The 57,451-nt window shown below is 42.2% G+C and carries 59 protein-coding genes, 1 pseudogene and 1 riboswitch (2 of these 61 only partly in view); of the genes and pseudogenes, 21 read left to right on the top strand and 39 right to left on the bottom strand.

The window, feature by feature from the left end:
- Positions 1-121: riboswitch (yybP-ykoY riboswitch) on the bottom strand; it reaches 22 nt to the left of the window's first position.
- 58 nt (positions 122-179) lie between these two features.
- The gene (locus tag FTV04_RS03965) at positions 180-890 is read left to right on the top strand and encodes a methyltransferase type 11 (protein ID WP_180008776.1); all 711 of its coding nucleotides are present in this window, start codon (positions 180-182) and stop codon (positions 888-890) included.
- A gap of 48 nt (positions 891-938) precedes the next feature.
- On the opposite strand, the gene FTV04_RS03960 is transcribed toward FTV04_RS03965, so the two are convergent.
- From FTV04_RS03960 to FTV04_RS03950, 3 genes are all read right to left on the bottom strand, one after another.
- Positions 939-2,921, bottom strand: coding sequence for a 2-oxo acid dehydrogenase subunit E2 (locus FTV04_RS03960; RefSeq protein WP_180088732.1), 1,983 nt, complete (start codon positions 2,919-2,921; stop codon positions 939-941).
- A 2-nt stretch (positions 2,922-2,923) separates the two neighbouring features.
- Positions 2,924-5,626 carry a pyruvate dehydrogenase (acetyl-transferring), homodimeric type gene (gene aceE, locus FTV04_RS03955; RefSeq protein WP_180022342.1) on the bottom strand — a complete coding sequence of 901 codons (2,703 nt, stop codon included), beginning with the start codon at positions 5,624-5,626 and terminating at the stop codon, positions 2,924-2,926.
- 281 nt (positions 5,627-5,907) lie between these two features.
- The gene (locus FTV04_RS03950) at positions 5,908-6,603 is read right to left on the bottom strand and encodes a M23 family metallopeptidase (protein ID WP_180088730.1); all 696 of its coding nucleotides are present in this window, start codon (positions 6,601-6,603) and stop codon (positions 5,908-5,910) included.
- A 106-nt stretch (positions 6,604-6,709) separates the two neighbouring features.
- On the opposite strand from FTV04_RS03950, the gene FTV04_RS03945 reads away from it, so the two are divergent.
- Positions 6,710-7,150, top strand: coding sequence for a DciA family protein (locus tag FTV04_RS03945; RefSeq protein WP_168379402.1), 441 nt, complete (start codon positions 6,710-6,712; stop codon positions 7,148-7,150).
- A 97-nt stretch (positions 7,151-7,247) separates the two neighbouring features.
- Here the strand turns inward: FTV04_RS03945 and lpxC are convergent, their stop codons facing one another.
- The 8 genes from lpxC to gshB form a co-directional block, all read right to left on the bottom strand.
- Positions 7,248-8,150 carry a UDP-3-O-acyl-N-acetylglucosamine deacetylase gene (gene lpxC / locus FTV04_RS03940; protein WP_180088728.1) on the bottom strand — a complete coding sequence of 301 codons (903 nt, stop codon included), beginning with the start codon at positions 8,148-8,150 and terminating at the stop codon, positions 7,248-7,250.
- 125 nt (positions 8,151-8,275) lie between these two features.
- The gene (ftsZ, locus tag FTV04_RS03935; RefSeq protein ID WP_078193216.1) at positions 8,276-9,466 is read right to left on the bottom strand and encodes a cell division protein FtsZ; all 1,191 of its coding nucleotides are present in this window, start codon (positions 9,464-9,466) and stop codon (positions 8,276-8,278) included.
- A gap of 159 nt (positions 9,467-9,625) precedes the next feature.
- Positions 9,626-10,888 carry a cell division protein FtsA gene (gene ftsA / locus FTV04_RS03930; RefSeq protein WP_111884462.1) on the bottom strand — a complete coding sequence of 421 codons (1,263 nt, stop codon included), beginning with the start codon at positions 10,886-10,888 and terminating at the stop codon, positions 9,626-9,628.
- Positions 10,889-10,956: 68 nt separating this feature from the next.
- Complete coding sequence (locus FTV04_RS03925; protein ID WP_180008770.1) at positions 10,957-11,811, bottom strand: cell division protein FtsQ/DivIB; 855 nt, start codon at positions 11,809-11,811, stop codon at positions 10,957-10,959.
- 3 nt (positions 11,812-11,814) lie between these two features.
- Positions 11,815-12,744, bottom strand: a complete 930-nt coding sequence (locus tag FTV04_RS03920; RefSeq protein ID WP_078193219.1) for a D-alanine--D-alanine ligase — start codon at positions 12,742-12,744, stop codon at positions 11,815-11,817.
- A gap of 59 nt (positions 12,745-12,803) precedes the next feature.
- Entirely contained in the window at positions 12,804-14,252 is a 1,449-nt protein-coding gene (murC, locus tag FTV04_RS03915; RefSeq protein ID WP_078190576.1) for a UDP-N-acetylmuramate--L-alanine ligase, read from the bottom strand.
- A 14-nt stretch (positions 14,253-14,266) separates the two neighbouring features.
- Positions 14,267-15,364, bottom strand: a complete 1,098-nt coding sequence (gene murG / locus FTV04_RS03910; protein WP_180088726.1) for an undecaprenyldiphospho-muramoylpentapeptide beta-N-acetylglucosaminyltransferase — start codon at positions 15,362-15,364, stop codon at positions 14,267-14,269.
- A 303-nt stretch (positions 15,365-15,667) separates the two neighbouring features.
- Complete coding sequence (gshB, locus tag FTV04_RS03905; RefSeq protein ID WP_078190578.1) at positions 15,668-16,612, bottom strand: glutathione synthase; 945 nt, start codon at positions 16,610-16,612, stop codon at positions 15,668-15,670.
- A 327-nt stretch (positions 16,613-16,939) separates the two neighbouring features.
- Between gshB and FTV04_RS03900 the strand changes: the two genes are divergently transcribed.
- The 3 genes from FTV04_RS03900 to FTV04_RS03895 all read left to right on the top strand — a co-directional run bounded on the left by FTV04_RS03900 (position 16,940) and on the right by FTV04_RS03895 (position 18,152).
- Complete coding sequence (locus FTV04_RS03900; protein ID WP_306669635.1) at positions 16,940-17,545, top strand: sensor domain-containing diguanylate cyclase; 606 nt, start codon at positions 16,940-16,942, stop codon at positions 17,543-17,545.
- Positions 17,428-17,829, top strand: a complete 402-nt coding sequence (locus FTV04_RS16940; protein WP_373688114.1) for a GGDEF domain-containing protein — start codon at positions 17,428-17,430, stop codon at positions 17,827-17,829. Before FTV04_RS03900 ends, FTV04_RS16940 begins: the two co-directional genes overlap by 118 nt.
- Positions 17,830-17,954: 125 nt before the next feature.
- The gene (locus tag FTV04_RS03895) at positions 17,955-18,152 is read left to right on the top strand and encodes a DUF3565 domain-containing protein (protein WP_180054181.1); all 198 of its coding nucleotides are present in this window, start codon (positions 17,955-17,957) and stop codon (positions 18,150-18,152) included.
- A 106-nt stretch (positions 18,153-18,258) separates the two neighbouring features.
- Here the strand turns inward: FTV04_RS03895 and FTV04_RS03890 are convergent, their stop codons facing one another.
- From FTV04_RS03890 to FTV04_RS03865, 7 genes and pseudogenes are all read right to left on the bottom strand, one after another.
- Positions 18,259-18,639: a PAS domain S-box protein gene (locus tag FTV04_RS03890; RefSeq protein ID WP_107010194.1), complete on the bottom strand. Its 381-nt coding sequence runs from the start codon at positions 18,637-18,639 to the stop codon at positions 18,259-18,261.
- A gap of 338 nt (positions 18,640-18,977) precedes the next feature.
- Positions 18,978-19,181 (bottom strand): annotated as a pseudogene (locus FTV04_RS16760) (hypothetical protein); the annotation flags it as partial.
- A 36-nt stretch (positions 19,182-19,217) separates the two neighbouring features.
- Positions 19,218-19,532 (bottom strand): BrnA antitoxin family protein, encoded by a 315-nt coding sequence (locus FTV04_RS03885; RefSeq protein WP_107010193.1) that lies wholly within the window; start codon positions 19,530-19,532, stop codon positions 19,218-19,220.
- Positions 19,519-19,806, bottom strand: a complete 288-nt coding sequence (locus tag FTV04_RS03880; protein ID WP_107010192.1) for a BrnT family toxin — start codon at positions 19,804-19,806, stop codon at positions 19,519-19,521. Before FTV04_RS03880 ends, FTV04_RS03885 begins: the two co-directional genes overlap by 14 nt.
- A gap of 242 nt (positions 19,807-20,048) precedes the next feature.
- Positions 20,049-20,840, bottom strand: a complete 792-nt coding sequence (locus FTV04_RS03875; RefSeq protein WP_005166851.1) for a hypothetical protein — start codon at positions 20,838-20,840, stop codon at positions 20,049-20,051.
- A gap of 115 nt (positions 20,841-20,955) precedes the next feature.
- Positions 20,956-21,249: a type II toxin-antitoxin system RelE/ParE family toxin gene (locus tag FTV04_RS03870; RefSeq protein WP_000221358.1), complete on the bottom strand. Its 294-nt coding sequence runs from the start codon at positions 21,247-21,249 to the stop codon at positions 20,956-20,958.
- Complete coding sequence (locus tag FTV04_RS03865; RefSeq protein WP_000246756.1) at positions 21,239-21,484, bottom strand: type II toxin-antitoxin system RelB/DinJ family antitoxin; 246 nt, start codon at positions 21,482-21,484, stop codon at positions 21,239-21,241. The genes FTV04_RS03870 and FTV04_RS03865 overlap by 11 nt, the downstream gene beginning before the upstream one ends.
- Before the next feature lie 166 nt (positions 21,485-21,650).
- Between FTV04_RS03865 and FTV04_RS03860 the strand changes: the two genes are divergently transcribed.
- The gene (locus tag FTV04_RS03860) at positions 21,651-22,079 is read left to right on the top strand and encodes an organic hydroperoxide resistance protein (RefSeq protein ID WP_005108699.1); all 429 of its coding nucleotides are present in this window, start codon (positions 21,651-21,653) and stop codon (positions 22,077-22,079) included.
- A gap of 6 nt (positions 22,080-22,085) precedes the next feature.
- Positions 22,086-22,517 (top strand): MarR family winged helix-turn-helix transcriptional regulator, encoded by a 432-nt coding sequence (locus FTV04_RS03855; protein WP_005108698.1) that lies wholly within the window; start codon positions 22,086-22,088, stop codon positions 22,515-22,517.
- 290 nt (positions 22,518-22,807) lie between these two features.
- Here the strand turns inward: FTV04_RS03855 and pyrE are convergent, their stop codons facing one another.
- On the bottom strand, positions 22,808-23,458 hold the full coding sequence (gene pyrE, locus FTV04_RS03850; protein WP_180088724.1) for an orotate phosphoribosyltransferase: 651 nt from the start codon (positions 23,456-23,458) through the stop codon (positions 22,808-22,810).
- 40 nt (positions 23,459-23,498) lie between these two features.
- On the opposite strand from pyrE, the gene FTV04_RS03845 reads away from it, so the two are divergent.
- On the top strand, positions 23,499-24,317 hold the full coding sequence (locus FTV04_RS03845) for an exodeoxyribonuclease III (protein ID WP_180088722.1): 819 nt from the start codon (positions 23,499-23,501) through the stop codon (positions 24,315-24,317).
- A gap of 630 nt (positions 24,318-24,947) precedes the next feature.
- On the top strand, positions 24,948-25,295 hold the full coding sequence (locus FTV04_RS03840; RefSeq protein ID WP_180088721.1) for a Spx/MgsR family RNA polymerase-binding regulatory protein: 348 nt from the start codon (positions 24,948-24,950) through the stop codon (positions 25,293-25,295).
- Positions 25,296-25,399: 104 nt separating this feature from the next.
- On the opposite strand, the gene FTV04_RS03835 is transcribed toward FTV04_RS03840, so the two are convergent.
- Positions 25,400-25,837 (bottom strand): DUF2147 domain-containing protein, encoded by a 438-nt coding sequence (locus tag FTV04_RS03835; RefSeq protein ID WP_180024632.1) that lies wholly within the window; start codon positions 25,835-25,837, stop codon positions 25,400-25,402.
- A 155-nt stretch (positions 25,838-25,992) separates the two neighbouring features.
- Here FTV04_RS03835 and FTV04_RS03830 point away from each other — a divergent pair, with 155 nt between their 5' ends.
- Positions 25,993-26,904 carry an alpha/beta hydrolase gene (locus FTV04_RS03830; RefSeq protein WP_180088719.1) on the top strand — a complete coding sequence of 304 codons (912 nt, stop codon included), beginning with the start codon at positions 25,993-25,995 and terminating at the stop codon, positions 26,902-26,904.
- A 100-nt stretch (positions 26,905-27,004) separates the two neighbouring features.
- Here the strand turns inward: FTV04_RS03830 and FTV04_RS03825 are convergent, their stop codons facing one another.
- Positions 27,005-27,574 carry an FMN-dependent NADH-azoreductase gene (locus FTV04_RS03825; protein ID WP_078190588.1) on the bottom strand — a complete coding sequence of 190 codons (570 nt, stop codon included), beginning with the start codon at positions 27,572-27,574 and terminating at the stop codon, positions 27,005-27,007.
- Between the two features lie 254 nt (positions 27,575-27,828).
- Between FTV04_RS03825 and FTV04_RS03820 the strand changes: the two genes are divergently transcribed.
- Positions 27,829-29,022 (top strand): GGDEF domain-containing protein, encoded by a 1,194-nt coding sequence (locus FTV04_RS03820; RefSeq protein WP_180088717.1) that lies wholly within the window; start codon positions 27,829-27,831, stop codon positions 29,020-29,022.
- A 34-nt stretch (positions 29,023-29,056) separates the two neighbouring features.
- Here FTV04_RS03820 and FTV04_RS03815 read toward each other — a convergent pair whose 3' ends face one another.
- The 5 genes from FTV04_RS03815 to FTV04_RS03795 all read right to left on the bottom strand — a co-directional run bounded on the left by FTV04_RS03815 (position 29,057) and on the right by FTV04_RS03795 (position 33,400).
- Positions 29,057-29,725, bottom strand: coding sequence for a glutathione S-transferase family protein (locus FTV04_RS03815; protein ID WP_180088715.1), 669 nt, complete (start codon positions 29,723-29,725; stop codon positions 29,057-29,059).
- Positions 29,726-29,727: 2 nt separating this feature from the next.
- Complete coding sequence (dsbD, locus tag FTV04_RS03810) at positions 29,728-31,524, bottom strand: protein-disulfide reductase DsbD (protein WP_180088713.1); 1,797 nt, start codon at positions 31,522-31,524, stop codon at positions 29,728-29,730.
- Between the two features lie 53 nt (positions 31,525-31,577).
- Positions 31,578-32,348, bottom strand: coding sequence for a transporter (locus FTV04_RS03805; protein ID WP_168379690.1), 771 nt, complete (start codon positions 32,346-32,348; stop codon positions 31,578-31,580).
- Between the two features lie 14 nt (positions 32,349-32,362).
- Positions 32,363-32,905 carry an ankyrin repeat domain-containing protein gene (locus tag FTV04_RS03800; RefSeq protein ID WP_180088711.1) on the bottom strand — a complete coding sequence of 181 codons (543 nt, stop codon included), beginning with the start codon at positions 32,903-32,905 and terminating at the stop codon, positions 32,363-32,365.
- Between the two features lie 129 nt (positions 32,906-33,034).
- Positions 33,035-33,400 carry an HPF/RaiA family ribosome-associated protein gene (locus FTV04_RS03795; RefSeq protein ID WP_180088709.1) on the bottom strand — a complete coding sequence of 122 codons (366 nt, stop codon included), beginning with the start codon at positions 33,398-33,400 and terminating at the stop codon, positions 33,035-33,037.
- A 494-nt stretch (positions 33,401-33,894) separates the two neighbouring features.
- On the opposite strand from FTV04_RS03795, the gene FTV04_RS03790 reads away from it, so the two are divergent.
- Positions 33,895-34,656: an outer membrane protein OmpK gene (locus FTV04_RS03790; protein ID WP_168379688.1), complete on the top strand. Its 762-nt coding sequence runs from the start codon at positions 33,895-33,897 to the stop codon at positions 34,654-34,656.
- A gap of 101 nt (positions 34,657-34,757) precedes the next feature.
- Positions 34,758-35,258: a GNAT family N-acetyltransferase gene (locus tag FTV04_RS03785; protein WP_180088707.1), complete on the top strand. Its 501-nt coding sequence runs from the start codon at positions 34,758-34,760 to the stop codon at positions 35,256-35,258.
- Between the two features lie 17 nt (positions 35,259-35,275).
- On the opposite strand, the gene FTV04_RS03780 is transcribed toward FTV04_RS03785, so the two are convergent.
- Complete coding sequence (locus FTV04_RS03780) at positions 35,276-35,758, bottom strand: DUF1877 family protein (RefSeq protein ID WP_180088705.1); 483 nt, start codon at positions 35,756-35,758, stop codon at positions 35,276-35,278.
- 279 nt (positions 35,759-36,037) lie between these two features.
- Between FTV04_RS03780 and FTV04_RS03775 the strand changes: the two genes are divergently transcribed.
- A complete protein-coding gene (locus FTV04_RS03775) occupies positions 36,038-36,739 on the top strand; it encodes a phospholipase D family protein (protein ID WP_180066482.1) in 702 nt (233 codons plus the stop codon).
- A gap of 101 nt (positions 36,740-36,840) precedes the next feature.
- On the opposite strand, the gene urtE is transcribed toward FTV04_RS03775, so the two are convergent.
- The 7 genes from urtE to FTV04_RS03740 all read right to left on the bottom strand — a co-directional run bounded on the left by urtE (position 36,841) and on the right by FTV04_RS03740 (position 45,505).
- Complete coding sequence (urtE, locus tag FTV04_RS03770) at positions 36,841-37,539, bottom strand: urea ABC transporter ATP-binding subunit UrtE (RefSeq protein ID WP_068532840.1); 699 nt, start codon at positions 37,537-37,539, stop codon at positions 36,841-36,843.
- Between the two features lie 10 nt (positions 37,540-37,549).
- Positions 37,550-38,371: an urea ABC transporter ATP-binding protein UrtD gene (urtD, locus tag FTV04_RS03765; RefSeq protein WP_168379685.1), complete on the bottom strand. Its 822-nt coding sequence runs from the start codon at positions 38,369-38,371 to the stop codon at positions 37,550-37,552.
- Positions 38,368-39,441 (bottom strand): urea ABC transporter permease subunit UrtC, encoded by a 1,074-nt coding sequence (gene urtC, locus FTV04_RS03760; protein ID WP_168379684.1) that lies wholly within the window; start codon positions 39,439-39,441, stop codon positions 38,368-38,370. The genes urtD and urtC overlap by 4 nt, the downstream gene beginning before the upstream one ends.
- 4 nt (positions 39,442-39,445) lie before the next feature.
- Complete coding sequence (gene urtB, locus FTV04_RS03755; RefSeq protein WP_180088703.1) at positions 39,446-41,080, bottom strand: urea ABC transporter permease subunit UrtB; 1,635 nt, start codon at positions 41,078-41,080, stop codon at positions 39,446-39,448.
- A 95-nt stretch (positions 41,081-41,175) separates the two neighbouring features.
- Positions 41,176-42,462: an urea ABC transporter substrate-binding protein gene (gene urtA, locus FTV04_RS03750; protein ID WP_180004371.1), complete on the bottom strand. Its 1,287-nt coding sequence runs from the start codon at positions 42,460-42,462 to the stop codon at positions 41,176-41,178.
- 374 nt (positions 42,463-42,836) lie between these two features.
- Complete coding sequence (gene parE, locus FTV04_RS03745; protein ID WP_180088701.1) at positions 42,837-44,717, bottom strand: DNA topoisomerase IV subunit B; 1,881 nt, start codon at positions 44,715-44,717, stop codon at positions 42,837-42,839.
- A 188-nt stretch (positions 44,718-44,905) separates the two neighbouring features.
- Positions 44,906-45,505 (bottom strand): YqiA/YcfP family alpha/beta fold hydrolase, encoded by a 600-nt coding sequence (locus tag FTV04_RS03740; protein WP_180088818.1) that lies wholly within the window; start codon positions 45,503-45,505, stop codon positions 44,906-44,908.
- A gap of 243 nt (positions 45,506-45,748) precedes the next feature.
- On the opposite strand from FTV04_RS03740, the gene FTV04_RS03735 reads away from it, so the two are divergent.
- A complete protein-coding gene (locus tag FTV04_RS03735) occupies positions 45,749-47,080 on the top strand; it encodes an alpha/beta hydrolase (protein WP_180025879.1) in 1,332 nt (443 codons plus the stop codon).
- A gap of 69 nt (positions 47,081-47,149) precedes the next feature.
- On the opposite strand, the gene FTV04_RS03730 is transcribed toward FTV04_RS03735, so the two are convergent.
- Together FTV04_RS03730 and gshA are read right to left on the bottom strand one after the other, a co-directional pair.
- Positions 47,150-47,677 (bottom strand): disulfide bond formation protein B, encoded by a 528-nt coding sequence (locus FTV04_RS03730; protein ID WP_180088699.1) that lies wholly within the window; start codon positions 47,675-47,677, stop codon positions 47,150-47,152.
- 20 nt (positions 47,678-47,697) lie between these two features.
- Complete coding sequence (gene gshA / locus FTV04_RS03725) at positions 47,698-49,275, bottom strand: glutamate--cysteine ligase (protein WP_180088697.1); 1,578 nt, start codon at positions 49,273-49,275, stop codon at positions 47,698-47,700.
- A 210-nt stretch (positions 49,276-49,485) separates the two neighbouring features.
- Here gshA and FTV04_RS03720 point away from each other — a divergent pair, with 210 nt between their 5' ends.
- The 4 genes from FTV04_RS03720 to FTV04_RS03705 all read left to right on the top strand — a co-directional run bounded on the left by FTV04_RS03720 (position 49,486) and on the right by FTV04_RS03705 (position 52,680).
- On the top strand, positions 49,486-50,025 hold the full coding sequence (locus tag FTV04_RS03720; RefSeq protein ID WP_078190604.1) for a DUF924 family protein: 540 nt from the start codon (positions 49,486-49,488) through the stop codon (positions 50,023-50,025).
- Positions 50,026-50,085: 60 nt separating this feature from the next.
- The gene (locus tag FTV04_RS03715) at positions 50,086-50,643 is read left to right on the top strand and encodes a hypothetical protein (RefSeq protein ID WP_180088695.1); all 558 of its coding nucleotides are present in this window, start codon (positions 50,086-50,088) and stop codon (positions 50,641-50,643) included.
- A 26-nt stretch (positions 50,644-50,669) separates the two neighbouring features.
- Complete coding sequence (locus FTV04_RS03710) at positions 50,670-51,980, top strand: DUF445 domain-containing protein (RefSeq protein ID WP_180088815.1); 1,311 nt, start codon at positions 50,670-50,672, stop codon at positions 51,978-51,980.
- Between the two features lie 106 nt (positions 51,981-52,086).
- A complete protein-coding gene (locus tag FTV04_RS03705; RefSeq protein WP_180088693.1) occupies positions 52,087-52,680 on the top strand; it encodes a hypothetical protein in 594 nt (197 codons plus the stop codon).
- Between the two features lie 59 nt (positions 52,681-52,739).
- On the opposite strand, the gene FTV04_RS03700 is transcribed toward FTV04_RS03705, so the two are convergent.
- Positions 52,740-53,027, bottom strand: a complete 288-nt coding sequence (locus FTV04_RS03700) for a DUF2798 domain-containing protein (protein WP_372491143.1) — start codon at positions 53,025-53,027, stop codon at positions 52,740-52,742.
- A 177-nt stretch (positions 53,028-53,204) separates the two neighbouring features.
- On the opposite strand from FTV04_RS03700, the gene argS reads away from it, so the two are divergent.
- Both argS and FTV04_RS03690 read left to right on the top strand, forming a co-directional pair.
- Positions 53,205-54,995, top strand: coding sequence for an arginine--tRNA ligase (gene argS, locus FTV04_RS03695; RefSeq protein ID WP_180088691.1), 1,791 nt, complete (start codon positions 53,205-53,207; stop codon positions 54,993-54,995).
- A 302-nt stretch (positions 54,996-55,297) separates the two neighbouring features.
- Complete coding sequence (locus FTV04_RS03690; RefSeq protein WP_180004357.1) at positions 55,298-55,897, top strand: SPOR domain-containing protein; 600 nt, start codon at positions 55,298-55,300, stop codon at positions 55,895-55,897.
- A gap of 146 nt (positions 55,898-56,043) precedes the next feature.
- On the opposite strand, the gene asd is transcribed toward FTV04_RS03690, so the two are convergent.
- Together asd and FTV04_RS03680 are read right to left on the bottom strand one after the other, a co-directional pair.
- A complete protein-coding gene (gene asd / locus FTV04_RS03685) occupies positions 56,044-56,895 on the bottom strand; it encodes an archaetidylserine decarboxylase (RefSeq protein WP_078193251.1) in 852 nt (283 codons plus the stop codon).
- Positions 56,892-57,451, bottom strand: partial view of a sulfurtransferase gene (locus FTV04_RS03680; protein WP_180008663.1) — the 3' portion only. It continues 289 nt past the right edge of the window; only the last 560 of its 849 coding nucleotides appear in the window; its start codon lies beyond the right edge, outside the window — the gene reads right to left on this strand; it ends in the stop codon at positions 56,892-56,894. Before FTV04_RS03680 ends, asd begins: the two co-directional genes overlap by 4 nt.

Below are 57,451 nucleotides of genomic sequence, written 5' to 3'. Positions count from 1 at the left end.
GAAAGCTACGAAGAGCTCATTTGGTTCTTTGCTATGATGACCATGCTCGTTTTAGAGCAAATATGTTGACCATCACCTTTTTACTTTGCGTAAAAAGCGGCTACTCCCCAATGAAGTAATGCTATTCTAGCGAGGAATGCATGTTTTCGCAATTTTAATTTTCGATGACTCAATTTGATATGCAAAACAATAATCAAAAATTTCAAGAATTTATTCAACACTATATGCATGTGCAGGATGTATTAATCATTGCAGGCGGCCCGTCTCAGCTCAGTTTTGACTTAACCACCATTCAGCCCTCAAAAAAGCTGCTAATCATTTGCTGTAATCAAAGTTTTCTTCAACTTCCTCAGGCTCAAATTGCCCATCATTCAGATTATGCGTGGTGGTTACACTATCAACCCATGCTCAAAGCCTGCTTTCAAGGTGACATCATTAGCGGATGTGGTTTAGGTCACAACCGTCCATATCCTGAACATGAAGTGATTAACTTCAAAACCGTGCGCATCGATACGCAAGCGGAGTTATTTCATTCACCGTACTTTGTGTATGGTAATAATTGCGGCCTTCAAGCCTATTCACTCGCACATCTCTTTCAACCGCAGCGTATTTGGCTGATGGGCTATGACTTCCAGCACCAACAGGGCCAAACACATGCGTATCAGCATCAACATGTGCAAGAACTGGAGCATTATGAAAAGTTTTGGGGCTTATTTTTAAAAGACTTCCAACGCTTTGAACATTTAAGACAAAAGCTTTGGTCGACGGCGCACCCACATCGTACACTTCCACTCACTTATAACCTCAATGCAAACTCAGCATTAAAGCTCTACCCTTCACCCATTGAACTTCCTGATTGGCTTTGTCAGTCCACCACCACGACGCCATAAAAAAACCCTGCCAAAGCAGGGTTCATTTTGAAACTTAAACAGGTCAGATTAGATCAATAAAGTTCGGATATCTTTGAGCAGCTTCGTCAGCTTATTGGCAAAACGTGCAGCATCCGCACCATTAATTACACGGTGATCGTATGACAATGACAGCGGCAGCATCAAACGTGGATCAAAGCCTTCACCATTCCACACCGGCTGCATAGTTGCAGGTGAAATACCTAAAATCGCCACCTGTGGCCAATTAACCAGCGGTGTAAATGCCGTACCACCAATTGAACCCAGACTGGTAATGGTAAAGTTCGCACCTTGTAGATCTTTCGGCGACAGTTTTTTGTCACGTGCTTTTTGACTCAGTTCACCCAGCTCAATTGCAATCTGCTTAATCGATTTTTGATCTGGATTACGCAGTACAGGCACGGTCAAACCATCAGGCGTTGCCACGGCAATCCCCATATGGATTTCATTGCGTAGCAATACTGACTTGCCATCATCAGACAAATGACCTGCAAATTCACGTTCTTCTTTCAACAAATAAGCCACTGCTTTGATGATGAAAGCCATAATGGTTAAGCCAATACCTTCTTTCTTAAAGTTAGCTTTTAAATCATTACGCCAAGCTTCAAGATCAGTAATATCCGCTGCATCGAACTGCGTCACTTGCGGGATAAAATTGTTTAAAGACAATTGCGGAATCGACACTTGTTGTAAACGTGTCAAAACTTTCTCTTCGACACCACCAAAAGCATCAAAGCTTGGCAATTTCGGCAAGCCTGAAACCTGTGCCACAGCTTGAGCTGCAGGTGCCGCTTGCGGAGTAGTCAAACGGGTTTTTACATAAGCGAATAAATCTTCTTTCATTAAACGCTCATGCGGGCCAGATGCTTTGACTTCTGCCAAAACCACACCCAATTCACGTGCAAGCTTACGAACGGCCGGTCCTGCATACACTTTGGCATTGGCAGCATTTTGCTCTTTGGTGAGTTTATCTGCGCCTTGTGATTGTGGAGCTGCTTCAACTTTGCTTTCAGCTTTAGGTGCAACTGTCGCAGGCTGTGCTACAGCTGGTGCAGGTTTCGCTGCTTGTGCGGGTGCTGCAACAGCTTGACCTTCGGCTTCTATCGTCACCAAAGCGACGCCTTCAGAGACACTTTGCCCTAACTGAACATGAATCGCGGTGATTTTACCAGCAGTAGAGCTTGGCACTTCTACCGTTGCTTTGTCTGATTCCACCACGATGATGCTTTGGTCTTTTTCAACCACATCACCCACAGCGACTAAAATTTCAGCCACCGCTGCTTTATCAACACCTAAGTCAGGCACTGCAATTTCTACAGGTCCAGACGCTGTAGCCGTAGACGGCGCTGGTGTTGCTTCTGCGACAACGGGTGCAGCAACAGGCTGTGCAGTTTCTTGCACTGGAGCCGATTCAACCGCAGCAGATGAAGCCGCCGTTTTTACCGTTAAAATCACTACACCTTCTTTCACTACATCGCCAGCACTGATCGTGATCGATTCAACACGGCCTGATACAGTACTTGGGACTTCGACTGTCGCTTTGTCTGATTCCACCACGATAATGCTTTGATCAACATCAATCTCATCACCAACAGAGACCAAAATCTCACTCACCGTAGCTTTCTCTACGCCAATATCAGGGACTTGCACATCGATACTTTGCGACAGAGGAGCATTGGCTGCAACAGGTGCTGCTGCAGCTTGTTCTGCTTCCACAACCGGAGTTGGTTCTGCTGCTTGGTCTTCAGTTGCATTTTGTACTGGCTCAGCTGTAGCAGCACTTTGACCTTCTGCTTCCAACTCGATCAGCACAGCACCTTCAGCAACACTGTCACCCAGATTAACTGCAATGCTTTTCACCACGCCTGCCGAAGTGCTTGGCACTTCAACAGAGGCTTTATCAGACTCTAACAACACAATGCTGTCATCGACGCTAATGGTGTCGCCGACTTTCACTAAAATCTCAGCGACCGTTGCTTTATCTACACCAATATCAGGAGTCGTAATTTGCATGATTAGTTCTCCTCTTTGTAGTCAGCCACAGCATGCAGTTCCGGCGTTTCCTGCGGAGCCCATGCCACTGGACGGTCAGTATCTAGTTCAAAGCTTGAGATGGCATCTTTAACTAAACGTGCATCAACTTCGCCTTCATCCGCGAGTTTTTTCAATGTTGCTACCACAATATGTGCGGCATCGACACCAAAATAGCTACGTAAGTTGCCACGTGTATCTGAACGACCATAACCATCTGTACCTAATGCAACGAATGGACGATTGTCTGGAAGATAAGCACGGATTTGTTCGCTATATGCACGCATGTGATCGGTTGCCGACACCACAATACCGTCTTTTTCACGAAGTAATTGAGAGACCCAAGCTTCTTTCGTATCTTCAGCTAACGGATGTAAGCGGTTGTATTCTTCACACGCCATACCATCACGAGCTAATTCGTTAAAGCTAGTGACGCTCCACACGTTTGAATGAATTTGATATTCATCACGAAGGATTTTCGCTGCTTTAATCACTTCGCGCAGAATCACACCTGAACCCATCAACTGAACCGTTGCTTTCTCATCTTCTTCGAAGAGATACATACCACGTTTAATGCCTTCTTCAGCACCTTCAGGAATAGCTGGGTGTTCGTAGTTTTCATTCATTACTGTTAAGTAATAGAACACGCGCTCTTGGTTCACGTACATACGTTTTAAACCATCATGTACGATCACTGCCAGCTCATAACCAAAACATGGGTCATAAGAGATACAGTTTGGAATCGTATTTGCCAAGATATGTGAATGACCATCTTGGTGCTGTAAACCTTCACCGTTCAGTGTTGTACGACCCGCAGTTGCACCGAGCAAGAAACCTTGCGCCTGCGCATCACCTGCAGCCCATGCAATATCACCAATACGTTGGAAACCGAACATCGAGTAGTACATATACATCGGAATCATTGGCAAGTTATTGGTCGAATAACTGGTCCCTAACGCAGCCCAAGCACTCATCGCACCTGCTTCGTTAATCCCTTCTTGTAACATGTGACCATCTTTGGCTTCACGGTAATGCATCAACTGTTCTTGGTCTTCAGGGGTATATTTTTGACCATGCGCAGCATAGATCCCCAACTGACGGAACATACCTTCCAAACCGAAAGTACGCGCTTCATCTGGCACAATTGGTACGACACGATCTTTAATGGCTTTTTCTTTCAATAATGATGAAATCAAACGTACCATCAACATGGTCGTCGATTGCTCTTTACCGCCACTGCCTTTGAGTACCGCATCAAACACAGACAATTCAGGAATCGCCAGCTGCTCGCTTTCTTTACGACGTGCAGGTAAATAACCACCCAATGCCTCACGACGTGCTTTCATGTATTTAATTTCAGGTGAATTTTCACTTGGACGGTAGAATGGCACTTCTTCAAGCTGTTCATCGGTAAATGGCAAGTTGAAACGGTTACGCACGTATTTCAACGACTCAAGCTGCATTTTCTTGATTTGATGCGTCTTATTGACTGCTTCAATCTCTTCCGACAAACCATAACCTTTGACTGTTTTTGCCAAGATAACTGTTGGCTGACCCGTTTCCTTCATCGCTTCGGCATAAGCCGCATACACTTTGAATGGGTCATGACCACCACGGTTCAGGTTATCAATATCTTCATCGCTTAAGTTGCGCACCAACTCTTCAGCTTCAGGATACTTACCAAAGAAATGTGCACGCGTATACGCACCGCCTTTCACTTGATAGCGTTGGAAGTCACCATCGACCGCTTCTTCCATCACCGCTTTTAAGGCACCTGAATCATCTTTTGCCAGTAGCGGATCCCAATGACGACCCCATACCACTTTAATTACCCGCCAGCCTGCACCACGGAACAATGATTCAAGTTCTTGAATAATTTTACCGTTACCACGAACTGGGCCATCTAGACGCTGTAAGTTACAGTTCACGACCCAAATTAGGTTGTCGAGCTTTTCACGACCTGCAAGTGAAATGGCACCTGTACTTTCAGGTTCATCCATTTCACCATCACCGAGGTAAGCCCAAACTTTACGATTTTCTTCTTTGATCAGGCCACGGTTCATCAAGTACTTTTGGATGTGTGCTTGATAGATCGACATGATCGGGCCTAGACCCATCGATACGGTTGGGAACTGCCAATAATCTGGCATCAAATATGGATGTGGGTATGAAGGCAAACCTTTACCGCCAACTTCACGACGGAAATTATTTAAGTGTTCTTCAGTCAAACGACCTTCTAAGAACGAACGTGCATAGATACCCGGTGCACAGTGACCTTGATAATAGATCATGTCACCGCCAAAGCTATCGCTATTGGCACGGAAGAAGTGGTTAAAGCCCACGTCATATAAAGTTGCAGATGATGCAAAACTTGCCAAGTGACCACCTAAGTCATCACCAGTTTTATTGGCACGCAGTACCATCGCTAAGGCATTCCAGCGGATCAGCGCACGAATACGGCGCTCCATATCCGAATCACCCGGCATAGGCGGTTGTTCTTCAACTGAAATGGTATTTAAGTAAGGAGTATTTAGTCGCTGAATGGGAACGTGCTTAGCAATCGCTTGTTGATAGAGTTTTTCAAGCAAAAATGCAGCGCGGTCAGTTCCCATGTGCTGTAAAACTGAATCAAATGCGTCCTGCCATTCTTGGGTTTCTTGCGCATCTGTATCGCCATAAAACGCCATACTTCACCTATCCTATGTGCTAAATATATGGCTCTATTAGTACCATATTTTGGCTAGGCTCAGTTATCGCCACAAATGAATACGAAATAGCTCTGTTATTTATTTACTAAATACTCATTGATTAACAATTACACAAATTTACATTTTTGGGTCAATTTTCGCCATTTTTCATACAGACAATATTTTTTAAAATGATAATTTTATAGTTATTAGCGATAAATAAAAAAGCCATTGTCTGTAGAGGTTCAGACAATGGCTTCGTATATAGATGTTATATGTGCTTATGGTAACATCGCTAAATACGTTGATGGGTTTTTACGTTGACCATCTTTCACTACTTCGTAATGTAAATGTGGGCCAGTACAACGACCAGTACAACCAACGTTAGCAATATGCTCACCCGCAGCAACACGGTCGCCTACACGTACAATTAAGCGTGATGCATGTGCATAACGTGTCAGGTAACCGTTACCATGGTTAATTTCAACATATTGACCATAACCTGTGCCCCAGCCTGACTTTGTTACAATGCCTGGACCCGTTGCATAAATAGGTGTGCCACTAGCCGCAGAAAGATCTAAACCTGAATGATTTTCTGCACGGCCACCCATGGTACGGCCACCATAGTTCGAACTCACGCGCTTCATGTCTGGAAGTGGATGGGCAATTAACCATGAATATGGATTATTTGAACTTGCTGAATAGTTTTTAGAGGAATTGCTTGAACCGTATTTTTTTGCGATTGTCGCATTGTTGAGTTCAATTGATTTTTCACGAATTTGAACATTCAACTTTGTTTCTGCTGGAATATCAATATCATTGCTTTCAGAGTAAGCACCTTGAGACAAAGTGCGAGTTAACTGTTCAATACGATCTGATGATGAATCTGCTTGATTTAATTCAACTAAATCTGCAAAAGCGACTGAAGCGGCCGAAGCTGCCAATGAAAACGCCAATAAAATACGTCGTAAATGCATAAAAAACCTCTATAAACTGTTCTCTTTTGTTCCTTGTGTGATTTCGTCCTTGATATCAGCCAAAAGGAGCGCATAAGATTAAGACATAAACATGTAGGAAATATGTATGTCAGAACCTGTCAACGTCTTTCAACCAACAAGAAAACACATAAAAACAGGAAACTTGTCGTTTCTCTCAACGCAAGTTGCTGTATGGCAGAAACTTACGAAAATTGTTCAACCGCTATTGCCCCAACCGGATCAATGGCAAGTTGTTTGTTATATAAATGGTGTACTTATATTAACTGGAGAAAATCAGGCACTGATTAGTCAGTTGGCCTATTTGCAAAAGCAATATATTGCACAATTATCACAAATATACGAATTCAAGGATTTGCACAAGATTCAAGTCCGTCTGAGAACTCCGTCTCCAACGCCCCATTCCCCTGAAAAAATTTCAAGAACCCTCAGTACAGAAACTCAGGATTTACTCCGTAATGCTGCTGACTTTGTGAGCGACCCTAAGCTTAGCCAAGCAATGCTGCGTTTGGCAAGCAATAAAAAGTAACCACCCAGTTGTAACAGACAAATTTGAATGCTCAGAATGTGACAGACTTAACACTTACAAATGATACAATATAACATCACCATTATAAGACAATGACTTATGTCACATTCACATAACTAATTGGGCAATCATTAATGTCATCAAATGTTACAATTTCATAGCTATCTGGATCACTTTTGACATTGCGTAATAAATGATTATTTAATGCATGACCTGACTTATAGGCATCATATTTCGCAATAATTTGATGACCGAGCAAGTATAAATCACCCACAGCATCTAATATTTTGTGACGAACAAACTCATCCGAGAAGCGTAAGCCCTCTTCATTGACCACACCATTGTCATCTACACCAATGGCATTTTCAAGACTCGCCCCTAAAGCCAAATTATTAGCTTTTAGGTAGTCCAAATCTTTCATAAAGCCAAAAGTCCGCGCTTCACTAACTTCATAGACAAATGTTTCGGTTGAAAAGTCGATTGTTGCCGACTGAAATTCTTTCTTAAATGCAGGATGGTCAAAATCAATCGTAAAATTTAATTGGAAACCGTCATGGGGTTGGAAGGCAGCACGTTTATCATCGATCAGTGCTTCGACAGGTTTGCGTATTTTTATGAATTTTTTAGGTGCATTTTGTTCTTGTAGTTCACCTTGCATAAGCAAATAAATGAACGGGCCGGCACTCCCATCCATAATGGGTACTTCAGACGCCGACACTTCCACGATCAGGTTATCAATCCCTAATCCAGCAATCGCACTCATAATGTGCTCAATTGTGCCCACCTTGGCATTTTCTTGCACCAAGTTAGAACACATGAATGCTTCTTGAATCAGCATAGCATCGGCTGGAATATCAATCGGTGGATTTAAGTCGATACGACGAAACACAATCCCCCCATCGGCATGATGTGGCACAAAGTTAATCATCACTTTTTGCCCACTATGCAGTCCGATGCCACTCGCTTTCACGATGCGTTTCAGGGTACGTTGTTTCAACATGTGTCTTCTATCATCAGTTCACAAAACCGCTATACGTTAGCATATTTAGCCATTGATAAAAAACAAAAAGGTAGCTGATCAGCTACCTTTTGTAATCAACAGACATTTAAGTCATTGAATTTATTTTATTTACGTTGTTGATTTTTCAAATAGTCTTGAATACTCATTGGCGTAGGGCGTGAATTGGATGCTGACGCCGCTGCTGCAGCCGGAGCAGCTGCTTCATTGTGCTGACGTTGAATCGCTGGCACATCATCTTCATCTACAGGTACTTGTGCAGAAGCGACTGTACGCGTTGCTTGTGCGACAGGGCGTTTCACTGGCTCAGCAGAATCGGCAGAATTACGAGTTAAACCCGTTGCGATCACCGTTACGCTAATTTCATCACGTGCATCTGGATCAAATACCGTACCGTAGAACACTTGACCTTCATCAAGATCGACAATTTGGTTCACCACATCAGTGATTTCTTCAATTTCACCGAAGGTTACATCATCGCCACCTGTAACATTAATCAAAATGCCTTTTGCATTCATGATGGTCACGTTATCTAACAACGGGCTACGGATCGCTTGCTCAGCAGCTTGACGCGCACGGTTTTCACCACGACCAGAACCTGCACCCATCATTGCGTAACCACGTGTACTCATGGCAGTTTTCAAATCGGCGAAGTCAAGGTTGATATGACCCGGACGTACCACCAAATCAAAGATACTACGCACCGCATTTAACAATACATCGTCTGCTTTTTTGTAAGCATCTTTCATTGAAATATCGCGGAATACTTTAAGTAGACGTTGGTTCGGAATAATAATCAGAGAATCAACATGTTGCTCAAGTGCTTCAATACCTTTCTCAGCAGATTGCTGACGACGTTTACCTTCAAAGTTAAACGGAGTCGTCACCACACCTACCGTTAAGATACCCATTTCTTTGGCAATTTCAGCAACAACTGGCGCAGCACCGGTACCTGTACCACCACCCATACCTGCAGTCACGAACACCATGTCCGTACCTTCAAGGTGTTGGCGAATCAACTCACGGCTTTCTTCAGCAGCAGTTTGACCCACTTGTGGATTTGCACCTGCACCCAAACCACGCGTACTTTGCTCGCCGAGTTGGATTTTAAATTGTGCATTCATGCGGTCGAGTGCTTGTTTGTCTGTATTGGCACAAACAAATTTTACACCCTCGATATCTGATTCCAACATGTGTTGCACAGCGTTACCGCCAGCACCACCTACACCGAATACTGTGAAACGGGCTTGACCGTTGCTGTCGCTTTGATCATCTTCTAAAAATTCAAATGAGGCCATGCCTAAAAAATTCCTAATCCATAATTGGCAGACACTTCAGCCCGTATACTGCCTTGATCTTAATAAAAATTGTTTTTTAGAATGCTGTCCAAGTTCCAGCTTGTCAAGTACAAGCAATAATCCGTACAACTTCCCAACAATATTCCCAAATATTTCAACTTAAAAGATCGACTTCAAGGTGTCATTGAAGCCCGACCATGCACGTTTTACCCGATTCAATACTGAAAGTTTTTCCGTATCTTCTGGCTCAACGATCGTATCTTGTGTTTCACTTTGACTGAAAATTAACAGACCTGCGGCAGTCGCGTATTGTGAACGACGTAAAGCGGCTTGCTGTTGATCATCAGCATACACTTGCATAGGTGGATTACCTAAATGTGCAGAAACACCTAACATCCGACGCGCAAATGTCACCATCCCTTCAATTTGGCAGGCATCACCTGTGAGTACAACACCATGGTATAAACCATGAATCGCACCATGATCCACCAACTCATTACGCACTTGATTAAAGATTTCTTCATAGCGCGCAATAATGATTTCGGTCAGTTCAATACGGCTAATGGTTTGTGGACCATCAATACCTTGGAATTGAATCATACTTTCAGGTTTAACCACTTTCAGGTCAACACAACCATACAACAGCTTAATACGTTCAGCTTCTTCTGTTGTGGTTTGCAATACAGCAGCAATATCACGCGTTACATGCTCACCGCCACGTTGCAAAGTGTGTGTCATCGCCAAGCGACCATCTAAATACACCGCAATATTGGTCGTACCAGCACCAATATCAACCAAGCACACACCATATTCTTTTTCATCTTTAAGCAAACTGGCTTCAGCAGTTGCTAATGATGAAATGACCATGCGTTCAACACCAATATTGGCACCTTTTAATGCACGATCCAAATTCTGCATGGTGCTGATTGGCAACATCATCAAATGATAATGTCCTGTCATACTCCGTGCTGACATGCGAATCGGGTTTAACACCCATTCAGGTTCATCATCTAGTTCAAAACCTAAAGGTACAGCACTCACCAAATAATGGTCAGACGTTAAATGACTGGCTTTGGCCAGTTCTAAAGCACGCACCACTTCATTGGTGGTAATCGCATGGTCATTATTTTCAATTGGAGTACGACCAGAGGCATAAAAACTTTTTAGTTCAGCACTGGGAATGGAAATCCACGCAGAATGTACACGACATTCCGCCATATCTTCCGCTTCCTGCACTGCATTTTTAATTGCGGTAACAACTTTATCGAGACTGACAATTTTCCCTTTATTCATGCCGCGGTTACGAGCGGTCGCCATCCCTACCACTTGGATATTGTCTGGCGCGTGTACCTTACCAATCAAAACTGAAACTTTGTGTGTCCCAATGTCAATCGCAACAACCGAGGGAACAGCTTCATTCATTATTTACTACTACCATTCACATGTTTGTTTAATTTATGGCTTAAAGCCTCTACTTATAAAGCCGATCATTATGGCTTTACAGGCGCTGCATTCGCAATGCCTATGTCATCACTGGTTACAACAAACTGACCATTTACCGACTTTGCTGGCACAGAGTTTTTCCATTGAATCGCTAAACCATTTCGGTAGCGCAAATCGATGGCAGAAATTCGTGGCCAAACAGGTTTTAAGTCACTGTGTGCGAGATAACTTAAACGCTGCAACTTACTCATGGTCTGATCTTGATCGACAATCACGCGTAAGCCTGAATCAAACTGCATAAACCAAGTCATTCGTTCGGTTAAATATAATTCTTTTAAACGAATGCCAACAGGTATAAATAGTTGATTAATTTCATTATAGCGACGCATCATCATTTTGGACTGACTCGTCGGCCCATGCAATAACGGTAAATTCTGATGATTGGTCGGAGTTAATTCAGCAAATACATCACCACTGTCGCTTAACAGTCGCCCAGTTCCCCAACGTGCAATCGCTTGACGCGGCATCACCCGTACACGAATTGCATTCGGCCATGCACGCGATACCACCACGCGATCGACCCAAGAGATTTCTAAAGTACGGTCACGAATGACACGTAAATCAGAGGTAAAATAGTTTTCAGTCATCATCGGTGAAACGTATGACATGACTTGTTGTTTTTCTTGGGCGCTCCGCACACCCACCACATCAAGTTCAGCCACACGTGCATCCGTCATGACTTTATATAGCCCCCAAATCCCAGCAATCAAGACCACACATGCAATAAACAACAACAGCCATCCACCCACATTGGTAAGCTTTTCCTTACGTGTCGGTGGTTTGTCATGTATCGATGTCGTTGCTGCACGTTTACGGCGCATAGACGCAGGAAGTTGAGCCATAATTTAGTGTGCCGCACCTGTTAGGGTTTGTTCCAAAATCGCGACACAAAGATCATCAAAACTATAACCTACGGCATTGGCCGCTTTTGGCACTAGAGAATGACTGGTCATACCCGGAACAGTATTTACCTCAAGTAACCAGAAGTTTCCTTCTGCATCCTGCATCGCGTCAATACGGCCCCAACCACTCGCACCTACCGCTTGGAAAGCGCGTAAAGATAAAGCTTGTAGACGCTTTTCTTCATCTTCAGTCAAGCCACATGGAATACCATATTGCACATCGTTACGGTTATATTTCGCTTCGTAATCGTAAAAAGCCACATCTGCAGGCGGTTCTAAACGAATCACCGGTAATGCCTGACCATTTAAAATCACAATGGTAAATTCACGTCCGGTAATCCATTTTTCAGCCATCACAACTGCATCATGCTGGGTCGCTTTTGCAATTGCGGTTGCAAAGTCTTCAATTTTTTCAACTTTGCTCATACCAATGCTTGAGCCTTCATGCACCGGCTTAATGATAAATGGCAAACCAATTGAATCTACAATTTCTTGTAAATCTGAATCTTTGCTGACAATACGATAAGGTGCTGTCGGTAGTTCTGAACCTTGCCAAACTTGTTTAGTTTTGACTTTATCCATACCAATCGCTGAGCCTTGAACGCCCGTTCCAGTGTACGGAATGTTTAACCATTCCAAAGTACCCTGAATTTGACCATCTTCACCACCACGGCCATGAAGTACGATAAATGCACGGTCATAAGCCACCAACTCAGTCACACTGCGTTGCTGCGGATCAAATGCTTCGGCATTTACACCCGAACGCACCAATGCTTCAAGTACAGCTTTACCACTATCGAGAGAAACCTCACGTTCGGCAGATTTCCCACCTAATAACACGGCAACTTTGCCGAATTTTGAAGCATTTGACACGTTTATATCCTTAAACTTTTATCTACGGTCTAAACAAACTTTGGATCACCAAGCGATGATCATTTTACATAGAGATTGTTTTGAGCAAGTTCGATTGAGATTGCTCCAACATTACCTGCGCCCTGTGTTAATAACAAGTCATTTGCTTGTAACACTTTTTTCATTACTGCTTGTAAGTTGCCTTCTACTGGATCGATGAGAATCGGCTCAACCTCACCACGGAGACGAATGCTTCGAGCCAACGCACGACTATCCGCACCCACAATTGGTTTTTCACCTGCAGGATAAACTTCTAATAACAACAGTTGATCGACTTGAGACAAGACATCAACGAAGTCATCAAAACAGTCACGCGTACGGCTAAAACGATGTGGCTGGAACATCATCACCAAACGACGATCTGGATGACTTGCACGTGCTGCTTTAATGGTCGCTTCCACTTCTTTTGGATGGTGACCATAGTCATCGACCAATTTCACCAAGCCATCTTCAACTTCAAATTCGCCTTGTACTTGGAAACGACGACCTACGCCACTGAAGCTTTCTAAGGCACGCGCAATCGCAGCATCAGAAACGCCTTCATCCGTTGCAATACCAATTGCTGCCAAGGCATTTAAGATGTTATGAAGACCCGGCAAGTTAATGGTTAAACGTAACGGCTCACGGTCTTTACGCAAAACTGTAAAGTGTGATTGCATGCCTTCTTGAGCCACATCAACGGCACGAATGTCGTTGTCTTCATTGAAACCATACGTCACGACAGGACGACCAATACGCGGCATAATTTCACGGATGTTGGCATCATCACCACACATCACAGCTAAACCGTAAAATGGAAGGCGCTGTAAGAATTGTACGAAGGTATCTTTCAATACATCGAAGCTACCGCCATAGGTATCCATATGGTCAGCATCGATATTAGTGACAATCGTTGCCATCGGCTGTAAGTGTAGGAATGACGCATCTGACTCGTCCGCTTCTGCCACGATATAACGACTTGCACCCAATGCAGCATTTACACCGGTACGATTTAACAAACCACCAATGACATAAGTTGGATCCAGATTTTCTTCTGCCAACATGCAGGTCACAAGACTGGTTGTCGTGGTTTTACCATGCGTCCCAGCAACGGCAATACCATGACGGTAACGCATTAATTCACCCAACATTTCTGCACGACGTACAACAGGTGTACGGGTTTCAATCGCCGCTTTCACTTCTGGGTTTTCAGAATCAATGGCTGTTGATACCACGATTACATTGGCGCCTTGAATATTTTCAGCAGCATGACCGATGAAAACTTGAATGCCGTTTTCTTCAAGCTGAGCCGTAGTTTTCGACGCTTTAATATCTGAACCTGAAACTTTATAGCCTTGGTTTTTCAATACTTCGGCAATACCGCACATGCCCGCACCACCAATCCCAATAAAATGGATGTGTTTAATACGGCGCATTTCTGGCACTTTAATGAGCTTTTTCGCTTGATCGGCAGGCGTTGATGGAGACATAGATTACTCGAATTTTACAAATCTTGAATTAAACCAACCACGTGCTGTGTCGCATCGGGTTGTGCCTGTTGTCGAGCCTTAACCGCCATTTCCATAAGTCGTTGGCGATTCATCAGCGGCTTCAACAACGCTGTTAAACTTTCTGCGGTCATGTCCGCTTGTGGGCAAATTTTTGCAGCATTGATATTGGCCAAGAACCCTGCATTTGCAGTTTGATGGTCATCCACTGCACTTGGCAGAGGAACAAACACGGCTGCTACACCCGCTGTCGCAATTTCAGTGACGGTTAGTGCACCAGCACGACAGATAATCAAATCCGCTGCAGAATAGGCTGCTGCCATATCTTCAATAAACGGCTGAACTTCAACTTGTATATGTTCAGGTGCGTTTGCATAACGAGCCAATGTGCTTTCAGCATTATTTTGACCACACTGATGATATACACTGAGGGGCTGTTCTAATTGCTGCAAAGCAGCCGGCACACATTCATTTAAGGCACGTGCGCCCAGTGAGCCACCTACAATTAAAACCCGTAATGGCAACCCAGCTTTTTCACGCTCTTGGTAACGCCATGACGGATTTAAAATTTCTGTAATTTCCTTCCGTACAGGATTGCCTGTGGTCACGATTTTATCTTGAGCTGGAAAAGTATTTGGAAATGCCTGACACACCGTTTTCGCCACACGCGATAATTGCGTATTGGTAAACCCAGCCACAGCATTTTGTTCATGGATAATGACTGGTATGCCCAATGCACGAGCTGCCAAGCCACCTGGCCCAGCCACGTAACCCCCAAAGCCTGCAACTGCATCAACTTTGAGTTGTTTCATATAACGCATGGCACTCAAAGTAGCTTTGAGAATTTTAAACGGTGCCATCAGCTTACGCACGACTCCATTGCCGCGTACGCCTTGGATATCAATTTGATAAATTGGAATATTATGATTTTTAAGCAGGCGATTTTCCATGCCTGTTGGCGTTGCGAGCCAAGAAACTTTACAGCCTTGTTGTTGCAACTCTTTGGCAACAGCGAGCGCTGGAAAGACGTGACCACCGGTTCCGGCAGCCATCATCATGACATGTTTCGGCTTTACTTGCGTTACTTCGGTCACTGTCTAATTCTTCAATTCTAAAAAGAGGCTAATGATATTCGATTTTAAGCAAACAATTGTAATCACAAACGCATGACCGTGAAAGGTAATTTACTTTTTTTCAACAGGCGTATGATTGTTTTTTTCTACTATTTTAAAAGTTTAAACTAGTTTTATTATTAATCTATGAGAATTGAAAAAAAATCAGACAATTTTTCACTTTAATTGCATTCACTTACAGTTTTTTTGCTTTTTAAGCTCCCCTCCCCTTAGCGCAGGCCAAAAAAAGAGCCCGTGAAGGACTCTTTTAAATCTAGTGCAAAATTAAGCTTTTAAACCTGCCTCAAGGACATCAAATAAATCATCGGCAATCGAGGTGCCAAATTGCGCATCAATTTCACGTACGCAGGTTGGACTGGTGACATTAATTTCAGTCACGTAATTACCAATCACATCCAGACCAACAAACACTAACCCTTTTTCACGAAGGAATGGCCCAACTTTGGCTGCAATGGCTTTATCATTTTCGGTCAATGGACGCGCCTCGCCCAAACCACCTGCCGCCAAGTTGCCACGCACTTCGCCATTTTGCGGAATACGCGCCAAACAATACGGTACGGGTTCGCCATTGATCATCAAGATGCGCTTGTCGCCATCCACAATTTCTGGGATGTAACGCTGCGCCATAATCGGCTGTGTGCCGTTATTGGTCAGGATTTCAATGGTTGAACCAATATTAACGCCATCTTGGTATAAACGGAAAATGCCCATACCGCCCATGCCGTCTAATGGCTTCACAATCACATCGCCGTGTTCTTGCAAAAATTCACGAATCAGGCTTTGCTGCGAGGTCACTAAGGTCGGTACTTGAAGTTCAGGGAATTGCGTCGCAAACAATTTTTCATTGCAGTCACGTAGGCTTTGTGGCTTGTTAATAATCCATGCGCCTTCGCGTTCAGCCTGTTCCAAAATATAGGTGGTGTAGACAAAGTTCATATCAAACGGCGGATCTTTACGCATCAAAACCACGTCATAAGCTGCAATTGATTCTTTTTGTTTTTCGCCGAGTTCGTAATAGTGGTTGTAGTCTTCAAAAACTTTTAGCGGTGAAATCAAACCAAAGGCTTTGCCTTGATCGATATATAAATCTTGCTGTAATGCATAGCCTAGCTCATGTCCACGGCGTGCTGCTGCCCATAGCATCGCCATTGAGGTATCTTTTTTTAGGTTTACATTTTCGATGGGATCCATCACAACAAGTACACGCATTATTCAGTGCTCTGTTCATTATTAATTTATGAATGAGTATAGCCGAGATTTTTCTTTTGTTTATTCTGATTTTGCATGTGTATGTATGGATTCGTGTGATGCAGGCGATAATTCAAAACATTTCTATCATCGGCTTTATCTTAATAATGGAAATAAGCCATGAAAGCATTATGGCGTTAGGCCTGTGTAAATCGACGCCAAGCAATTGAGACAGATATTCATCACATCTACATCTCGCCCATCATTATTTTTGGTGAAAAAACACGTGCTTTTTATTTTTTTTAGCTATTGTGTTAATTATTGTAAATAAAGAAATAGAATTAATTAATGATCAACATTGAGCAGATGGCTATCATTCTTGATGCTTTGCCAGACCCTGCTTTTGTCATATCGCGTAGTGGAAAATACGTTGCGGTTTTTGGTGGGCGCGATAATCGCTATTACCACGATGGTTCCGGTCTTGTTGGTACCTATATTTCAGATGTGATCAAGCCAGATAAAGCCAACTTTTTTATGCAACTGATCGACCAAGCTCTAGCGTCAGGAAATCTACTCATCGAAGAGTACGAATTGAGCAATAGGGATGTAAATGGTCTGCCCGATTATGGTCCTGAAGAGCCCATTTGGTTTGAAGTGCGCATCCAAGCCCTTAGTTTTTCGGTAGATGAAGAAGACGTTGTACTTTGGGTCGCAAGTAATATTTCAGCGCGTCACGACTTGGAAATCAAGCTGAAAGAACTCAGCCATACAGATCAGTTAACTGGTCTTTTCAACCGAAGAAAATTAGAGCATGACTTAGCATTACATTATGAGCCATACCTACGGCATTCCATACAGACCTCGATCTTGATAACCTCAAAAAAATCAACGACAGCAAAGGCCATCATGTCGGTGATGAGGCAATCCGAGCAGTCGCAGATATTCTTCGTTTAACGCTGCGCAAGACCGATTGCGCCTGCCGCTTAGGTGGAGATGAATTTGTAGTCGCATTACCCAACACGGGCTGCGAGCAGGCCATCCAGTTTGCCAAACGGATTCATGAACATTCCAGAAAAGAATTAAGTCGTTTTTCAATAGATAACGCGCATGTCACCGTGAGCATAGGAGTTACAACCATCATGCCTGAAGATTGTACCTACGAAGATACAATTAAGCGTGCTGATCTAGCGCTGTATAAAGCCAAACATGGCGGGAAAAATAGAATTGTCGCGGCGTAAGCGTGCGGCAGAAATAAACCAAATTTCACAGTCTATTTAGCAATTTGATATTCAAGCCGTTGTGATTGCTCAGCATGAGCTCTCTCCCCTTTTCAACATAAGTTCAGTTTAGATAGGTGTCCGATATGCAGCAAGCCATTGTTGATTTTGCCTTGGATGATGAAAATCATTGGTATGCTATTTTAGCTTGTGGCCATACACAGCATGTCCGGCATGATCCGCCTTGGCAAAACCGTCCTTGGGTTATCACTGAGCAAGGACGGAACGAAAAGTTAGGGGTAATGTTGGAATGTAAGAAGTGTGATGAAGAGAGTTTCGTATAAGAGATTTTATGTTAAATAGCCCCTTAGTCTGGGGCTATTTTTTTGAAATTTTGTATAAGCTGTATTATGTTAATTTTAGAAGAACTATAAAGTGTAAAAAAAAATCTTATTTTTTTGAGTTTGTTACATCACGGGCGATAGCAACACTTCCTTGAACATGACCATCATTATCTTTAATTAAAGAAAAACTCATTTCTACATAGAGTCTTTTATCTATATCTTTATGAAGTGCTTTCGTTAAAGTTGGTTTGCCCGATAGTCTAAGATTTCCATTTTGGATAGCAATGTTAAAACCATGCCAATGAGCTTTACGAGCACGTTCAGGAATTATGATATCAAGGCTTTGTCCAAGTGCTTCATCTTTGGAAAATCCAAATAATTGGCTAGCCGCATCATTCCAACGTTGAATATTACCGTGATTATCAGCATAAATTAATGCATCACTAGTTTGCTCTATAATGAATTCGGCAAGTTCCTTATGACTCATTTTATAACTCCTTTTAATGAAAACTTTTCTTTCTGGTTGATTGCACAGTAGCCCCATTTAGAGTAGTTAGGAATACTAGATGTTCTATTACTACTATCAAAAATAAGGCTATCTTAAAAATAAGTTATTTAACTAATGTTTAAATGTATTTTGAATACATCTTTGTGTTTTTTTTAATATAATACTTCTACTAACTAATGTTCCATTCCCTCAGGGTTAGTATTTTTTAAGTAAAAGTTGGCGCAAAACGACACCAGTTAGTTCATTTCGGTGGGCTAGCTGTTTTTATAAAAATTTTATTTTCCATTATTTTACCTAAAATAAAAAAAGACAGCTTATCCTATCCCTTGAGTATCAGCGATCCAATCACCAAGTGCGGTACCAAGTGTTTGAGAGAACACAATGGTTAGCCATTAAAAAACTTCACTTTTAGGCGATTGGATATAATGTACAGAAATTGATCCACTGCTGTAGTACAAAGATGACAAAGAGATAATCAATAAACTTAATAAAATTAATAAAATTAAACTACCACCCAGATATACGAAATAAAAAAGGGAGTTTATAACTCCCTTTTTTTATTGATGATTTTTACGTTCATTTAGCATTGCTTCACGTAGAATTTTGTTCATACGTGTTTGATAGCCTTTACCTTGTGATTTCAACCATGCGAGTACATCAGCATCTAGACGAACTGAAGTCTGTTGCTTCACTGGACGATAAAATTGCCCATGACGAACTGCATTACTCCAGTCGGTGATTTCGGGAATATCAGACAGGTCTAATTGATTATCAGACACAGTTCCCTTAGCAAGCAAGCGTTTAATTTCAGCATCTTGCTTGTCACTGAAGTTTTCATTCAGCTCTTCGCGTGTATATCTAACCATGCTCATATTGATTGCGCTCCGCTTTGGTTACTTGTCTTGCACTAATGATTCGTATGATTTCACAGTCATCTTCATCAAAGATGGTATGAGCAACTAATAACATCAGTACTCCTTTGACCTTACCAATGGTTTGCCAACGCTCTTCCCCATTGGTATGTCTGTCTTGGATTGAGATCCGTAGAGGATCTTCAAATATAAGGCTTGCAGTTTCAAAAGAGATATCATGCTTTTTCTGATTCTTTCGATTCTTAGCCTCATCCCATTCGAAATACTGTTCCATAAAAAACATTCAAATTTGTATATACAATAATGTATCACAAAATTGTATCACTCAAGCTGAAAAGCGTAATTTTTAGTCAGATTTATTGGCAAGAACTATCAAAACTGTTCATAAAAAAACCGACTTGTTTCCAAGTCGGTTGAACGAGAACGTTCCAGAGGGTATGAATAACGATAAGATACTGATCTTAAAGTAATATTAAAAATACGTTTCGTATAACCTCTATTATGTTAAATGGGGAACTATTTAGTTAGTTTTTGAGGTGATGGAGCAGAGTTCCATGTACCTAATAAGCGCCAAATTGCACTATCTATCTCTTGCCATTTGTCCCAATTATTTAAATTCGTTTCCCACTGAACCCATATACCGCCATATTTATTGGGCTCATAACTCTCTCCTCTAATTTGAACAAATCGATTATCTACCGTATTTTCTAAAGCAACTACATCCAATAAAACACCAGCAACATCCTGTTCTTTGGATTTCCCATAACAACCATAGAAATTATCAGCCACTTTTTTTGGGTAACAAGTCAGACCATATTTTTCAAATTTTGAATTTTTCTTAAAAAATTCTTTCCTTTGTAAAAATGTCTTATATGTGTCTAATTTCTCAGCTCGCATATCTATGGTAAGACCTTCGATCCTGACTCTCACTTGGTCATCATGATCAGGTAAATAGCCATCTGTTGCTTGAAAATCTAAATTGCTTAATTTTAAATCAAACTGTAATTGTCGATTCGAATCAGGCATCGGCAAACTGTCAGCTTCTTGTTGTGCAATAGGTTCAAATTTTTCAGGTGTATAATCAATTGGAAATTGACCTAAATAGTGTTCTCGTGCAGGTCTATAAAACTCATAATCAAATTGATCAGGTATATGTTCTCGTCTCAGTCCAAGTTTCGCTTTAACTATCAATTGTGGATTCTGTTTCCATGTCACTAGATCTCCTTCCTGAGGAATATATGATTTTTCTTTAGGTGTACATCCTATAAGAAAAACCAAACATAAAGAGACCATTACTTTGTGCTGCATTATTTTTTCTCTTTAATAGAGTTTATTTTTTAAATCTGAATCAGTTTAGTTTCTCTAAAATTAACATAATACACGTTATACGAAGTCAAAAAATGGGAGCTATAAGCTCCCATTTTTAGTCTTTAATGCGCTTTTTAGCTTCGTCATAAACTATGCTATCAGCTCGTTTCCCGACTGTGATGAGCAAGATAACTACCTGATCATCTTTAACTTGATAGACAAGTCTGACACCAGCTTTTAATAATTTAATTTTATAGCAACCTGCAAGATCGCCTCTCAGCATATTCTTTGGAATATGTGGCTGCTCTATGACTTTGGCTAGTTTCTTCTTAAATTGATCCCGTATAGCAACAGGGAGTTTTTCCCATTCTGCTGTAAAGTCCTTGTGACGTAAAAGCTTATAAGTCATCTAATGTGACTTCCTCAAACATCTCTTTAGGGTCATTAATGCGCTTACGGACAAGAGCTAACAATTCTTCATCTTCTTCTGAAAGCAAAGCTTTTTTGACAGGTAGTTTCCCAGTCGTAGCAACATACTCAAGAATACTAGTAAAGAAATCTGTAGGTGCAATACCTTGTTCTTTAAGGATGGAATAGGATTTTTCTTTAAGGGCTTCATCGACCCTGAAGTTAACAGTAGCCATCATATCTCCCAGTTATTTAATGTACTAGGAGTACTGTAATGCAAATTGCATTACAAGTCGACTTCGTATAACCGCCATTATGTTAAATCGCATATAAAAAAATTTGACATAAATTAAATTTTATACAATTATATTGCACACAATATATTATTTAAAGGTAATTAAAATGAGTAATCTTTATTCTACCCAAGTTAAAGCAATCGGTGGACGTTCAGGGAATATTCGTAGTGAAGATGGTATCTTAGAACTAAAATTAGCTTTGCCAAAAGAATTAGGTGGTCGAGGTGATGCAACGAATCCTGAGCAATTATTTGCAGCTGGCTATGCTGCATGCTTTGGAAATGCCGTGATCCATGTAACTCGTAGCAATAAAGAACATAAAATCCGTGATAACGATGTAGAAGTCCTGAGTACTGTTGGCATGGTTGCTAATGGCAATGGTGGATTTTCCTTAACAGTACACTTAGATGTCACTCTTTCAGGTATTTCACAAGCTGATGCAGAGAAGATCGTGGAACAAACGCATCAAGTATGTCCTTATTCCAACGCTATTCGAGGTAATATACAGGTATCGACCACTGTCTATACCAAATAAAAAGCTATGTCCAAGAATCAGCTTTGCCTAGATGAGCAACTATGTTTTCCTATTTATGCTGCATCTAATTTAATCGTAAAAGCTTATCGCCCTTTTCTTACACCTCTCGGACTCACTTATCCTCAATATTTAGTGATGTTGGTTTTATGGGAAAAAGAATGTGTAAGTGTGGGTGATCTTGGACAAATTTTACACCTGGATAGTGGGACACTAACGCCCTTACTAAAAAGAATGGAAAAGTCTGAACTTATTAATCGATCACGTGATCCTAATGATGAAAGAAGAGTCCTTATTTCATTAAAAGAAAAGGGTCGAGAGCTACGAGCTGCCGCAGAAATGATTCCTAAAGAGCTGACTCAAAGTATTCAACTTGAAAATTTAAATAAACTAAAAGAAGAATTAAAGTCATTGGTTAAAGTGTTATCAGAGAAAATTTAAGAAATCTTATTATCTGGTGATATGAGTCACTATGATTCTGAAAATTAATTAATTTTTCTAAAATTAACATAATACACGTTATACGAAATTCTTTAAATTTTCTATAAGTATCAATACTTTAACTAAAGCCGTTTCAGTAAATAGCGCACTGAGACGGCTTTTTATTGATTCTTCACGTTTAACGCCTACTTTTTAAGCAATATTTCACGTTTTTTGTTAGTTAGATGCAACAATCATCATTTAAAGACGTAAAAAAGGCAGCTTCAGCTGCCTTTTGAAATCCCGAAAAATTAGATGCCGTATTTAACACGGTACGCTTCCATTTTCGCCAAGGCTTCAGTTTCGCCTTTTGCATCTAAGAAAGTCATTAAATCTTTCATAGTGATTAAAGCATGAACTGGAATTTCCAGCTCTTTTTGCACTTCTTGAATCGCAGACAAATCGCCCTGACCTTTTTCTTGACGGTCTAGCGCCACCAATACGCCCGCAATTTGTGCACCGGCATTTTTCAGAATAGTTACTACTTCACGAATCGCTGTACCCGCAGTGATCACATCATCAATGATCCAGACTTTTTTACCTTCAACAGACGCACCAACCAATACACCGCCTTCGCCATGGTCTTTCGCTTCTTTACGGTTAAAGCCCCAAGGTACGCTCACACCATGGTTTTGTGACAGTGCGACAGCCGTAGCTGCTACAAATGGAATACCTTTATAAGCTGGGCCAAAGACCACTTCCACGTTATCGCATTCTGTTAATTTTACTGCATAGCCAGAAGCCAGCAATGATAAGGCTTCACCATCGTTTAGTAGACCTGCATTAAAAAAATAAGGACTCACACGACCCGATTTTAAAGTAAACTCACCAAATTTAAGCACACCACGTGATAATGCGAGTTCGATAAAAGCTTGTGGATTAAATGCCGCTTGCGCTGTCATGAGGTGCTCCATTTTTTTAAGTTTGAGGTTAAACCTGAGCATGATACCAAAGAGTAGCTATCCAAGTGATCAAAAAATTTTACGTGTCGTTTCAATTAATGTGAATGGTCTGCGTTCCGCTGAAAAAAAAGGTATTTTTGACTGGATGGCAACTTCAGATGCCGATGTCATCTGCATGCAAGAAAGCCGCATTACCCATGAACAATGGACCGATAAATTTAAACCCGAAGGTTGGTTTACACACCTTTTCCCTGCAGAACGTCCAGGCTACGCAGGTACAGCGATTTATAGCCGCATACCCTTTGTTTCGGTGACAGATGGTTTAGGTTTTGAATTGGCAGACACTCAAGGCCGCTTTATTTCTGCTGAGTTCGATTTAGGACTTGGACAAACTGCGCATATTTGCTCGCTCTACCTGCCTTCAGGTTCATCGGGTGATGAAGCTCAGGCGCGCAAAGACCTATTTTTAGGCGAATATCAACAAATTTTGAAGCAATGGCGTGCTGAAAATAAGTCAGTGATTGTTTGCGGTGACTACAACATCGTACACAAACGTATCGATATTAAAAATTGGTCTGGGAACCAAAAGGCTTCGGGCTGCTTACCGCATGAACGTGCATGGCTCGATCATATTTATGATGAACTTGGCTATGTCGACACCTTCCGTGAGGTTCGCAAAGAAGCAGAGCTTTACTCTTGGTGGTCTAACCGCGGACAAGCACGTGCCAAAAATGTGGGTTGGCGTATCGACTACCATGCATGTTCACCAGACTGGAAGGAACGTACAGTCAATGCTTGGATATTTAAAGATGAATGGTTTAGCGACCACGCCCCTGTCATTATTGATTATAAAATTTAAGCTGCCAACAATTAATTGAGTGAACGATTGTTTACTCAATTAGAGGTTATTTCTCACATTACATGACGAATTTGTGGATTTATCTCATAACTTGAACATAGCATTATGGTCGCACGGCAAAGGGACATGTCAGGATGACACAAAAGGATTGGACGCCGAAGGAAGTATAAAAACAAACTAAATGATTTAGCTTGTGTTCAAGGATGTGACAATGGACGTTGGACTGAGACCCGCATGATCAGGATGATTAAATGCGGGTTTTCTCTTATCTGGCCCTTGCATCTCTAGACTCAAAACATCCCCCAAATAAAACAGCTAAAAATTCGAACTGCACAGCAATTTCTTATTCTCGCTTTATTTCTACTTCTGACTGTGCAACCTTAGGCTGAATTTTCTTGTTATGGCATCGCTTTCTTTTCTGATTCGTTTTGTGCTGTAGGCTATTCTAAAAGACCAAAATGTCGTTTTGATGACAATGCCTAATATTTACAGCATGCGACTTGTACAGCAAAACATTTATTTCTCAATCCACATCACGATCGGGCTTTGAGCATTGATGAATTAGCCTGTAGGATAATGCTGAATTGTATTTTTTATCTTATTGTTTTGAATAATTGAGGACACCTGTTCATGCTTAAAATTTATGGCATCAAAAACTGTAATACCATGAAAAAAGCTTTCGACTTGCTCAACGAATTAGGCCTGACCTACGAATTTCATGACTATAAAAAACAAGCGATTGATGCTGAAACCGTGAAAAAATGGCTCGATGCCAAAGGTGCTGATGTGATTCTCAACAAAAAAGGCACCACATGGAAAAAACTCAGTGAAGAAGAGCAACAAGCAGCCTTAGCCAGTGAAGAAAATTTGATTCAGTGTTTAACAGCGCATAGCAGCATGATTAAACGCCCTGTACTCGATACAGGTAGCGATTTATTGGTTGGCTTTGATGAAAACGCTTACCGTGCATTGAAATAAATTTTTTCATCACACTCATGCACTGCCCTTGTTCCATGTTGACTCAGCAAGCAGTCATAAAAAAAGCCTGACATCGTCAGGCTTTTTGTTGGAATCACGTCAAATTAGTTGGCCCGGATCCATGTTTGGTTACGACCTAAAGCAGCAACACCAATAAAGCCGCGAAGCTCTAATTTTTTGCCACCATCAGCCAATTGACCTTTTAACTTGTAAGTTTTACCTGATTGAGGATCCAAAATTGAACCGTTTTCATAGCTTGTACCACCAACATTTTTAAGACCGGTCACAATACGCAAGCCTTTTAATGATTTGTTGTGATATGGGCCTTCACATTTTTTACATGCATTCTCTTCACCTGGTGTCAAAACTGACTGAATGCTCGCTGAAAGCGTACCATTTTTTTGCTCGGTGAATTTTACAATCGCTTTTGGCTGCTTGGTTTTATCATCAATGGTTTTCCAAGTTGTACCATTTAGCGGGTCTGCAGCATTTGCAAATGCGGCTAAACTCATCAATCCTAATGCTAGTGCAATTTTTTTCATTTTTGTTTATTTCCCTGGTCTGATATAGACGACATTAGTATCCAAAAGTCACAACAATTTATCAATTTTTGTATGTGACCGTTTAGTGTAACCTTGTAATTTGTGTTGGTAAATATGCTCACACGATTCCAAAAATAGAAAAAGATGGAAAGACAATGAAGATATCGCCACTGACGAAACAACTGATTACAGAAAGCATTTTAAAAACCACAATTCGTGGGCCGAGCCAGTTCAATTTACCGCCCAATACTTTACGTTTTGCTTTGGAACAAATGTGTCGTGCATTTCCCCAAAACCCGGATGTACAAATTCGTCCAATTCGCTTAGCTGGCTTAAAAGCCGAAGAAATCAAGCCGCAACAGACATCGACCCAATTAATTTTTCATATTCATGGGGGCGCATTTTTCTTGGGTTCGATGAACACGCATCGGGCGTTTCTGACCCAAGTTGCCGCACGCACGCAAATGCAAGTGTTACATTTGGATTATCCTTTATCCCCAGAAACGCAGTTTCCTGAAGCACTCGATGCCCTTTTTGATGTGTATGCGGTGTTATTAGATCAAGGGGTTCAAGCCAAAGATATTATTTTGTCAGGCGACTCTTGTGGCGCAAACTTGGCGCTTGCCTTAGCCCTTAAAATTCAACAGGAACAACTCCCACAAGTCTGTGGTTTGGTGTTGATGTCACCGTTTTTAGACTTGACGCTGAGCAGTGAGTCCCTACGCTATAACCGTAAGCATGATGCACTGTTAAGCATAGAAGCCCTCGAAACCGGCATTGATTATTATGTACCACGCTCGGTCGATCGAGCTGATCCATTGGTCTCGCCTTTTTTTGCCGAGCTCAAAGAACTACCTCCGATTCATATTCAAGTGGGTTCTAAAGAAATTTTATTGGATGATGCGCAGCGCTTTAAAGTCAAAGCAGAAGAAGCCGGCCTAGATGTTGAATTTAAGCTGTACACTGGCATGTGGCATAACTTCCAAATGTTTAGCTCTTGGTTTGGAGAAGGACAACGTGCGCTGAGTGATTTAGCTGATTTTGCACATCGACTGGATCAGGACTAATCCGTGAAAACCAATTCCTGAAAACTGATCCCTGAAACTAATCAAAGTCACCACAAAAAAAGGTCAGCAGATGCTGACCTAAGAGGGAAATGTCAATCTATTAAATGGCTTGAATTTGAGCCTGAGCTGTCGCCATTGCTTGTGCTTTCATGTCAGGCCCCATATTGACACCTTCGGCACGAATCACATCAATATCGCTGACACCTGTAAAATTAAACACGGCTTTTAATAAACCTTCTTGATAATCTACAGGGCTGTTATCGCCATACACACCGCCACGACTGCTGGCAATATAAACTTTTTTGTCACCTGCCAAGCCCACTGGACCTTGTTCTGTATATTTAAAGGTACGACCTGCAACACTGATACGGTCAATCCATGCTTTCAAAGTTGATGGCAAACCGAAGTTATACATAGCAGCACCGACCACAACCACATCGGCATCTAAGTACTGTTGCAACAACTGCTCGCCTAAAGCCGATTGTTCTGCATTTTGGCCCATCAAAATTTCACTGCTGAGATGTGGAATCTGCTGTACTGCTAAATCGAGATGTTGAACCTGTGCTGCATCACCATGTTTTTGCTGTAGCTGTTGTACAATTTCAGCGCTGAGTTGACGTGAAACTGAAGCGTCGCCCATGATGCTTGAATCAATATGCAGAATTTTCATGACTAAAACCTAAAGCTGTTGTTATTAACTTGAGCCTAGTGTAATCACTTTTCATAAATAGAATAATCCCGATCCTTATGACACTATGTTTTATTTTTAGAACAATCTTTTTGAACTCGTAAAAAATTTAAAATTACTGAGCGGTTCTTGACCGTTATCAAGTGTAAATTTTCATGCTAATGTAAGCCTATAAAATGATATCTATATAAACTTTAAGAAAAAAACTGATAACTCGAACAGGGCAAAGACACAGGATGACGGTGAAATCAAGCATACGTGACATGATCCTTCGCAATAGAATCGCCCAGTATTTACTGGAAGATGAAGTGGTCATGAATTGGAGCATCCTGAAAAAGTGTATGCTCATGCTGATGCTTGGCTCAACCATTCATCTGCTTTGGATTATTTGGAAATTTTATGTTTATGTCACGCCAGAACTTTGGCAGTGGGTTAACCTTGATCTCATCCACTCTCAATTGTGGACCAATATCGTCTTTTTTTGCTTAATGGTCCTCCTGATTTGGCCTTGCTATGCTGGAAAAGATAATCCCAAGATTCAGCTAATTTTACCTTATCTTTCGGTCGGCTTATTCGTCATTTCTTTATGTCGTGATGGTTATTTAATTGGCGTTATGAGTCCAGCCACCATGATCTCCTACGTGAGCCTTGTGACCGTTGGATTGGTACTATTTACACGAAAAATCGTCTATAGCATGCTGATCCCAGCCACGATTTTTTTATCTATTTGCATGTATTTAAGCATCCGCGGCATTACCCCCTATGCCCCGATTTTTCAACCTCATGCCTATGGCTATCAAAATAGTTTTTGGCTCTTCTCAATGATCTTTTTCATTGTTCCTATTTTATTAACCTGTTTGGCTTTATTTGAAATCTTACTCAGCCAATGGCGTCATCGAGAGCATTTGATTCAAAAACTTAGTCAAGTCGACCCACTGACCAATTTATTTAATCGACGCAGTATCAATCAGTGTTTGGAACAGCTCGATAATGCTAAAACAGCTACATATGCACTGGTCTTATTGGACTTAGACCATTTCAAACGTATCAATGATGAATTCGGACACGATAAAGGCGATGAAACCCTGATTCTCGTCAGCCAAGTATTAAACCAACATTTACGCGGTAGTGATGTGGTTGGGCGTTTTGGCGGCGAAGAGTTTATTTTGGTGTTAAAAAACTCTAACTTAGAACAAGCGATATTCATTGCAGAGCGCTGTCGAAAAGCCATTGAGCAGCTTGAAATTTGGGGGCATGAAGGTCAGTCAATTCATGTGACAGCCAGTTTTGGCATTGCGATTTCTACGCCAGAATTGGTACCGCAACAATTGCTGACCCATGCAGATCAAGCGCTATACGCTGCTAAAGCTGGCGGCCGCAACATGGTGATGGCCTACACCGAACAACAAAGCTTTAGCCATTTGGTTTAAAACTTTTATACAGATCAGACGTGGCGTTGAGCTTTTAACGTGGATACTGTTCCATACGACGGACTGGCTGTTCCAGTTGAGCAGCCGTGATCCATGCCTCCACAGAAGGATGCTGTAAAATCTTTTGCATATAACGCTGTGTGTTGTCACTCACAGGTAGCTGGAAGGTCTGTAAACGTGTCACCACGGGTGCAAAAAATGCATCGGCAATACTAAATTCACCGCATAGAAAGCCATCCACCGCAGGACGACTCGACCAAATCTGCTCGATTCGAGTCACTTCAGCACGCAATTCGGCATGTTCAGACCATAATCTCTGACCATGACGACCATAATCCGCCTGCAGATTCATACTACATAAGCTACGCAATTGCATAAAACTACTGTGCATTTCCGCGCAAATACTCCGTGCCCATGCACGTTGTGTAGCATCTTTTGGCCACAGTGGAAGCTCTTGAAACTGCTCTGCCAAATATTCACAAATCGCCAATGAGTCCCAAATCATCATACCGTCATGTTGCAGTAGGGGCACCTTGCCATTGGCATGTAGGGCTAACATTTGCTGCTTGAATGCTCCGCCATCTGCTTCTTCAGAAAAAGGAATCAAGATCTCTTGAAAGGGTAAATTAAACGCGTGTAACACCAACCACGGTCGCATAGACCACGTCGAATAGTTTTTATTGGCAATATATAATTGCATCATTTTTATTCTCCACGCGATTTAAATTTTTCCAATTGCGCTAGCAATTCTTTCTCGCTAAAAGCACCCGTCAAACGCAGTCCACGTATCTCTTGATGTGCTGTATCTAAAAATAAATAGGTCGGTGGCCCTAAAATATCCCATTGATTAAGCAGTACTTGATGGGTTGCATCATACTGACTCAAATCCAACTTAATTAAATAATACGGTGCCAAAGCCTGTTGTACTGCTGCCGATTTTAAAACTTTATGTTCAATCGGCTGACAGGCCACACACCAATCGGCATAGACATCAATAATTGCGGATTGACCTTGAGGAATTTCACTTAACAAACGTTGAAACTCTTCCGCTGTATGTGCCACATGCCAAGCACTTTGCTGTTGGTTTTCTTCGACTAAAAAACGTTGGCTGTGTTGATATTGACTGTACACAATATAAGGTACGGCTGCACAGAACACCAAGATATACAACCATTTGAGCTGAGTACTGCGCCATAAAATGCGCCAAAGCACATAAGCGCTAAACACCAGACCCAGAGCAAGGGATAACCACTGTAACCAAGCTTCACTGATCAATGGTCGAATAAAATACAAAGCCAATGCCAACATGATGAAAGCAAAAAGCACCTTGATTTGATTCATCCACAAACCCGCTTTAGGCAATACCCGTGAGCCAAGGACACTGGCCAACAATAGCGGTGTACCCATGCCAAAGCCGAGAGTGAATAACAATAATGCACCTTGCCACTGGCTTTGGGTTTGCGAAATAAATAATAATGCGCCTGCCAACGGTGCTGTCATGCAAGGACCGACCAGCAATGCAGAAATCATCCCCATGACCCCTGCGCCAACGAGACTACCACCTTTTTGCATCGACTGAGCTTGGTCTAAGCGATTGACCCAACTGCGTGGCAATTTCAGCTCAAATAAACCAAATAAATTCAGGGCAAAAACCACAAAGAGCACGCTAAAGGCAATTAAAGTCGAGGGTTGTTGCAACCAACGCTGGAAATTCAAACCTGCTGACGAGGCCACCAAGCCAAGAATGGCATACACCATCGCCAAACTGGTGACAAAAGTCAGTGCAATCATCCACGCTTTTAAACCTCGGCTGTCGCGGACAATCAGTGAGGTTAAAATCGGCAGCATTGGCAATGAACAAGGGGTAAAGGCCAACAAAAAACCCAAGCCAAAAAACAGGAAAAGGCCATAAAATATGGAGCTTTGTGCTAATTTTTCAGACCACATTTGGTCACTTGCGGTATAGCGATCAGAAGCCAGTGCAGCATTATCTGCCCGCTGCTGATCTAAACGATTCGCCGTAGGCTGTTCGGCAGTATTTTCTGCTGCAAAATCGAGTAAGCGTTTATTTGGACTGGCAAGATTTTGCTGTGTGACCAAGCCAGAAGCATCCGTTTCAAAGCTGATGCTCTGTGGTGGATAACACACCCGATCCTTGGCACAGCCTTGCCAACTGACTTGATAGGTCTGCAGTTTTTGAGTCGGAATTTTAAAACTCAACTGTTGGTAATACACCTGCGTATGACCATAGTTATCGTCTTTTAAATCCTCAGCAGCAGGCAAATCCAAAGCTAAAACTTGATTGCCCTGCTTCACCTCTATTTTGTGCTGATACAGATAATAATGCGCTGGAATATCCCAACTCAGCTCCGCCTGATCTGCACGATCAGAGACCACTGAGAAAGGAAAAGCATCTTCAGCTGAAAGTAATGCATCCTGAGCAGAGACGCCCATACTGAACGACAGCACAGCCGCTGCCGCAACATAAGTCCATTGTTTCATTCAGCTGAATTCATCCTCAGTCTGTATTTTTACGTTTTAAAATTTAGGTTTTTTTAGAACAGGTAAGATACACCCAAACCTGACTGATAATTTTTATGACCGCCAGTGAGTTCTAGACCGACGCTCGCATCCAACTGCATACGATCCGAAACGGCATACGTTAGACCGGAAGCCAAAGACACTTCCTGATCCGTACTCTCTGCTTTGCGATAAACCAGCTCAGAAAAACCCGATAAATTACCCGCAATGTGATATTCCATTCCTGGAATGGCACTCACAGCCCAATCACCATCTTGAACTTCATAACGCATGGTCATTGAAGTCCCAATTGTATCGCTATAATCATAAGCCACAGCGGAAGTCAGACTATAAATATCGTCCTCAGCACTAAAACCTTCATTGCCTGTTGCAATAATCGCTTCAGCAAGAATAGCCATCGACAATTTCTCATCATTCAAATCAATGGCTTTTTTCAGACCAATGCTGACATCACCCAAACCATCGTCTTCAACTGAGCGACCCGCAACTTTGGTTTTAGACCATGCCGGACCTTGCCAACCCAATTGCAATTCCAAATCTTTTGCCAAACCAGTACGGAACAACATGTCTGCATTTAAAGTGGTGTTTTTTACTTTTTCACCATTTTCATCACGACTTTCACTATAGCTCGCTGCTGGCAAACTTTGTTCCCATGCCAAACGACCAACAGGGGTAATGCCTGTACCCATACCCGCACCCGGACGGTCAAATGAAAAATCCGCCGCAAATGCAGACAGGCTCAAACTGGATAATGTTGCAATGCTTAAAACTTTAAATACAGTCATGTTTTTACTCACAATTATGCTAATTCTTTGGTCATTTTTGCGCCATGGCTACGCAAAAGCTCCAAGGTTTGTTTTTCTTCTTCCAATGCTTCTGACCAATTTACCGCGTCAAAATCACAGTCAAAAAATAATTCACTAATCGACGATAAAATGGTTAAACCATCGCTATCAATCATATTTGGATTCACTTTTTCATCCAATAAGCGCTGTACCGCAGGGACACATGCTGCACTCGCGGCGTCCCATAATGGACCATAAATTTCTTCAGCATCCCATAAATGCACATTGGCTTTGGCTTGAATCAGCGCTTCCAAGATTTGCATATGTACGTCTAAATGTTGTGTTTTCTGTTCTGCTGTTAAAGGTTGGCCTGCTTCATACGCTTCGCAAACCATTTCCCACCATTGAAACAAACCATCAGACCATACAGAAACCGCAGGTCCTTTTTCAAAGTCGATAAAATTTGGATTAAGACCATCTGCCAACAGGCGTTGCACCTGTGCAAGATCTTGTTCTTCTAACGCTTGCACAAAAAGCTGTTGTTGCGCTGTTAACATCTGGAAAGCTCACTTCAATTTATTTTGATCTATTATGCCGAATAAAGCTGCGTTTGTTTGAATTTCATGTAAAACAAAATACAAAACACACAAAAAAAGCCCCGCAGGGCTTTTTTTTAATTTTGAGACTTATTCGTCGTCTACGCTGTCATCCGCATCAGCAAAAGCAGGTTGCGTACTGCGCGGGTTCTCTTTCTTTTCGAACACATGTTCAAGACTACGTTTAAGTCGATCAATTGCACCGTGAATAGCTGTATCTACATTATGACCACGATGGTTGACCACGACAGGCTTCAAACCTGCTGGACGTGCTTCAATCATACATTTTATGTCGTCGCTGCCGCCCTTGTCCCCATTTTCATCACTTAAATGCACCGAAAAGTGGGTAATGCGTTCACTATGGCGCTGAAATTCTTCATTAAGTTCTGCACGAACGTATGTAATTAGTCGATCACTGTTTATAATGTTTTTATCTGTACGGATTTCAATGTTCATAATATCATCCTCATATCTATCTGTATTAGCTATAAAAATTTGTGCAAAACTTATTATCTTGGCACGTTACATTTGCTGTAAATGTTACAGCAATGACCATCTTCAACTTTGTATGGAACGTCGTCCTCCACATTGAATGATGAACACTTTAGAGTCTGCAGATCCGTGTCCTTATACTTCGAATATCGGTCTTAAGTTAGAATTTTGCAAGTGCTATTTTGATATTTTTTTAATATACATACAAAAAGTAAGACTTTATTGTAGATTTGCATTGTTTTAATTGATTTGGGTCATATTTTTGTGCATTTCATCGACGTCCACCTTCAATTTGCACAATTCCATTCCAACTCAAAATCTCGCTTTACCATCATCGATCATTCACAGCGTATTTCACCTTCAAATTACAAAACAATTTTGCCGTTGAGTAAAATTTGGCTTTATTTTTGCTTAATAATCTGTATGCTTTCAGTGCTTCTCGGGGGAGATATTTTTTAATGAAACTTACACAAATCGTTGCATCATGTGCATTAGCATCTGCTGCTGCTTTCACTCAAGCTTCACCTATCGTATGGCAAGATTTCAGCTTAACTGGCCTATATGGTGAAAATTATGTTGTGCCTTTTGATGGTGACAACAATGAACAGAAAACGATCACAGCAGAATATGCCGCTAAACTGAAATATTCAGATGTATTCTTCTTCGTTGACCAAGCTTGGGACAAAGATGATGAAGCATCGACTTACCTTGAGCTTGCACCGCGCCTTAGCTTAGGCGAAGTTTCTGGTAAAGACCTTTCTATGGGGCCGATCAAAGACGTTCTGATTGCAACGACTTGGGAACATAATGCCGGCTACGACAAAAATTCTGAGTTTAATAACTTCTTGTATGGTATTGGCTTTGCTTTAGACATTCCATATACACAGTATGCAAACATCAACTTCTATAAAGCCGATAATGATTCTAAATCAGCCGGTACTAAAGATGATTATCAAATGACGATCACTTATGCTGTGCCATTTAAAATTGGCTCTGAAGATTTTCTAGTAGATGCTTTCCTTGACTGGTCAACAGCTGAAAAAGGGGCGCAAGCTAGTGAATTAAACTGGACAAGCCAATATAAATGGAATATCGGTAAGCATATCTCTCCTAAGACTAAGCTCTACGTAGGTGTTGAACACTCGGTTTGGAACAACAAATATGGCCTGAAAGGTCAGGACCAAAACGATGTCAGCGCTTTGGTGAAATACCACTTCTAAGTTCAACTCAGAACGCTATGAAGAAAAAAGCAAGGTTCATCACCTTGCTTTTTTTATGCCTAAGTTTTTAAATTGACTTTATTTTTATCAGAAATTTGCGCATGTCTTTTCTCATTCGACCTGCAACTCCACAAGACTTAGCGGCCATTCTCGCAATCTATAATCATGAAGTTCTCAACGGCTTTGCGACATGGAATGATCAAGCTTATACCCTTGACTCTTTTCAACAGAAATTGCTGGATTTTCAAAAGCAAAATTTTCCTTTTGTGGTGATTGAAGATCAAGAACAGCATCAAATCGCGGGTTATGCTGACTATGGTTCATTCCGTCATTTTGCTGGCTATCGACATACTGTTGAGCACTCTGTCTATATTGACCCAAACTATGCTCGACTCGGTCTTGGTCAGCAATTATTAGAACATCTGATTCAGCATGCCAAAAGCCAAAATATGCATGTCATGATTGCAGGCATTGACCACGGCAATAGCGCCTCGATTGCCCTACACAAAAAATTAGGCTTTAAGCAAACAGGTTATATGCCTGAAGTGGGACAAAAGTTTGGTGAATGGCGTGATCTCGTCCTGATGCAACTTCAGTTATAGCCCGTGTTGAGCTGTGTTTATGGTAATTTATCCAAACGAATACCATCTTGAATCACACTCAGCACCGATAAATTATGACGCGCTGCATCACGATAAAGGTCTTGTAACTGTAAAAAAAGCAGTTTTAATTCGGCCAATTTGAGCTCTTGCTCAGGTGCGGTTTCTGCAATCGTGACCAAATAACGTTTTTTGATTTCATCCACGCTTAACTGTTGTAATGCCGGATGGATTTCTGCAACGCGAACTACAGTATTGTAATGCACTGCAAGGCTCAGTCCCGGTCGTCGCTCTGACAAAGGATGTTCTGCCTGAATGGCATAACTCAGTGCCGCAGCTGAATCACTGTTCACGCTTAATAATGGATTCAACTCTTGCCACGCTTCCCCTAAAAAAAAGGAGTGTTGTACAAAAGGTGAATCCAAGACATCTTGAGGGGTTTCTGCTTCTAAAATCAGAGTTTCCAAATCATTCGGTGGGATCAAATATAATATCGCGTCCATATTCTTATCTTCTTGTTATGTATTTAGTTAAGATTAACTTTTATTGAGCAATAATTATACAATTTTTTGTATATCAGCTGACTTATTCAATTCATGTATAGCCCAATCTATTCCGACTGAAATCATAAGTAACTCACTATTACTATGCTTACCGCCAATTCAATTAGACCACCTGCTATCAAAAAACAAATGCATGTCTAAAGTTTAAAAGCGAATTATTTCAAAGTATGAATTTTATGCGCTAAAATTTAAAATTATCAAAATTAATCAGGGGGATAAATGGCAAAATTCTTAAATACCAGTGGCACTAACTTCTTTCTTGAAGAGTTAATCAAAAATGCCAAAGAGCGTTTGATTTTAATCAGCCCCTATTTACGTTTAAATGACCGTATTAAGGAGCTTCTTGAAGATAAAGACCGTATGAAAATTGATATTCGTATTGTCTACGGTAAGAGTGACTTACATCCAGATGAAATAAAATGGATGCAAAAACTGGATTATGTCCGCGTGAGCTTTTGTAAAAATTTGCATGCAAAGTGCTATTTAAATGAAGGTGAATGCATTATTTCAAGTTTAAATCTTTATGAATTTAGCCAAGTAAATAACAATGAAATGGGGATTTTAGTTCGTAAATACGAAGATGATGAAGTCTTTAAAGATGCCTATGAAGAAGCCCAACGTATTATTCGCATCAGTGATGAAGTACGCATTACTTTAGATGAGGTGAAAGCAGAAAAACCTACTATTGAAAAAAATGAAGAAGAATCACTTTTACAATCTAAATTAACCAGTTCAAAACTCGCCGCAAAGCACAAATTAAAAACCCCTGAATTATTAGAACTATTGGTGAGTAAAGGGTTACTTGAAGAAAAAGCAGAAGGTAAGCATACGCTTACAGATTCAGGTAAATTCATTGGAGGAGAATTCAAGCCCAATCAATATGGTGGCTATTTTCTTTGGCCTGAAAACATTGAACTTTAATCCACATAAAAATTTCCTCCCTTTAAGCATTACAGCCGTGAGTAAAATACCTACCCCCTCTCTTGCCCCAAAATATGGAGCAAAAGAGGGTATTAAACAACCTAAATCGCCACCAGTTCCCGAATGCCTTTTTCGGGCATTTCACTACCGACACCTTGTGCAATCACTTGCCCCCGCGCCATCACGGTATATTCATCTGCCAGTTCTTCTGCAAAATCATAAAACTGTTCAACCAAAACAATCGCCATTTCTCCGCCATCAGCTAACTGACGAATCACACGACCAATGTCTTTAATAATCGAGGGCTGAATGCCTTCAGTCGGTTCATCTAAAATCAATACCCGCGGTTCGGAAGCAAGCGCACGGGCAATCGCCAATTGCTGCTGCTGACCTCCAGATAAATCTCCACCTCGTCGATGTTTCATTTCATCCAATACGGGGAAAATCTCATAGAGATGTTCTGGCACTTTTCGGGTTTTAGCGCCTTTAAATTTTGCCATCCCAATCAAAATATTTTCTTCAACGGTCAAGGTCGAGAAAATATCCCGCCCTTGCGGTACATAAGCTAAGCCTTCACGTACACGCTGTTCTGGACTTAGCTTAGAAATATCTTTGCCATCCAGTAGGATCTGCCCTGACTTGATCGGTAAAATGCCCATTAAACATTTTAAGAGGGTGGTTTTACCCACACCATTTCGCCCGAGCACCACCGAACATGCGCCCACAGGAGCGGCAAATGTCACATCTCTTAAAATATGACTGCCACCATAAAACTGATTGACGTCTTTGACTTCTAACATGGTCTGCTCCTTAACGTCCGAGATATTTTTCAATGACATCTTCATTGGCTTGGACTTCGGCCAATGTACCCTCTGCCAAAATCGCACCTTGCGCCAACACGGTGACTTTTTCACTGATGGTGTCAATAAAGCTCATGTCATGTTCAACCACAACAAGGGTATGGTTCTTTTTCAACTCTAAACACAGCTCTGCGGTACGCTCTGTTTCAGCATCGGTCATTCCTGCTACAGGTTCATCCAGCAAAATCAATTTTGGACGCTGCATTAGTAGCATGCCTATTTCTAACCACTGCTTTTGACCATGTGACAACAGCCCTGCCGGTTTATGGATCAATTCTTCTAAGCGGATTTGTGCTAAAGATTCGTCCAAGGCGTTTTGCGCATCTGGATCGAGTTTGCTGAAAAAACTCTTTTTCACCCGTTTATCTTTAGGTGCAGCCAATAACAGATTTTCCATCACGGTAAAATTTTCAAATACGGTTGGCTTTTGAAACTTACGACCGATTCCGGCTTCCGCTATTTGCTCCGTGCTCATTTTTGCCAAATCATAGGTTTGCCCAAAAAAAGCCGAACCTTCTGTTGGGCGAGTTTTACCCGTAATCACATCCATCAGCGTGGTTTTGCCTGCACCATTGGGACCAATGATGCAGCGCAGCTCACCTTCTTTGATATATAACGACAAATCATTTAATGCGCGGAAAGAATCAAACCAAACGCTGACTTTTTCTAAATACAGGGCAATCCCGTGACTGAAGTCCGCACCCTGCTCTTTCGGTCGTCCATAACCTTCTGCGGCATGACCGCCATGCGGTTGAACCCATTGATCATTCATTCGCTGCGCTCCTTTTTAAACCGCTCTAATAGCCCAATCACGCCATTTGGCAGGAATATCGTTACCACAATAAACAGCGCACCTAAAATCAATAGCCATACCTCTGGATAAGCCACCGTGAAATAGGTCTTCATCCCGTTGATCAAACCTGCACCCAGTATCGGGCCAATCAGCGTACCGCGACCACCTGCAGCCACCCACACCGCCATTTCAATCGAATTGACAGGGTTCATCTCACTCGGGTTAATAATGCCAACTTGGGGTACATACAGAGCGCCTGCAATCCCTGCGATCACGGCAGACAACACCCATGCAGAGAGCTTGTACCATAAGGTGCGGTAACCTAAATATTGCAAACGGTTTTCACTGTCACGAATTGCACCGAGTACACGACCATAGGGTTTATTCATCAGGTGGCGTAAGCCGACAAAACAGACCAGCAAAGTCAGTGCCGTGAGGAAACACAAGGTTGCACGCATTGGTGCAGAGGTAATATCCATACCCAAAATGGTTTTAAAACCGGTAAAGCCGTTGTTACCGCCAAAGCCGGTTTCATTGCGGAAAAACAGTAGCGCCGCAGCAAAGGTCATGGCTTGGGTAATAATTGAAAAATACACGCCTTTAATTTTTGAGCGGAAGGCAAAGAAGCCAAAAATGAAGGCAATCAGTCCTGGGACCAAAACCACCAAAGCCAATGCCCACACGATATGTTCAGTACCCATCCAGTACCACGGTAGCTCGGTCCAACTCAAAAAGCGCATAAAGTCGGGTAAGCCATCGCCTGCCGCTTCACGCATGAGATACATACCGAAGGCATAGCCGCCCAAGGCAAAGTACAGACCATGCCCTAAGCTTAAAATGCCGGCATAGCCCCAAACCAAATCTAAGGCCAATGCCACCAAGGCGAGACACATAATTTTGCCAATGAGCGTGACCCAATACGCTGATAAATGCAGTGCTGAATCGGCGGGTAATACATGTAACCAAGGTAAAATCAGCAAAATGGCAAAGCACACGGCAATCGCCATACCGCTATAGGGTTTATCCGATAATAATGAAGTGATTTTCATGCGCTTACTCCACAAAACGGCCTTTGATGGCAAACAAACCTTGTGGACGTTTTTGAATAAACAAAATCACAAGAACCAGTAGAATAATTTTCGCTAAGACCGCACCCATGCCGATTTCCAGCACTGTGCCACTGACACCTAGACCTAAGGCCGCCAGTACTGCGCCCCATACTTGGCCAACACCGCCAACCACAACCACCAAGAACGCATCGATAATATAGTTTTGTCCTAGGTCAGGACCGACATTGCCGACTTGTGCTAAGGCACAGCCTGCAAGACCTGCAAGCCCTGAACCTAAACCAAAAGCCATCATGTCAATGCGGCTAGAACGGATACCAACGGCCTGTGCCATTTGACGGTTTTGCGTCACGGCACGAACAAATAAACCAAAGCGGGTTTTATTCAGCAAGTAAACCAGCAACAACAGTACCGCAACGGTAAAGCCAATAATGGCAATACGGTTATAAGGCAGCATCAGGCTCGGTGTCACGGCAATGCCCCCAGACAGCCATGAAATATTCGACACCTCAACGTTCTGCGCTCCAAAAACCATACGCACCAATTGCATTAAAATTAAGCTCACACCAAAGGTGGCTAATAGTGTTTCCAATTGACGGCCATACAAGGGACGAATAACGGTACGTTCAATCAACATGCCGATCAAAGCACTAACAAAAAATGCAGCAGGAATCGCGGCAATCAAGTACCAGTCGACATAGCTACTGAGATGACTCTTAAACAGGCTTTGCACCACATACGTGGTATAGGCCCCGATCATGATCAGTTCACCATGCGCCATGTTAATTACGCCTAGCAGACCATAAGTGATGGCTAGTCCCAACGCTGCAAGCAGTAAAATACTGGCTGTGCTCAGTCCAGAAAAGACATGTCCAGTCCATTCACTGGCTTGAATACGGGTTTTAATATTGCTCTTGGCTTCTGTCAGTGCGGCTTTTAACTCAGGATGCAGGTTGGCTCGTTGTAATTCCTGTTCCACCATTGCCAACACATCGGGACGGTTAGAATCTTGCAGCACTTTAGCCGCCTGTATTTTTTGTAATACATCGGGGTTTTGATAGTCCAAGCGTGCTTTGAGCTGCGCTAAACGGGCTTTAACTTTGTTATTTTTTTCATTTAAATACAATTGATTAATATTTTTAACATCCAACTCAACCAAGTTATTTTCTAAAATATCGATCGCATCTAAACGCTGGTTTAAATCATCCGATTGCAGCTTTTCTTTCGCTTGCGCAAAAGTTAAGGCTTTACGAAGGGTATTCACCAAGGTGACTTGGGATAAATCGGCAGGCCAATCCGTCACGGTTTGCAAATCAGGATAGCTCAATAATTTTTCGTCAGTTTCTAAAATATAGGTTTGACCACTTTGACCACTATATAACTGGTCTTTTTCGACCAATGCGGCCAACTGATCTAAGGATTCAATATCGCCCGGCCATTGATTGAGTAAGCTACGTCGCTCGGTAAAACTACCGCGAACAAATTGCTGAATCGCGTCACCTTGCTGCACAGATTGCACCGTAGGTACCACATCCGCTGCTGTTTCTGCATGCACGATTTGCAGACAGAATAATTGGCTCAGGAATAGAAACAGGATCGGGAAATTGCGTAATTTTTTCATCTTATAAGCATCCCTATTGAGTAATAGAACAACCCCATCTAGGGATCACATCAAAACATGCCCACTACACAATGGCAGTAGGCATTTGGATTGAATTATTTCGGGATGTACGGGCTCCATGGCTCTGCAGCAATGGTTTTTGCGGTTTTGTGCACCACATCAAACTGACCATCGGCACGGATCTGACCAATCATGACTGGTTTATGCAAATGATGGTTCGACGCATCCATTTGCAAGGTATAGCCCGATGGCGCTTTAAATTCTTGGCCGGCCATAGCTTCACGTACTTTATCGACATCTGTGCTTCCTGCTTTTTCTACCGCTTGTTTCCACATATTGATGCCGACATAGGTAGCCTCCATCGGGTCATTGGTCACAAATTTATCGGCATTTGGCAGTTTGTATTCCACGGCATACTGCTTCATTTTATTGGTGAATTCAGTATTCACTGGATTTTTCACCGACATGAAGTAGTTCCACGACGCCAAGTGTCCTACCAGCGGCTTGGTATCGATACCGCGTAATTCCTCTTCACCCACAGAGAACGCCATCACTGGAATATCCGCAGCTTTGATGCCTTGGTTGCCCAATTCACGATAGAACGGCACATTTGAATCGCCGTTAATGGTCGAGATCACAGCAGTCTTTTTCCCTGCCGCAAACTTCTTCACATTGCCCACAATGGTTTGATAGTTGCTATGACCAAATGGGGTATATTCTTCCATGATGTCTGCATCGGCAATGCCTTTCGACTTCAAAAATGCACGTAAGATTTTGTTGGTGGTACGTGGGTAAACATAGTCTGTGCCCAATAGTACAAAGCGTTCTGCCTTACCACCCTCTTCACTCATCAGATATTCAACAGCAGGAATCGCTTGCTGATTCGGTGCTGCACCTGTGTAGAAAATATTTTTAGACTGTTCCTGACCTTCATACTGAACAGGGTAGAACAATAAGCCATTTAATTCTTCAACCACGGGTAAAACCGACTTACGAGATACCGACGTCCAGCAACCAAAAATCACGGCCACTTTATCTTGGGTAATCAACTGACGGGTTTTTTCCGCAAATAGTGGCCAGTCCGATGCCGGATCCACCACCACAGGTTCTAGTTTTTTGCCCAATACCCCGCCATTGGCATTAATTTCATTAATCGCCATCAAGGCCGTATCTTTTAGAGAAGTTTCTGAGATCGCCATCGTGCCTGACAGCGAATGTAAGATCCCGACTTTAATAGTATCGCCACTTGCTGCAGCGGCTTTTGGTTCTGATGTAGCGCTTTCTGTTTTTTCTTCTGCAGGTTTTGAACAGCCCGTTAAAGCAATCGCCCCAGTCATCGTTGCCGCTAAAATACTTTTAGCAAATACATTGCGTTGAAACATTATTCACACTCCCAACCTAAGCTTGTAATTCACATTTTTAAAATGCATTTGTTGTCTTTCATCACAACAGAGCAATTCAATAACTGTGCCAAGCCTTATTTTTTATTTTGATTGAGTGCTTTTATTTATTTTTAAATGTTATTTTTCATATAGTTACAATCATAAAATTTGCTTTTAATTTTTTATGGGTCGATTCAAAAATCGTAAAATCACCGCAAAGATGCATACAAACTTGTATCCAACATTTGACCTATAATTGAACAATTTTGCGACGTTTTTCAAAAAACACGGTGTTTTAGCACACAAATCATGCAGCTTTTCCTACATTTGAAGCAAAAAAAAACCACTTGCGTGGTTTTTTCCTTGTTGCAATTTTAAACCGCTAAATCGGCCAAATTACCCTTCTGTTCCAACCAATATTTACGGTCTGAAGAGCGCTTCTTCGCCAATAATTTGTCGAGTAAACCTGAAGTAAACTGTACGTCATCCAAGTCCAGTTGCACTAAACGACGTGTATCGGGATCCATAGTCGTTTCACGCAGCTGACTCGCGTTCATCTCGCCCAATCCTTTAAATCGTGTGATTTGAGGATTTTTGGTTTTACATTTCTTTAAGATGCTTTCTAGTTCATCTTCATCCAAGGCATAGTGCACATCTTTATTGTCATCTATACGGAACAGCGGTGGCATCGCCACAAACAGATGCCCTTCCTCAACCAAAGTATGGAAATGTTTGACGAACAGTGCGCAGAGTAAAGTCGCAATGTGCAAACCATCCGAGTCGGCATCGGCCAAGATACAAATCTTGCCATAACGTAGTTCTGACAAATCATCACTGCCCGGATCTACACCAATCGCAATCGCAATATCGTGTACTTCTTGCGATGCCAAAACTTCGTCTGAAGACACTTCCCAAGTATTTAAAATCTTACCACGGATCGGCATGATCGCTTGGAAGTTCTTATCACGTGCTTGTTTGGCAGAACCGCCCGCTGAATCCCCTTCCACAATAAACAGTTCAGATTCTTCTAAGGTATGCCCCACACAGTCAGCCAGTTTACCTGGTAAGGCTGGACCTGAAACGATCTTTTTACGTTCAACTTTCTTCGCAGCTTTTAAACGGCGACCGGCCTTGGCAATCACCATTTCTGCCAGTTGCATAGCAATATCGGAGTTTTGATTCAGCCACAGTGCAAAGGCATCTTTGGCAATATTTAACACCACACTAGAGGCTTCACGGCTTGAAAGTCGTTCTTTAGTTTGACCCGAAAATTGCGGCTCTTGGAATTTTAAAGACAGAATAAAGTTGACGCCATCCCACACATCTTCAGCAGACAGCTTCATATTACGCGGCAATAAGTTACGTAATTCACAGAACTCACGAATCGCATCTGTCACACCCGAACGTAAACCGTTGACATGTGTACCGCCTTGCGCAGTTGGAATCAAATTGACATAACTTTCTTGAATCTGTTCGCCGCCTTCAACGTTCCAGCAAATGGCAAATTCAGCACTAGCACGTTCAGCTTCACCAGTCGCCACAAATGCAGGAACAGGAACGATGTCACGGTCTTGTAGCTCATCCATCAAATAGTCGACTAGACCATTTTCAAATTGCCATTCGATCTTTTCGTTGTTGATTTGATCGATATAAATAATCTGCAAGCCTGCCGCCAAAACAGCCTTGGCTTTTAAGTTGTGTTTTAAGGCTTTCAGCGCAAATTTAGGCGAATCAAAATATTTGGCTTCAGGCCAAAAATGCACGGTCGTTCCTGTCGCACGTTTGGCACATTTACCTTCTAAAACTTCCAGTGGCGCAACTGGCTCACCGTGTTCAAAGGCCATTTTATACAGGTTGCCATGACGTTGAACTTCCACCTCAACACGGTTGGACAATGCGTTGACGACAGAAATCCCCACACCATGCAGACCACCTGAAAATTGATAATTGTCTGTGCTGAATTTACCGCCGGCATGTAGTTTGGTCAGAATGATTTCAATCCCGCTTTGACCATACTCAGGATGGATGTCAACTGGCATCCCGCGACCATTATCTTCAACTGACAATGAGCCATCTTTATACACTGTCACGGTAATTTTATTGGCATGTCCTGCAAGCGCTTCATCGACGGCGTTATCTATCACTTCCTGCGCCAAATGGTTTGGTCGTGTAGTGTCTGTATACATCCCCGGACGACGACGTACCGGATCTAGGCCAGATAAAACTTCAAGTGATTGAGCCGTATATTGCGTCACGTTGCAAAATTCCCTGCTTTTTTGGTTAAAACATTTCTTCAAGCGCTACAGTATATGCTTTTTTATTAAAATGCATATCTCTTGTGATCAGCCGCCATTTTCTTAAACAATTTAAACGTCAAATGATGTCGTAACTGCCCATTTTTTGTATGTTGGATCTAGCTTTTCAGCATTTGGATTGGATCATTTTATTTAGGCATATTTTTGACAGCATCGGACAAAAACTGCAAGAGCATCGGTATTTTTTCTGCAAAATCATCCATGCCATGTGTTCCACCGACCTCCGTAATCAGCATAGCCATGCCGGCTTGAGCCACACTATAAAAATCAGCAGCATCTCGATAATCCAAAGTTTCATCACCTTGTTGGAGCAAGACCAACAGTTGATCTGCATTCTCAATCCTAGATACCGCCAAAGCCTGCATTTGATTGAGCTGTGCATCATCTAAGCACCACGTTTCAGTCACCTGATAGGGCAATGCCGTCTCGCCAAATAAGTCACGAAATAATTGCCATGGATAGACCGCAGGATTGATGAGAACCGCAGGAATGTGATGGCATGCCATCAACTGCGTCGCATAAAAGCCACCTAAGCTGCTGCCCACTAAAACCACATCATCCAAACCTTCAATCAGCTCTGACATCTGCTGCATCACCTGTAGTGGTGGCATATTCAAATCTGGCAAATGTACGTGCACACCAGTTAAGTCTGCGCAATAGCGCCGCAATATCTGTCCTTTCACTGAATTTGAGTTACTTTGAAAACCATGCAAATACACAATATTCATCATTTTGATTCCAAATTGATCTTTAAATTGCTTTAAAAGTGGCATATAAGTGCTAACTGCGTCACATTTTTTAAATTTGAATTTTTAGTAAAATTGTCAGACAAAAGGCATTCACCGACAGGTCTGTTATCGGTATTGTAAAAGCTGTTCGTGAGAATTTTATAAAATAAACAATGAAACTTCAGGCTATTCCAGTAATAAATACAATCGAGGGATAGCATTGAATGTAAGGATAGGAACATTATGCCTAGCTTAACACCATTGCATGAAACCTATTGTAAATGGGACCGCACGCCACCCAGTCAAGCAGATGTTCTGGAAGGTTTGGCACAGCTCGTGACAATGCGTTTTAGTGATGTCGTGCATGACTTGATCAAAAACATTCAACGTGAAATTTTAATCAGTATTTTTGGAATGAGCGAACAAGGCTCGAAAGCCTTTCATAAGCAGCCGACCATTGCACGGATTTACGAATTTTCTTACAACACCTTTTTCAATTATGGCAATTATTTACTCGCACCAACGCTGCGTAGCATTATTGAAAAATTCCCACGTTTACACGACAAACCCCTCACGCCGTCTTTACATTTTTTAGTGGGCGCGCTGAATGGGGTCTTGGGCGACTATTTACTGAAATATCACAACCCGATGGCCTTACCCATGGTGGTTTACGACCATTATGGTGCGGTACAAAAAGGCGAATTAACCGGACGTATCACTCTGTTGATTCATGGGCTCTGCATGAATCATCTGTCATGGTCGACAGCCAAATATGGCGGCATTGGTGAAAAATTACTGTCACAACGTGACCATAACACCATGCTGTATTTAAATTACAACACAGGTCGTCGTATTTCGACCAATGGCCGCAGCCTTGCCAATACATTAGAAGATTTGGTCCGTCGTAACCCCGGTATTACCAGTATCGACTTAATTGGTCATAGTATGGGGGGCTTAGTGTCCCGTAGTGCCATTTTTTATGGCAAACAAAATATGTATCAATGGATTCATCAAGTTGAAAATCTAGTCTGCTTGGGCTCACCACATCATGGTGCGGTACTCGAACGTGTCGGATTTCATCTGCAAGATCAATTGGGGCGTTTCCCCTTGGTCAAAATCGTGGGGCACGTGGTGAATATTCGCAGTAACGGCATTTTAGATTTGCGCTATGGCAGCGTGCGTGATGATGATTGGGAACATAATGATGTCCGCATTGGACTCATGGACGACAACCGTAAACCTGCCCCGATTCCATCACATATCAATACCTACCTTGTGGCAGGAACCATCGAATATGAACATCGTCGCAATAAAACGCGACATGTGATTGGAGATTACTTGGTCAGTGTAAAAAGTGCATTGGGGGAACACCCAAATGCACGGTATCAACTGAAAGTGCCAGATTCACATAAAGCGATTTTTTATGGCCTGAACCATTTTGAAATTCAGCATCACCCGCAAGTGGCCGAACAAATCGTGCATTGGTTCTATCCAAACAATGACGATAAAGCTTGTGATCATATCTATGAATTTATGATGGACTTGGAAAGTATGGAAGGCATTGCCCTGACCTAAGGTAAACTTCCCCCATTCAGACTCGTAAAAAAAGCCCTCAACTGAGGGCTTTTTTTATGTATCACTGAATTAAAATTTATCACGTAAACGTGGCACGGGTTTGCTTGGGTATTTACGTATTAACTGCCAAAGACTGAGCAAAGTTAAGACCGCAAAAAACACCAATGACCAAACCGGTAAAGATTGTCCCAAGAAGGTCCAATCCACTTTGGCACATTCACCAGAGCCGGTTAGTACTTGCTCAAAGACCGATTTTAACGGCAGCGTTTCTACCCAATAATCCAGTCCTGGGCCACAGCTAGGTACTTTGTCTGGCGGTAAGTTTTGCAGCCAAATATGACGCGCAGCCACCCCAGCAGACCAAAGAATTGATAGTGTCCCCAACAATGCGTAAATGCGTTTACCCCAATTCGATGCTGGATTGTGAATCAACGCAATCAATGAAATGATGCCGAGTCCAATCAAACCAATACGTTGGAATACGCACAACGGACAAGGTTCTAAGCCTTGTACATGTTCTAAAAACAGCGCAAAAGACATACCGATCACGCTGGCTAAAAACAACAAACCACTCACGAAGCGGAAACTCCATTTCATGGTAAATCCTCTTAAATTTTTTATCTAAAGTTTTTCAAATATTCTTCAAAACTCAAGGTGCAGTCTTGCTCAAGTTGAGCCTGTTTTTCTAAAGACTGCTCAGCAGCTTGTGTAAAATATGCTGCAGTTTCAGGGCTCAAAACATGCTGCTCATACACTTCAGCATGTTGTAAGGCCATAAAGCTACCAAAGCCCCAAGTTCCACCTTGTTCTAAAGTATCGCTAATCATACGTGCCGACAATGTTTCATCGACTTCATCGATGCGTGATTGCATCACAGCCATTGCCTGAGTGTAAATATCTGTATTGTAAGAATCATCCAGCAATTCAGCCAACGGTTGCATCGCTGCAACATGTGTACGACACCATGTTTCAATTGGAATCGCTTGGCCTTGCTGTAAAATCACTGCGTTTGGCGCACGGCCACGGTTTACTACTTCAGCCTGATTTTTCTCAATTTCATTTTGTTCGGCATCTAACAATGCTGGGCTGTCTTGCAATAAACAGTATAAAGCCACCACTTCAAGCAAGCCTGCCGTGTCTTCATTGATCCCAATCGGGCTATAAGGATTGACGTCTACTGCGCGTAATTCTACATAACCCACACCACGATTTTGCAGGGCTTCAGATGGTGTTTCACCATCCTGTGGCACTTGTTTCGGACGAACCAAACTGTAGTATTCATTTTCAATTTGCAACACGTGGTCATTAATTTGAATCGGTTCACTCTGTTCATCATTTAAACCTAAATGACTAAATGCGGCATACGGGGTATGCACCGCTTTTTGCAAACCTTCCAAATATGCCTGAATGTCGTTGTAGTGAATCCCTAACTGTTTTTGTGCTGAATTTTGATAGCCAAAATTTCCCATACGCAGCGCCGTTGCATAGGGTAAAAATAGCGTGCCTTTTAAGAGCGGTAACAGCTGATGTTCACGTCCAGTCATAAAACATTTACACACCGACGGGCTCGCCCCAACCAAAAACATCACCAATGGCGTTAAACGAATAAAATTACGGATCAGGCCGAAATAACGATGACTGCGATAATCTTGTAAGCTCAATGCTTTGAGGGCGTCGTCAGTTTCGTGCTGTTGTAGTGCTTCAAAGAAATGATCTGGGAAAGATAAATTATAATGTACCCCTGAAATGGTCTGCATCCGGCGACCATAACGCACCCCTAAACCACGACGATACAAGGTTTTAAAGCGCCCAATATTCGAGCTGCCATATTGCGCTAAACGAATACTGTCTTCGTCTTTATCCAACATGCATGGCATCGACAACGGCCAAAGTTTTTCACCATGTTCTAAATGCGTATGCGCAACAGCATGAATATCTTGCAGATAGTTCAACGCCTCTGTAATGGTTTCTTTTGGTGGCGTGATAAATTCCATTAAAGCTTCAGAATAGTCTGTCGTAATATGCGGATGAGTCAAAGCCGCACCCAAAGCTTGGGGATGGTCGGCCTGAGACAAGAAACCGTTGCTTTGCATACGTAAGCTTTCACGCTCAATACCGCGCAACATTCCTTTAATCAGCGAAGAATCTACCCAAGTCGGTAAAATGTCTTGAGAGGTCGATTCGGGTTGACTCATTGCTATCTCGCTTAAATGGAAGAAACTACTAAAATAAAATCATCAGTTTATATCAGTATAACGCGATTTGAAGTGGGCATATGACCCACTGTATAGTTTTGAGACAAACCGTGATTTTATTTTGGCAATTTTTTATCACAAACTTACTCTATATGACATTTGAAATTTGTGATTTTATAAACAAATATATGCTAATAATGCTTAAAACTTATGAATTATCAAGATATTCTCGAATTTTGGTTTAACCCAGAAAATCAGCCCAATTGGTTCGCTAAAAGCAATAATTTTGATGTTTTAATCGAAAAAAAGTTTAAAGACATCCATCAAGCAGCCAGTCAAGCAGAACTATGGCAATGGCGTACTACTGCCGAAGGTCGCTTGGCTGAAATTATTGTTTTAGATCAATTTTCTAGAAATTTATTCCGTGACTCTGGCTTGGCTTTTGCCCAAGATGCATTGGCTTTGGCGCTTGCCCAAGAAGCCATCGCACAGGGTTTAGACCTACAATTAAGCCCTGAACAGCGCTCATTTTTATATATGCCCTTTATGCATAGCGAATCGACAAAAATCCATCAAAGCGCGTTAAAATTATTTGAGCAACTGGGCAATCCGATCAACTTAGAATTTGAAAAAAAGCATAAAGTGATTATCGATCGATTTGGACGTTACCCGCATCGCAATGCAGTATTGGGAAGAACATCCACAGCAGAGGAATTGGAATTTTTAACCCAGCCCAATTCTAGCTTTTAATTGACGGCTTTTGGCCAGTATCTCCCCCTTGCCATGAACCGACTGAACAGGAGTATGCGCATGAACAAACTCATTATCGCAGCAGCCATGACCGCAGCACTGGGCTTCACCGGCTGTGCAAGCACCCCATCGAAGCCTTTAACCTTCGAACAATTGGGTCGTTATGCTGCAACGCCATTAAATGCTCAAAGCTATCGGATTAGCTTCCAAGCTAGACCCAATATGAGCTATGGCACTGCCGAAGAAATCACCTTGGTTAAAGCCGCTCAAACCACCCTACACAATGGCTTTCAATATTTTAAAGTCATGGATGACCCGAGTAATCGGAGTCAAAAACCGCCGCGCCAAGCGGTGATTTACCCAGACCCTATGCCTTATCCATATGGCTATTACCGTCGCCATCCTGGTTTTTGGCCAGGCCCGTTTTATGACGTTCCACAGGTGGTCACACTCGATCCAACTCAAGTTTCCTACAGTATTACTTGCTATAAAGATCGTGCCAAAGCCCCTCAGGATGCCTTTGATGCTCGCTTAATTTTGCAGTCACTCGGAGCTAAATATGGTTTAAACAGCCAAGGAAATCCTTTGCCTGTAGCCGCTGAGCCTACCACCAAATAAGTCAATCTATAGAGACCCGATCATTGATGAACCCAACTGAACAGCCCGCTGTTTCGCCCAATCTGCAACGCAGTAAACGCTTCGCCACCATTGCTTTGGTGGTGGCGGTGCTGGCGTGGATTGCATTGATGATCGCAGCTAAATTGCTGCCTGAATACGTCTGGCTTATTCATATTTTGATGCTTTCAGCAGAAGCTGGCGTGGTTGGTGGTTTGGCAGACTGGTATGCGATAACTGTCTTATTTCGCAATCCTTTTGGTCGGATTCCGATTCCCAAATTTTTACGTGACCACACTGAAATTATTCCACGCAATAAAGCACGCATTGCCGAGTCGATGGGCCGCTTTGTTCAGGAAAATTTTCTTTCACCTCAAGTGGTTGAAAAAAGCTTAGCGGAGACGGATCTCTCACTTGCCGTCGGGAAATGGTTGGCCAATCCGCACAATAATGCGCAAGTGACCCAAGTCATTCAGCAAACGGTCCCGAAAATTTTCGAATTTGTCGGTCAGGAACAAATTGGACGCTTTATCCAAAATAATAGCGTGCAATGGGTGCGCAATACGCAAGTCAACCATCTTGCCAGTGAAATGCTGCGGGCAGTTTTAGAAAATGATTTCCATCAAGACGTCCTGCAACGTGGACTAGATTTAGCCCATGATTGGATGTTACAGCACCCCGAACAAACTCGTGATTTATCTCGTCAATTGTTTAAAGAACTCGGGGTTTGGAAGCTCGCCAAAGGTGCGAGCTGGATTGGTATTGATGTACAGCAGCGAACCATTGATTCACTGGTCAGTCGTGTCGAGTCCATGCTTGCCGACCATGAACATCCGTGGCGCCGTAAAATCGAAGACATGGCACAGCAGCTCATGCAGCAACTGGCGGACAATCAGAGTGTTGCCAGCCAACGCCTAAACAGCACCAAAGATGCCATGCTCGATAGTCCACAAATGTTGAATTTTATCAGTGGTGCAGTGGTGATTTTATGCGACGCGATTCGTTCTGATTTAGAAAAACCCGACTCTGGGATTGCACAAAACCTACGTGTCGCCATTCAACAAGTGGGCGAAAATATTGTCTCTAATGTCGCTGTACGCCAATTGCTGAATGAAAAAATGAGTGATATTGCCATCAATCTCTCCGATCAATATAGCGAAAAAGTTATTCGGTTTATCAGTGAACGTATACATGAATGGGACTCACGTGAAATGATCGATAAGATCGAAAACGAAGTCGGTGGCGACTTGCATATGATTCGAGTCAATGGTGTCGTGGTCGGTGGTTTTATTGGCCTCGCACTAGGGATTATTCGTGCCTGTGTAGAATGGCTGCTTTAGCCGCCTGCAGCAGTCCTCCTCAAAGGAGATTGGCCGCAGGTTTGAGCTTTATGCGTAGAACCGTTAAACTTTGCCGATCCGAAAATTTAATAGAACAATAAAATCTATGCATTTACCTGCCATCTATACACTACCATTTATTCTAATCATCAGTAGCTTAAGCGCTTGCCAGACCATTTCCAAAACCAGTAGCACAGTCAGCGACAAAGTGATGGGCATGCTCGGTAAAGAAAAAGCCCCTGAAATCGATAAAAAAGGCACTATCGATATCAGCAAAAGTACCCAACAACAGTTAGAAACTCTGCTGACCAATATGCCGAAAAATCAGTGGGTCTATATTGAAAATGATCAACAAGGCACATCTACCCTCAAAAATAAATCGGCAGACAATTTTACCTTGAGCCTCAAATTGAATTGCAAAATCAGCACTCAGCGCCCAACTTTCAGTATAAGCAACGCGGATGGCCAAGAGATCCTAAAAGCACATGATACAAATGTGGGGCAAATTCAAATTCTGCTCGACAATAAAAACTTTGGAAATCCGTTTGAGACAGCCCATCAGCAAAAGTTCCAAAGCTTTAAAACCGCTGTCGCTCAGGCCAAAGTCATTAAAGTGTTTAATTCCTCAAAACTCTATACCTTCCAAAACAACAAAGCCGAATTACTCTCTAAAGCAGTAAGTTGTCGCGATAGCCTATAAATATTTAAAGCGAAATGCAGTAAGTCACCGTTTTACTCAACTGTGACTTACATGCAGTCTTATTTTGCAGGTGGCTGTGGCCCTGACATATCAACCAGCAGGCCTGTAAACTTTCGAACAAATGGCAATAAAATCAGCACAATGGGAAAAGCAATTGCCCATGAAATCATCCAATTATGCAGCCATAGTGTCAGAAATCCCTCAAACCACCCTAAATTTCTGAGCATATTAATAAACGAAATAATACCGCTCATAAGACAGGATAAAATAAACGGCACAATAATCAGCGCCCAGCGTGCAGCTAACTTCGGCACATTGCCAAAAATTTTAGGGGTGGGTTGTGACATGTCCATATACTCAAGCAGTGATCCTGAATCGCTAAACCACTTATATCGCTTTACTTCGATATAAGCAATGCTTCACTTTTATCGAATATTTTTTATTCGCAACAAATGGGTTCACCTAAAGAGCCTGAAATTTGCTATATTTACCGTTTTTCTGCGACATTTATTTTTCGACTGATTATGAATACGGCAATACAAGCAGCGCTCGATCATGCAGTGCAATCCCTTCAAGCTGAAGGTGTACTCCCAACTGACTGGAACAATACTAGCAATTTGACCCGAACCAAAGACCGAAGCCACGGTGACTTTGCGTCAAACATTGCCATGATTGCCTCTAAAGCTGCAGGTATGAAGCCGCGTGATTTAGCCGAAAAAATTCTGGCAAATCTTCCAGAAGTCGCAGATATCAGCAAAGCAGAAATTGCAGGTCCTGGCTTTATTAACTTCTTTTTAAATGCTGACCAACGTTTTGCTGTCTTAGACCAAATTCAAGCTCAGAAAGATCAGTTCGGTCGCACTCAGGCCAATGCTGAAAAACGTGTTCAAGTGGAATTCGTTTCAGCCAACCCAACGTCTAGCCTACACGTTGGTCATGGTCGTGGCGCAGCTTACGGTATGACCGTTGCCAATCTTCTTGAAGCAACAGGTGCTAAAGTTGACCGTGAATACTATGTCAACGATGCTGGCCGTCAAATGGATATCTTGGCGACATCGACTTACTTGCGTTATTTAGAATTGACCGGTCAACAACTGGTCTTCCCTAAAAATGCATATCAAGGCGACTACGTTAAAGAAATCGCACAAAGCATTATCGACAAAGATGGCGATGCTTATGTACGCCCTGTTGCCGACATCTACAAAGATGTTCCAGAAGATGTGCAATATGCCGCTGAACTCGATAGCGAAGGCAATAAAGTCGTTGTTTCAGGCGATAAAGAAAAACACATTGATGGCCTAATTCATAATTCACAAAACCATTTGGCTGCGGGTTATCGTGTGTTCCATCAAGCTGCGCTGAAAGCCATTCTTGATGACATTAAAGATGACCTCGGTGAATTTGGCGTGACTTTCAATCAATGGTTCAGCGAAGCAACCTTGACTGAAAAAATTGATGAAGCATTACAAATGCTCGATCAACGTGGTTTCTTATACGAAAAAGATGGCAACATCTGGTTCAAATCAACTGATTTTGGTGATGAAAAAGACCGTGTTGTGAAACGTCGTAATGGTCAAACTACATACTTCGCATCCGACATTGCTTATCACTTAAATAAACTACAACGCGGCTATACCGATATCATTGATATTTGGGGTTCAGACCACCACGGTTATATTGCACGTGTGAAAGCAGCGATTGATGCGCTTGGCTATGATTCTAAAAAATTGACCGTACTTTTGGTTCAATTTGTGAGCCTATGGCGTGGCGGCGAGATGGTTCAAATGTCATCTCGTTCAGGTCAATTCGTGACTTTACGTGACTTACGTAAAGAAGTGGGCAACGATGCTGCTCGTTTCTACTACGTCATGCGTAAATCAGAACAACACATTGACTTCGACTTAGACCTTGCTGTGTCTCAAAGTAAAGACAATGCGGTGTACTACATCCAATACGCACACGCACGTATCTGCCGTATGCTCGAAAAAGCTGCTGCGACAGACGTTCAATTCTCTGCTGAAGCTGCACGTCAATTTGCAGCTAAACTTGAGTTAGAAGCTGAAACTGAAGTTCTTGCTAAACTTGCGGCTTACCCTGAAATTGTGGTTCGTGCAGCAAACAGCTATGAACCACACCAAGTGGGTAACTACTTGAAAGAGTTGGCGGCGTTGTTCCATGGTTGGTACAACGAAAATAAAGTCTTGGGTGATGATGCAGAACTGACTCAAGCTCGCTTATTAATGTCTGTAAACGTACAGCAAGTTTTACGCAATGGTCTTGAATTATTGGGTGTGAGTGCGCCTGAAAGCATGTAAGCAACCCTTTATGTTGCGAGCACAATAGAAATTCATCGGCATCGCCCATGCACAAACACAGCGCATGGGTTTAAGCGTCATCAATTGCATTGTGCTAAAAAAAATCCTTTTCAATACAGGCTCGAAATGAGCCTGTATTTCGTTTATATTCAGCAATATGTCCGTGTCATCTTGGCTGTGCTGAAATTGTGAAAATTAAACAAATTCCTGATGACACTCATGTAATATATAACAATCAAGACTTGCTACTTTGGGCTGCCCCAAAGTGGTTCGTGACAATTAAAATTAAATGAGGTTTCCACGTGTTTGGAAAAACGCAGCGCGGTGTATCTGATCGGCCAAATAAGCCTAAAAAACCATTGATTCCAGCATGGCTAGGTACACTTGTCATCATTTTAATCGTGTTGAGTTTCTTAGTTGCGCTCATGCTTTGGAAACCTTGGGAGCCTGTGAAGCCAAAAGGTCAAATTACCTCTGAACACTACCAAGAAGAAACCAATAAAGACTATCGTTTCTACGACCTATTGCCTCAGCAACAAGTGACGCCAATTCCTGAACAAGCTGTGCCTGAAACCGAAAATAAAGAAACGGTGGTGATTGTTGATGCACCAGAACAAAAGCCAGTTGAAACCACAGAGCTTGGACTAGAAACCACAGAAACTGCGCCTGTTGCTGCAAGTTATATTCTGCAAGTGCGCAGTTATGATGATCCTGATCAAGCCGATGCACGACGTGCTGAAATTATTTTGAACGGTTTATCTGCCGATGTGATTCAAAGTAATGAAAACGGCAAAGTTTGGTATCGCGTTGTGTCTGGCCCCTATGATTCACAAGAAGCTGCTGTGATTGCACAGCAAACTTTACGTCATAGCAGTATCGACTCGATTGTCGTAAAACGCTAAATTTTGCAATTAAAAAAAAGCGCCTGATGGCGCTTTTTTTTATTCATTCCTTTAATAAAGGGAGGTTAGAAGGGATTCTTTTTTGAATACATCAGCTTAGCTCAAAAACCTCTCCCTAACCCTCTCCTAAAGGGACAGGGAATTCATTAAATGGTATGCCCTAAAGCTTCGCCCATCACCACAGTCGAGTTGGCTTTAAAGGTCGCATCCCATTGCATTTTGTTTTCTTCAAACAACACAACCGCTGTTGAACCTAAATAGAAACGGCCCAATTCTGCACCTTTTTCTAAGAATAAATCGTGTTGATTCAGTTCCAAACGCCCTGTCGGTTTAACTTTACCTGTAGCCACGGTTTCAATACCTGCCACGATCATTGCACCTACCAGTACGACCGCCATACGACCAACTTCTGTATCAAATAAGCAGACCATGCGTTCATTACGAGCGAATAAACCCGGAATATTTTCAGCAGTGGTTTGGTTTACAGAGAATAATTCACCCGGTACATACAAAGTTTCTGTCAATGTCCCTGCAAATGGCATATGTACACGGTGGTAGTCTTTTGGAGACAAATAGACCGTAGCAAACTGACCATTTTTAAACGGCTCAGCCAATTGTGGATCGGCAATCAGGTTTTCAACAGTGAACTTCTGCCCTTTGGCCTGAAATACATCACCATTTTCAATTTTACCCAGTTGTGAAATCGCACCATCTGCGGGTGAAACAACACTGTTGGCATTTGCATCAACTACACGTACGCCTTCTTTTAAAGAACGAGTGAAAAATTCATTGAATGATTTAAATTTCAGGGCATTACTTTGCTCAGCAATCGACATGTCGATGCCATACTGTGCTTTAAATGCGGTAATCACAGCATTTTTCACCACAGGGTTTTCACTCGCAGCCAATTTACCCACGATACGTGATAATTTGTGCTGCGGAACAACACGCTGAGCTTGAATAAAAATTTGTTTTTTTAACTGAGATGTAAGGCTCAAGACGGCAACTCTCCGGTGATCACAGGACTATCGAGTCGGTTGCCCCACTCGCTCCACGCACCATCATAAGCTCGAATATTCCAACCGAGTAAACGTCCCAGTATATAAGCTAGGCCCGACCGATGATGGGACTGACAATATACCACCACAGGTTCGTTTAAATTGAATCCCAATTGTTCTAAGCGTTGTTGTGTGCGTTCTAAAGGATGCAATTTTAAATGATTTTCCCGGTTAAGGGCAGTACTCCATTCGAAATGTCGTGCCCCCGGAATGTGACCGCCGCGTCGCGCAGCCAAACGTAGGCCTGTATATTCATCTTCGGTACGGCAGTCCCATACTTGGATTTGCTCCTGCTGCACACGAGCCAATAGCTCATCATAATCTGTTTGATACTGAGCACGCGCCTCTGCACTTACTTCAACCAATGGGCTCACGGGTTCAAATTGCTCAATTTCAGACGAGGTCGGTAAGCCTGCCCCAAGCCAAGCATGGATGCCACCATTCAGTAGACTGGTATTTTCAAAACCGAGGCAATGTAAGTTCCAAATCAGTCGAC

It is taken from the genome of Acinetobacter sp. YH12219, assembly GCF_013417875.1.
Taxonomy (GTDB): domain Bacteria; phylum Pseudomonadota; class Gammaproteobacteria; order Pseudomonadales; family Moraxellaceae; genus Acinetobacter; species Acinetobacter amyesii.
This window is presented reverse-complemented; position numbering and strand designations above follow the sequence as displayed.

Excerpts from the sequence above, each read along its gene's own strand:
- FTV04_RS03860 (WP_005108699.1), top strand. The coding sequence starts at position 21,651 with ATGAGTAATCTTTATTCTACCCAAGTTAAAGCAATCGGTGGACGTTCA.
- FTV04_RS03720 (WP_078190604.1), top strand. The coding sequence starts at position 49,486 with ATGAATTATCAAGATATTCTCGAATTTTGGTTTAACCCAGAAAATCAG.
- urtE (WP_068532840.1), bottom strand. The coding sequence starts at position 37,539 with ATGTTAGAAGTCAAAGACGTCAATCAGTTTTATGGTGGCAGTCATATT.
- FTV04_RS03875 (WP_005166851.1), bottom strand. The coding sequence starts at position 20,840 with ATGCAGCACAAAGTAATGGTCTCTTTATGTTTGGTTTTTCTTATAGGA.
- FTV04_RS03795 (WP_180088709.1), bottom strand. The coding sequence starts at position 33,400 with ATGAACATTGAAATCCGTACAGATAAAAACATTATAAACAGTGATCGA.
- FTV04_RS03790 (WP_168379688.1), top strand. The coding sequence starts at position 33,895 with ATGAAACTTACACAAATCGTTGCATCATGTGCATTAGCATCTGCTGCT.
- FTV04_RS03730 (WP_180088699.1), bottom strand. The coding sequence starts at position 47,677 with ATGAAATGGAGTTTCCGCTTCGTGAGTGGTTTGTTGTTTTTAGCCAGC.
- dsbD (WP_180088713.1), bottom strand. The coding sequence starts at position 31,524 with ATGAAACAATGGACTTATGTTGCGGCAGCGGCTGTGCTGTCGTTCAGT.
- pyrE (WP_180088724.1), bottom strand. The coding sequence starts at position 23,458 with ATGACAGCGCAAGCGGCATTTAATCCACAAGCTTTTATCGAACTCGCA.
- FTV04_RS03805 (WP_168379690.1), bottom strand. The coding sequence starts at position 32,348 with ATGACTGTATTTAAAGTTTTAAGCATTGCAACATTATCCAGTTTGAGC.
- FTV04_RS03815 (WP_180088715.1), bottom strand. The coding sequence starts at position 29,725 with ATGATGCAATTATATATTGCCAATAAAAACTATTCGACGTGGTCTATG.
- gshA (WP_180088697.1), bottom strand. The coding sequence starts at position 49,275 with ATGAGTCAACCCGAATCGACCTCTCAAGACATTTTACCGACTTGGGTA.
- FTV04_RS03840 (WP_180088721.1), top strand. The coding sequence starts at position 24,948 with ATGCTTAAAATTTATGGCATCAAAAACTGTAATACCATGAAAAAAGCT.
- FTV04_RS03945 (WP_168379402.1), top strand. The coding sequence starts at position 6,710 with ATGTCAGAACCTGTCAACGTCTTTCAACCAACAAGAAAACACATAAAA.
- FTV04_RS03895 (WP_180054181.1), top strand. The coding sequence starts at position 17,955 with ATGCAGCAAGCCATTGTTGATTTTGCCTTGGATGATGAAAATCATTGG.
- argS (WP_180088691.1), top strand. The coding sequence starts at position 53,205 with ATGAATACGGCAATACAAGCAGCGCTCGATCATGCAGTGCAATCCCTT.
- FTV04_RS03710 (WP_180088815.1), top strand. The coding sequence starts at position 50,670 with ATGAACCCAACTGAACAGCCCGCTGTTTCGCCCAATCTGCAACGCAGT.
- FTV04_RS03855 (WP_005108698.1), top strand. The coding sequence starts at position 22,086 with ATGTCCAAGAATCAGCTTTGCCTAGATGAGCAACTATGTTTTCCTATT.
- FTV04_RS03825 (WP_078190588.1), bottom strand. The coding sequence starts at position 27,574 with ATGAAAATTCTGCATATTGATTCAAGCATCATGGGCGACGCTTCAGTT.
- FTV04_RS03885 (WP_107010193.1), bottom strand. The coding sequence starts at position 19,532 with ATGAGCATGGTTAGATATACACGCGAAGAGCTGAATGAAAACTTCAGT.
- urtD (WP_168379685.1), bottom strand. The coding sequence starts at position 38,371 with ATGAATGATCAATGGGTTCAACCGCATGGCGGTCATGCCGCAGAAGGT.
- FTV04_RS03820 (WP_180088717.1), top strand. The coding sequence starts at position 27,829 with ATGACGGTGAAATCAAGCATACGTGACATGATCCTTCGCAATAGAATC.
- ftsZ (WP_078193216.1), bottom strand. The coding sequence starts at position 9,466 with ATGGCCTCATTTGAATTTTTAGAAGATGATCAAAGCGACAGCAACGGT.
- FTV04_RS03965 (WP_180008776.1), top strand. The coding sequence starts at position 180 with ATGCAAAACAATAATCAAAAATTTCAAGAATTTATTCAACACTATATG.
- FTV04_RS03960 (WP_180088732.1), bottom strand. The coding sequence starts at position 2,921 with ATGCAAATTACGACTCCTGATATTGGTGTAGATAAAGCAACGGTCGCT.
- FTV04_RS03900 (WP_306669635.1), top strand. The coding sequence starts at position 16,940 with ATGATCAACATTGAGCAGATGGCTATCATTCTTGATGCTTTGCCAGAC.
- FTV04_RS03775 (WP_180066482.1), top strand. The coding sequence starts at position 36,038 with ATGGCAAAATTCTTAAATACCAGTGGCACTAACTTCTTTCTTGAAGAG.
- lpxC (WP_180088728.1), bottom strand. The coding sequence starts at position 8,150 with ATGTTGAAACAACGTACCCTGAAACGCATCGTGAAAGCGAGTGGCATC.
- aceE (WP_180022342.1), bottom strand. The coding sequence starts at position 5,626 with ATGGCGTTTTATGGCGATACAGATGCGCAAGAAACCCAAGAATGGCAG.
- FTV04_RS03700 (WP_372491143.1), bottom strand. The coding sequence starts at position 53,027 with ATGTCACAACCCACCCCTAAAATTTTTGGCAATGTGCCGAAGTTAGCT.
- FTV04_RS03950 (WP_180088730.1), bottom strand. The coding sequence starts at position 6,603 with ATGCATTTACGACGTATTTTATTGGCGTTTTCATTGGCAGCTTCGGCC.
- FTV04_RS03880 (WP_107010192.1), bottom strand. The coding sequence starts at position 19,806 with ATGGAACAGTATTTCGAATGGGATGAGGCTAAGAATCGAAAGAATCAG.
- FTV04_RS03785 (WP_180088707.1), top strand. The coding sequence starts at position 34,758 with ATGTCTTTTCTCATTCGACCTGCAACTCCACAAGACTTAGCGGCCATT.
- FTV04_RS03835 (WP_180024632.1), bottom strand. The coding sequence starts at position 25,837 with ATGAAAAAAATTGCACTAGCATTAGGATTGATGAGTTTAGCCGCATTT.
- FTV04_RS03830 (WP_180088719.1), top strand. The coding sequence starts at position 25,993 with ATGAAGATATCGCCACTGACGAAACAACTGATTACAGAAAGCATTTTA.
- gshB (WP_078190578.1), bottom strand. The coding sequence starts at position 16,612 with ATGCGTGTACTTGTTGTGATGGATCCCATCGAAAATGTAAACCTAAAA.
- murC (WP_078190576.1), bottom strand. The coding sequence starts at position 14,252 with ATGTCTCCATCAACGCCTGCCGATCAAGCGAAAAAGCTCATTAAAGTG.
- urtC (WP_168379684.1), bottom strand. The coding sequence starts at position 39,441 with ATGAAAATCACTTCATTATTATCGGATAAACCCTATAGCGGTATGGCG.
- FTV04_RS03800 (WP_180088711.1), bottom strand. The coding sequence starts at position 32,905 with ATGTTAACAGCGCAACAACAGCTTTTTGTGCAAGCGTTAGAAGAACAA.
- urtA (WP_180004371.1), bottom strand. The coding sequence starts at position 42,462 with ATGTTTCAACGCAATGTATTTGCTAAAAGTATTTTAGCGGCAACGATG.
- ftsA (WP_111884462.1), bottom strand. The coding sequence starts at position 10,888 with ATGAATGAAGCTGTTCCCTCGGTTGTTGCGATTGACATTGGGACACAC.
- urtB (WP_180088703.1), bottom strand. The coding sequence starts at position 41,080 with ATGAAAAAATTACGCAATTTCCCGATCCTGTTTCTATTCCTGAGCCAA.
- FTV04_RS03780 (WP_180088705.1), bottom strand. The coding sequence starts at position 35,758 with ATGGACGCGATATTATATTTGATCCCACCGAATGATTTGGAAACTCTG.
- FTV04_RS03705 (WP_180088693.1), top strand. The coding sequence starts at position 52,087 with ATGCATTTACCTGCCATCTATACACTACCATTTATTCTAATCATCAGT.
- FTV04_RS03870 (WP_000221358.1), bottom strand. The coding sequence starts at position 21,249 with ATGACTTATAAGCTTTTACGTCACAAGGACTTTACAGCAGAATGGGAA.
- FTV04_RS03865 (WP_000246756.1), bottom strand. The coding sequence starts at position 21,484 with ATGGCTACTGTTAACTTCAGGGTCGATGAAGCCCTTAAAGAAAAATCC.
- FTV04_RS03845 (WP_180088722.1), top strand. The coding sequence starts at position 23,499 with ATGATACCAAAGAGTAGCTATCCAAGTGATCAAAAAATTTTACGTGTC.
- FTV04_RS03925 (WP_180008770.1), bottom strand. The coding sequence starts at position 11,811 with ATGGCTCAACTTCCTGCGTCTATGCGCCGTAAACGTGCAGCAACGACA.
- FTV04_RS03735 (WP_180025879.1), top strand. The coding sequence starts at position 45,749 with ATGCCTAGCTTAACACCATTGCATGAAACCTATTGTAAATGGGACCGC.
- FTV04_RS03740 (WP_180088818.1), bottom strand. The coding sequence starts at position 45,505 with ATGAATATTGTGTATTTGCATGGTTTTCAAAGTAACTCAAATTCAGTG.
- FTV04_RS03890 (WP_107010194.1), bottom strand. The coding sequence starts at position 18,639 with ATGAGTCATAAGGAACTTGCCGAATTCATTATAGAGCAAACTAGTGAT.
- FTV04_RS03715 (WP_180088695.1), top strand. The coding sequence starts at position 50,086 with ATGAACAAACTCATTATCGCAGCAGCCATGACCGCAGCACTGGGCTTC.